We start from the raw sequence: 57,671 nt of genomic DNA, 5'->3' as shown, positions 1-57,671 counted from the left end.
CCAAGGAACGAGCAATATCTGCGGATAAACCAGTATTCACATACAAAGATAAACGATGACCATCAAGCGTTTCACAAGGTAGGTCTTTAAGTGTTTCGTATTCTTCTTCTAGTAAACGTTCTTCATCAACAATTTGTTGATAGTTTTCAATAAGCGCTTCAGATGGGTAGGTGAAAATCTTCCCCAAATAACCATCAACAATAAGCTCTACTTTATCCAGCTGAGCATAAGGCAAATCTAATGCGCCCATAACCGTTGGAATGCCCATCGCGCGAGCTAGAATCGCCACATGAGAGTTACCGGATCCCATTACTGAGACTAGGCCTTTGATCTTATCAATTGGAATTTCGCCAAGCATCGATGCTGTGAGCTCTTCACCAACAATAATGGAAGGCTCGCTAAAGCGCTCCGCGATATTAGGCGCTTTTTCTTGAAGATGTGACAATATACGGCGACCAAGATCACGAAGGTCGGATGCTCGCTCGCGTAAATAAGGGTCATCCATGCGGTTAAACTGCTGAATATGCGCCTGAATAACCTGTCTTAATGCACCTTGCGCCCAATTACCTTCTTTGATCTTTCGAACAATTTCACCAGCTATTGAGTTGTCATCTAAGATTTTTAGATAAACATCGAACAAGGCTTTTTCATCTTCTGAAAGATGTTGGCTAATTCGATTACTGGCTCGACGAATGTCTTGTCGAACGGCATCAAGTGCTTGATAAAAGTCCTGAATTTCTTCATCGAAATCGGTCGTGTGGCGGTCAGGAATAACATCCAAATCAGCTGGAGGGAAAACCACAACACCGCGGCCAATAGCAACACCAGAGCTTCCTGGGATGCCTTTGTAACGAAAATCTGATCCACTAGGAATAGCGTTGGGATTGAGGTTAGTAATCGCCCCTGTCGCTTCAGCGTGAGCAATAACACCCGCTAATTGAGCAGATAGAGTGATAAGAAAGGCTTCTTCGCCTTCATCAAAACGACGTTTATCTTCATGCTGAACCACCAACACGCCTAAGACTTGGCGATGATGAATAATAGGCACACCTAGAAAAGAACGGTATCGTTCTTCACCTGAGCCTTTTAGATAGTGGAAAGATGGGTGAATATGAGCATCTTCAAGGTTAACAGGTTCAGCCCTTCGGCCAACCAAACTAACTAGGCCTTCATCGGCTTTTAAACTAACATTACCTGCAACATCTGCATTCAAACCGCGTGTTGCCATCAAGACATATTCTTTGGTGTTCGTGTCTACCAAATAAATAGAACACACCTCTGCACGCATTGCTCTGCGGACACGTCGAACAATAATGTCCAGTGCCGCAGATAAAGACTGCGCGGCAGTCACCTCCTGGGTAATACGTCTTAACAAACTTAGCATAGCTCTCCCATCAATCTATAACCTCCAGCATCAAGCCAGCAAGTTTATCACTTTTCTAGTCTGCGATGTGCGCTGGGAATAAGCTCTTTTAAAGCTCGGCGGTAAACGTCTTTTTTGAACGCCACAACCTGACCAAGTGGATACCAATAACTTACCCAACGCCAGCCATCAAATTCAGGGGTTTCCGTTCCATCCACGCAAACAGAAGCATCAGAGCAACGAATAGAAAGAAGAAACCATTTTTGTTTTTGCCCAATACATAAAGGCTTACTATTGTGTCTTAGCATGCGCTTAGGAAGACGATAACGCAGCCATCCACGAGTTTTACCTATTACTTCCACCTGATGAGGATCTAAGCCTACTTCTTCTTTTAGCTCTCGAAATAAAGCGTCTTCAGGTGTCTCGTCGGATTTGATGCCTCCTTGAGGAAACTGCCAAGCATTTTGCCCTACTCGTCTCGCCCAAAGAAGCTGGCCACGCTCGTTCATCAATATGATGCCCACATTCGGTCTGTATCCGTCTGCATCAATCACGAGCTATCACCTTTTAATATAAAAATAAATTAGATTCATTGTTCCATAATTCCCCCATCCGCACAATTAAGACTGCTGTTATTTATTATCGCCAAGGCTATAATTCACGCACTTTTGAAGAATTGAGGACGGCTTGTGACACTCGCAATATTTGACTTAGACGGCACATTATTAAACGGCGACAGTGATTACACTTGGGGACAGTTTCTCGTTGAGAAAGAGCTTGTAAACAGTCAAGACTACAAACTGGCCAATGATAAGTTCTTTGAGGAGTACCAGGCGGGTACTTTAGACATTCACGAATACTTGGCATTTAGCTTAAAGCCATTAACCAAGTTTTCGAGGGAAGAATTAACCAAGCTGCACAACACTTTCATGCGAGAAAAAGTTCATCCGATGATGCAAGAGAAAGCTAACGCTTTAATAAAACATCACAAAGACCAAGGTCATTTCTTGCTGATGATCACCGCGACCAATCAATTCGTTACTGGACCAATAGGCGATGCTTTGGGTATGGATCACATCATTGCGCCTGTGCCAGAGATTATTGACGATCATTACACAGGCAAAATTGTTGGCGTGCCAAGCTTCCAAGACGGCAAGGTCACTCGTTTGAACGACTGGTTGGCTGAAACTGGTCACACGATGGAAGGTAGCTATTTTTACAGTGATTCTCGTAATGATTTGCCATTACTAGAATTAGTCAGCCACCCTATTGCTGTTGATGCTGATGAGACTCTAACAAAAATTGCGCAAGATCGTGGCTGGCAGCATATTTCGTTAAGAGATTAATTAACAAAATAATAAGAATGCCAAATGAAAAAGCGCTGCCAGATCCAATCCGACAGCGCTTTTTACTGTTAAATCATATAAACAAAGTGAGCTTATAAGCCCATATTGTTATGAATACGATAAAACAGGGCTTTTAGGTATTCAGTTTCTTCGATCGCAGGATGCACCGGATGATCTGGTGCTTGTGTTCCACGATAAATCAATTGCGAGAAACGCTCTAATTGACGACTATTGCTACGAATAATATCGTGCAATCGAGCTGTCTCTAAGTGCATAGAACACGAACCAGAAACCAAAATACCGCCCTTCGCAACCAAACGCATCGCTAACTGGTTTGCACGATGGTAAGCACCTTCGCCGGCTTTGATGTCTTTACGGCGAGCAATAAAGGCTGGTGGATCCATGACAACCACGTCGAAACGCTCTTTGTCTTCAATCAAAGACTGCATCGCTTCAAATGCATCTCCGTGCATCAAGTTAGAACCACCTTCGTATTGGTTCAACTTAAGATTTTCACCCACATGGCTTAAGGCACTTTCAGATGCGTCGATAAAAGTAACGTCAGTTGCACCAGCTGAAGCAGCTTGAACCCCCCAACCGCCAATGTAAGAAAAAATATCTAGTACGCGCTTGCCATCACAAAAGCCTTGCATGGTTTTACGGTTCTCACGGTGATCATAGAACCAGCCTGTTTTTTGCCCATCCCACACTGGCGCTTGGAATAACACACCGTTTTCTTGTAAGAAAACCAACTCAGGAACCGTGCCGAAAGCTTCTTCAACATAAGTTTCAAGACCTTCGATTTGACGCATCTTGCCATCATTTTTCATCAAAATAGCAGATGGTTTCACGACATCCTGCAAAGCTTCAATAATCTCGTTTTTCACCCGTTCCATGCCAGCTGTCGATATCTGCACTACCAAAATATCGGCAAAACGGTCAACAACCAAACCTGACAAGCCATCAGAATCACCAAACACAAGACGATAGTAAGGCGCTGAATAAGTAAGTTCGCGCAAAGACAAAGCAATCTTTATACGATGAACCAAGGTCGACTTGTTTAAAAAAGTATCGGTACTACGGCTCATTAAACGTCCGCAAATCAATGTGTTAGGATTTATTGTCGCAATACCAAGAGGCTTACCTTGAGCTGTTTCGACAACAACCTGATCCCCAGGGGTAAATTGCTTTAATGGCGTCGCTGAGGTATCTACCTCATTGCTGTAAATCCATTGATGTCCAGCCCTTAAACGGCGATCAGCTTGACCTTTTAGTCGAATAACACTCAAAATTTTCACCCAGTATATTTAAAAAACGCTATTATAAAGACTCTAGATTCAATTGCTACGAATTACGTAGTGGTAAAGTTACTTGCCTTAAAGAAGTGTGTCCATGTCATCTACATTAAATGAAAATCAGCTCAAACTCATCTTGCAAGGCATCAGTATTCCACCACAACCACAGATTATGGTGGATTTGCATATGGAACAAGCCATGCCTGACCCAGACATGGACCGCATATCAGAAATTATTTCACAGGATGTGAGCCTCTCAGCTGCTGTACTAAAGCTAGTCAACTCAGCTTCTTATGATTTACCCAAGAAAATCGCTTCAATTCAACAAGCGGTGATGCTACTTGGTCCAAGTAGCGTCACGAATATTGTGAATGGCCTTGCGGTAAAAAGTGAATTATCTGATGAAGCAATACAATCACTACACAGCTTTTGGGATACGGCGAGTGATGTTGCCGCAATTTGCTCAAGTCTAGCCAATCAGCTCGACTTTAAATATCAAGATGAATGCTATGCACTTGGGCTTTTTCATAATGCAGGCATTCCTTTGATGCTTAAGCGCTTCGACGGCTACCAAGATATATTAAAGCAAGGCTATCAAGATCCAGAATTCAACCTGACTGACGTTGAGAACCAAGCCTTTAAAACTAACCATTCCGTTGTCGGTTATTATTTGGCAAAGTCATGGGGGTTACCTAAAAGCTGCTGTGCTGTCATAGCCAAACACCACCGTGTCGAGTACTTATTCCGCCACAGGGTGCCAGGCGACTCGATTAATTTAACCTTTGCTTCCATTTTAAAAATGGCAGAACACATTGCCTCGACCTTTAGACACATAGGTGGAGCAAATGAAGACTATGAATGGCAAAAAATTGGGCATTACGCCCTAGATCATTTAGAACTGAGTGAATACGATTTCGAAGGCATGATTGAAGTCTGCCATGAGCAAGGCATCGGAACCATCTAGCTCTATTATTTTAAGAAAAGCCTAACCAGACATAAAAACGCCCAAGTGATTTACAAGCAAATAACTTGGGCGTTTTTATGTCCAGACCTCAGCAGCAGGAAAACAACGCTAGCGCGGGAACATCACCAGATGATCTAAATGAACGCTTAGCCCAATTTCCTGACCAACAGAATGATTATGGTGAGAAGAAGCGAAGCAATATACCACTTTGCCAGAAGATAATTTCACACGATATAAAAAGTGTGATCCACGAAACCATTTACTCACAATCACACCAACAAATTCACTGTCGTCGTCATGCAAAATATCATCAGGACGAACTAATAAGTCCACTTGGGTATTATCGGCAAAGCCGTGATCTAAATCGCCACGAATATTACCCAAATCTGAATGCACGCAATCTGTCCCACAGACTGTAGCGGTCAGAAAATCCCCATGGCCAATAAAACTCGCCACAAAGCGCGTTTCTGGTCGATGATAAATCTGATACGGCGAACCTGTCTGATGAATCATGCCTTCACTCATAACTGATACTTGATCCGCCATAGCAAAGGCTTCCATCTGATCATGAGTTACCAATAACGCGCTCATTTTTTCATGTTGCAATATGGCACGTATATCAGGCACCAATTCTTCTCTTAACTTGGCATCCAACCCAGAAAAAGGTTCGTCCATTAATAGCAGTTTAGGCTTAGGAGCAATGGCTCGTGCCAAGGCGACACGTTGCTGTTGACCACCAGAAAGCGAATGTGGATAGCGCGATTCGAAACCCGACAAACCAACCAGACTTAACAAATAGGTAACGCGCTCCTGTGCCGACTCTTTAGGCCAAGCAGATAAGCCAAAAGCAATATTCTGCGCAATGGTAAGATGTGGGAACAAGGCGATGTCTTGAAATACCATACCAATAAAACGGTTCTCAGGGTTAACACTGTGTGTTGGATTGGAAATTACCTCGCCATCAATACGTATTTCACCAGACATCAAAGACTCAAAGCCTGCAATTGCTCTGAGCAAAGTAGATTTACCGCAACCGCTTGGACCGAGCAGGCAACCTATCTGTCCTTCTAACAGTTTAAATGAAGCATTTTTAACAACCGCACCGCCATCATAACCAACCGAAACATCGGTCAGTGTCATTTCTTTCAATAGTTTATGAGGAGGTAACGATGTCATATGCGATCCTATTTTTAATAAACGCTATTTAGCACTATCGGTGCGAGAAGAAATGGAGCGGCTCAATAAAATCACTGGCACTAACCCCACCAGCACTATCATTAACGATGCTGGAGCCGCATCGACCAGTCGCTCATCTGACGCAAGTTCAAAAGCTCGCACCGCTAAAGTATTAAAATTAAATGGGCGCAACACCAAAGTCGCAGGTAATTCTTTCAATACATCAACAAAGACGATTAGCATGGCCGTCAATACGGAGCCTTTTAACAGCGGAATATGAATGCGCGTTAAAACTTTAAAAGGCGACATACCGAGCGAACGTCCCGCCATGTCCATACTTGGCTTAATCTTTCCGAGGCCATTTTGCACCGCACCTAAAGAAACGGCCATAAAACGAACCGTATAAGCAAAAAGCAACGCCACTAAGGTACCAGAGAAAATCAAACCGACTCTTTCGCCGCTATAATGTTTAACAAAATCAATAATGCGATGATCTAGCCAAGCCAACGGAACAATAGTGCCAATCGCAATAATCGTCCCCGGCAAGGCATAACCTAAGCCTGCAATACCAACTGATGCTCTGACCGCTTTACCATTATTCAAGCGAATGGCATAACTTAGAACCAAGGCTAAACTCACTACAATTAAAGAAGCCATAGCGGCAAGATAAAATGAATTCCACGCCAGTTGAATAAAGTTTGTGCCAGGCATTTCTGCTTTAAATACCGCCCAATACGCCAACACACTCACAGGAATAAGAAAGCCAACAAGGATAGGCAACCAGCAAAAGATACAGGCCAGCAAGCCACGACCACCGTTCAAAATCATACGTCGATTACTGGCCTTTTTTAGACCTGACGCATGGTAGCGAATGCGATGCCGTGAATATCGCTCAAGCAGAATCAATACTGCTACGAACATCAGCAAAATGCCCGCTAGCTGTGAGGCCGCAGCCACATCACCAAAACCATAAAAGGTTCGTAAAATACCCGTTGTGAATGTGTTGACGCTGAAATATTGCACTGTGCCATAATCGGCTAATGTTTCCATCAGTGCTAAGGTCAGACCCGTTACAATTGCCGGACGAGCAAGGGGAAGTGCCAATTTAAAAAAAACAGCGCGGCCAGAATAGCCAAGTGTTCGACTGACTTCTAAAGTGTTCTCAGACTGCTCTAAAAAAGCCGCTCTACTCATGAGATACACATAAGGATAAAGCACCAAAGTCAGCATAGCGATGGCGCCGCCAAGAGAACGTATTTCAAAGAACCAATATTCACCATAACGCCAACCGGTAAGGTCGCGAATGAAGGTTTGCACTGGGCCTGCAAAGTCCAACACACCAGTGTAGGTATAAGCAATAATATAAGCAGGCACAGCCATAGGTAACAGCAAAGCCCAAGAGAGAAAAGTACGACCAGGGAAATCACACATGCTAGTCAACCAAGCACAGGGCACACCAATAACCAGCACACCAATGCCAACACCTAGCATCAACAACAGTGAGTTCGAAATGTATTCTGCTAACACCGTCTGATAAAGGTGTCGCCACACTTCACCATCACCGATCAAAACATTAACCAAAACAACCAAAATGGGTAATGCCAAAATAGCGGCAATAAGCATTGCCGCTATTTTCAACCAATTCCACTTAGACTTACTTGCTAAACTCGGGTGAGCTAAATTAGCCATCAATCATCAAAAACCATATCAGAAAGCTCGTTGCACAGAGCGAATGTCAGAAAAATCACTTCCAACCAGCAATATCCATAATTTCAACGGCTTCGCGGTTGTTTTCACCTAATTGGCTTAATGAAATAGTATCCGCTCGGAAAGTACCAAATGGAGCTAGCATTTCTGGAGCACCAATGCCTTTTACCACAGGGTATTCGTTATTCACATGAGCGTACCATTCTTGAGATGCTTGATTGGTTAAAAATTCTAGCAGTAATGTGGCGTTTTCAATATTTGTTGCTGCGGCAGTGATACCTGCACCACTGACGTTTACATGAGCGCCACGTTCACCTTCTGCCTGATTAGGCCAGAACAATTTTACCTTTTCATAAACTGCTCTTTCGTCTGCACTATCACTTTGACCAAGACGACCATAATAATAAGTGTTCGCTAGAGTTAGATCACAAACACCCGCAGAAACTGCTTTTAATAGATCCACATCACCACCAAAAGGCGGACGTGCTAGGTTAGATACCAGCCCTTTGACCCAAGCTTGAGTTTTCTCACGACCATCAGCATCCAACATAGAAGCAACCAGAGATTGGTTATAGATATTAGCTGAAGAGCGCACACAAATACGTCCCTTCCACTTTGGATCAGCCAGGTCTTCGTAAGTAGACAACTCTTTTACTGATACTTTTTGGGGATTATAAAAAATTACGCGAGCACGCTGAGACAGGCCAAACCAGTAGCCATCACTGTCGCGTAAATGACTTGGAATATTAGCGCTTAATACGTCACTGTGGATTGGTTTTAATACCCCAGCCGCCTTTGCACGGTGCAAACGACCAGCATCAACCGTAATAAAAATATCTGCTGGGCTCGCGTCACCCTCGGCTTTTAGACGGCTCAATAGCGCATCAGCAGAACCCGTAATAAGGTTAACAACCACATCGTTTTGCTCTGAAAACTTATCCAACGCGGGCTTAATAAGAGATTCTTTACGGGCAGAATAGATGTTTACTTCGCCTTTGGCTTGTAAACCGGTAGAAAGAAGTAATGACGAGGCCAACGCAGCAAATCCAACATAATTCAACATAGACTTTCGTCCTTGCTTTTTCATCGCTTGGCACAATTTTACTGACATATTAACCTTCCACCTATTCAAGACATTCACTTTTCCCAAAGACAAAACATGCCTAAAGACAACGAGAGAAAAGACCATAAAAAATGAGACAAGAAATTAGCACAACACAATACTAAACACTAGCGATTATCATTTGTTCAAAGGGATTGGCGCATCTGTAAATAAGAGTAAAACCGAAGGCTGGCTTCGCTCGTTTTCAACTTGAGTCAGTCAACCTATTTAGGAGATAGCGAATAACAAAACTTAATGCAATAATTGATTAAGCCCATCGCCGATAGCCAGAGCATCATCCAATTCATAAATGATTCCCTCAGGCAGACCTGCTGCCTTAGCTACTGCTGCCGGAAACCCTTCTCGCACTAAGTCGTATTCTCGCTCACTGCGGATACACGCATTGATATAGCAGGCTAAATTCAATACACAGGCAAGTGGGTTTGGTTCATCATCCGAAAAAGGACGCTTATGATGCTGCACTGCATACCCTAGCCCAGCAGGGAACTTCCATAAATCCATTAGTGCTTTACCTGCATCTTGAGACGTAAAGCCAAGTAAATCTTGCTCTGCTTTCACACGACCCGCCTTACGATTTGCCACCAAAGATTGAATCTCTAACGCAATTTCAGGCGCTGTAAGATGCAACAACAATCGCCCGATGTTATGGACAATACCAACGGTAAACGCTTCGTCTTCTTGGACTAAAGGCGTACGTTTTGCAAACCATTGCGCCAACTCGGCGACACGAAAAGAATCAGCCCAAAACTCAGGCAGCTTAATCCCCTCTACCTTTGCGACAGAATTGGAAAAGCCAGAAGCAATAACCAAGGTTTTTAGCTTGTCAGTACCTAGTAATACAGTCGCCTCATCGATAGAAGATATTTTTCTCGATAAACCGAAATAGGCTGAGTTAACCACGCGTAATACTTTTAATGAAATAGTCTGATCGTGAGAAACACGCTCAGTGAGGTCAGAATATTTTACATTTGGATCACTAAGAAGCTGAATCAGCTCGCGAACAACATCTGGAACATTGGGAAGTTTGTCCGTTTTCTTTAGGAGATCTGTTGCTTGCATAGCATTCCGCCTTTTACTCTAATTGGTTGCATATCTATACATGCAGAATAAGACACAAAGCACGTTTTGCAACCGGAAATACGTAGCGTTTTGAAAAGCTCCAAATAGCAATAGCCAAAAAAGAGCTCATATTAAGAAAAAGACGACAAACCTGCTGCTCGGGCAACCAATTTTTTCTTCAAAGACTCACCTTGATTAAATTGCTTCATACCGATATTTCTTAGCTGAACAACAAGAGGTTGTTGCGTCGAAAATAGACGTTTAAAGGATTCCATACCTGCGGCCATAGCAATGTTATCTAGCATACGAGCACGCTGGTAACGGCGCAATACTTTACTAGCCCCAAGATGCTCGCCACGTCGATAGGCTTTTTCTAGCACTTCTACTAATGCTTTTACATCACCAAAACCTAAGTTTGCCCCCTGTCCAGCTAAAGGGTGAATCGTGTGTGCGGCATCACCAACCAATGCCAATCCGGATTTTACATATTGCTTGGCATGACGCTGTCTCAATGGGATCGCTTGACGAACTTGAGTGAGCCCCAAAACATCAAATCGTTTGTTCATTGCGTAATGCAAACGACGACAAAAAGCATCTTCATCAAGCGCCATCAGAGATTCAGCTTCTTTTGGCGGTACGGACCAAACAATGGACACAAAATGTTTTTGATTGACTGAAGGAAGTGGAAGAAATGCCAAAATGCCTTCTTCACCCAAACTCTGCCAAGCAGTATTTTCATGGGATTGCGCTATTTCGATAGTCGTTACGATCGCATGATGACCATAGTCCCACTCAACCGTATCAAAAGCATTCTCGCTACGCAGTTTGGACATAGCGCCATCTGCAGCAATAATGGCTTGCGCATCCAGCATATGCCCAGAGGTTAGCTCCACTCTTACACCAGACTCACTTAATTCATGAGACTCTAAAGTATCGCCTAAATACAGGTCGATATTTTTTAAGCGTTGGACCTGTACCATTAATTGTTGATTTAAAACGGCATTTTCCACCAAATGACCAAGCTCAGGCATAGCCGTCGCTTGAGCATTAAAATCTATAAAACCGTCTCCAAGGCCATCCCAAACCACCATATTGTCATAGGAGGCAATACGGTCATGGGCAATGCCCTGCCACACATTGGCTTTTTCAAGTAAGCTCTTTGATTGGCTGGAAATAGCACTCACTCGAGCATCGTAGGCTGGCGGAGTCGACAGACGATATTCGCCGTCATGTTTATCAACAAGGGCAATTCGCAAAGAAGATTTAGCCAACAATATCGCAGACAAAGCACCAACCATACCAGCGCCCACTATTATCAAATCGTACGACTTAGCCATCTTCTTTACTCCGTCTCGTCTCAGTGTTTTTTATCGACTTTCAGCCATGAAAGCTTCAATGTCAGCGATTTCTTTTGGTAAGCCATGAGTTAAAACATAAGGGCCATCGGCACGAATAAGCACATCGTCTTCAATACGAATACCTATGCCTCGCCATTTTGCATCTACGGATTCATTATCGGCTGAAACATAAAGGCCAGGCTCAATAGTGAGCACCATACCTTCTTCCAATAAGCGAGATTCACCGGCGATTTTGTAAGCACCACAGTCATGCACATCCAGACCTAGCCAATGTCCTGTATTGTGCATATAAAAGTCTCTGTATGCCTTGCTCTCGATCAGTAAATCCACATCACCCGTTAACAAACCATGAGCCACTAAACCTTGAGTCAGCGTCCGCACCGCTGCATTATGGCAAGCTTCATAAGGCGTCCCCACATTAAGCTCTTTCATACCTGCATGGTAAGCGTCTAATACAACTTGGTATAAAGCGGCTTGTGGCTCACTAAATTTACCCGTTGCAGGAAAAGTACGAGTAATGTCCGCAGCGTAACACCCCAACTCCGCCCCCGCATCAATTAAGATCAGGTCGCCCTCGTCGATCTCTTCGTCATTTTTGATGTAATGCAAAACACAAGCATTGCTACCTGAAGCTACAATATTGTTATACGCAGGTTGGCGCGCACCGGACTTCATAAACACATAATTCAATTCTGCTTCTAACTGGTATTCATTCATACCAGGACGAACAGATCGCATAGCTTGCTTATGCGCTTCAACACTGATTTGCGCAGCGGCTTCCATAATGGCAATTTCTTCTGCGTCTTTGTGCAAACGCATTTCAGCAACCTGAGGGGCAAGATCAATGAAGCTTGCTGGTGCAACAGCGCCGACTCTGACCCGTGCGGCAATAGCATCACGCCAGCTGGCAATTTTTTCGCGTAAAACATCATCATTAAACAAATACACCACATGTTGCACGCCATCCAGAGCAGAAAAAGCGACCTTGTCTAACTCTTCTAGCGGAGCGGCATCACTTGCGCCAAAATTTGCTATCGCCCCCTCACTACCAAAACGAAAACCATCCCATTGCTCACGCTCAGGATCTTTTGGCAAAGTCACTAAGGTCATTTCCCCACGGCCACTAATAATGGCGTAGGCGCTTGGTTCAGGAAATCCCGTTAAGTAGAAAAAGCTACTATGCGGACGAAACTCATACTCACAATCATTGTTACGAGTCGCCAACTCACCCGTTCGCAAAACAACCACACTGTTTTCAGGTAACGATTGCATCAAGCGTTCACGACGAGCTTGGTAAGTTTGAGTCTCGATTTTCATAGAAGGTCTCTCTTGTTAATTGTCATTCCATTTAACACTAGCGATAACAGTTTGATTTAGTATAAAAATCTAGTGCAGGGAATTCTGTTTAGTATGATCTACATCGGGATTGATATCATGATGTTCAGTGTACAACATCATTGCCGACAGTCTGACGTACTCAACCAATTCTGTTAAATCAGCTTCGTTATCATTGTTGTCTTCTAATGCGCGCATCTCCGCTTGCATGCCAGAGATATTGGCAAAATCACGCAGAATTTGCTTAGTCTCATCAGACAAATCATTTTTTTGCCCAGACAAGCCATAACCAGCCAAAAAGCCATGGGCCCATTGCGCCAAAGTCACGCCTCTTTCGCATAATTCAGCATCTTCATCGGAAATGCTCGGCACAAGCGCAAACTCGCCATTTTGGAACAAAGTCAGTGTGGCTGTATAAAGCTCAACGATTACAGCTCGGCTAGCGTCTTCTTTCCAACCTTCGATATCACAAAACTCTACAACCATGGTAAGCCAATCTTCCAATGGCAGAGTCACACCAGACGCCAAATAACCACAAAGTTGGCCATGTAATTCTGATGGTGACGCGGTAATGGATTCTGTGACAAAAACATCGGCGATTAAATCGAAGTCCAATGCGTCTTTTAACATTTCTGTGGACATAAACTGTCTACCTATTTCTGTTCAATTTATAAAAAAGAAGCCGCACCTAGTGGCGCGGCTTTCTGTCACATATTGCGATCTCATACCAACAATATGGGGCAGTGATACAAACCTTTCAAGTCTATTAGCCTAGTTGTTTCAGGCCAGATTCTAATGTTTGTAGAATTAAAGTATTGATTGTCATTGGACCAACGCCACCAGGAACGGGTGTGTAAGCCGCAACACGATCTTTCAATGGTCCCAATTCAATATCACCAATACCACCAGGGTGGTAACCAGCATCGACAACAATTGCGCCGTCTTTAATCCATTCCGCTTTGATTAACTCTGGTTTGCCTACAGCGCCGACGATCACATCGGCTTGCTTAACAAATTCAGACAAGTTTTGAGTACGAGAGTGGCACATTGTTACCGTAGCATTAGCGTTCAACATCATCATCGCCATCGGCTTGCCAAGAATTGGGCTACGACCAACCACAACAACATGCTTCCCTTCTAATGCTATGTCGTAAGCGGCAAGCAAACGCATAATACCCGCTGGAGTCGCTGCACCGTAAGCAGGCTCTTTCATTGCCATACGGCCAAAGCCAAGGCAAGTCACACCATCGACATCTTTATGGGCAGCAATCGCGTCAAAACATAGACGCTCATCAACTTGTACTGGAACGGGATGTTGTAGCAAAATCCCATGCACATCAGGGTTATTATTTAGCTCATTAATTTTGTTTAAAAGCTGCTCTGTCGTTGTGCTTTCAGGCAGTTCAATAGCCATAGAATCCATGCCAACGCGACGACAAGCATTGCCTTTCATTTTCACATAAGTGGCTGATGCTGGATCAGCACCCACTAATATTGTTGCTAGAATAGGGGTGCAACCGGTACGCGCTTTAAGCTCAGTAACTTGAGCCTTTAGGCGATTTTCAGTTTCTTTGGCGCAAAGTTTGCCGTCAAGAACCAGTGCAGTCATGAATGAGCTCCAGTAAAATTAGAGTGATGTATGAGGGAGCGGCATTATACCTCAACTTTTGCCTTGATACGCAGTGCCTAAACCAATTTGTTCGGCAAAAAAGCGAATCTTCTATTTTTTACTATTTGTTTGCCACTATGCTGGCTCCAAATAATCCACTAATAGCTGCAGATTACGCTGACCTCGAAACTCATTCACATCCAGCTTATAAACCAAGCGTGCTTGAGTCGCTTTATCATTGGGCCATTGATCTAAATCGACAAAAAAACTAATCGCATCCAGCAATAGCCCACTGCTCGGCTCGCGTACCATAAGCTTAAGATGTTTTTCACCGACAATACGCTGCTGCAGAATATCAAATACACCATCAAAACACGGCTCTGGGAACATCTGTCCCCATGGACCAGATAAACGCACTTGCTCAGCAAAGCTCAGACTAAAGTCTTCTGGCGCCAGCGGGCCGTCTGTCAATAAAGTTGCTTCTAGCTGTTCCGGCGTCACCCATTCAGTAATGATGGCATCGAATGCCAGCCGAAAAGCGTCATAATGCGATTCTTTAATAGACATGCCTGCCGCCATGGCGTGCCCCCCAAACTTGCTAAGCAACTGCGGATAGCGCTTGGCCAATAAATCCAATGCATCACGAATATGAACGCCGGGGATCGAACGAGCTGAACCTTTTAATTCGTCTTCACCAACTCTGGCAAAAGCAATCACTGGACGATGGCATTTATCTTTCATTCGCGAAGCTAAAATGCCAATCACACCTTGATGCCAATCCGCATCGTAAAAACACATACCGTTTGGCATGTCTTGCTCTTCATCTAGTAAAGACACAAGCACCAGCTCAGCCTGTTCTTTCATATCAGACTCAATGGCTTTGCGCTCTCGATTAAATTGGTCCAACTGTTGCGCATAATCACGGGCTTGATGGGGATGAACCGCCAACAAACATTCAATACCGATCGACATATCATCTAGACGACCTGCCGCGTTTAATCGTGGGCCAACAACAAAACCCAGGTCTGATGCTTTCAATTGAGTATGATCACGCCGCCCTACTTCTAATAAGGCAAGAATACCCGGACGAGCCAAACCTGCTTGAATACGCTTGATGCCTTGCTGAACGAGAATGCGATTATTAGCATCCAAAGGCACGACATCTGCAACGGTTCCGAGCGCGACTAAATCCAAATAATCCGCCATTTTCGGCTCTGGTATATGCTGCTTAGTAAACCAGTTCCGGCTATTCAACTCTGCCCTTAATGCCGACATCACGTAGAAAATCACCCCAACACCAGCTAAGTTTTTACTTGGGAAACCACAATTTGGATGGTTTGGATTCACAATGGCGTCGGCGTTTGGCAGAGTATCGCCGGGCAAATGGTGATCGGTAACAACTACTTTCATGCCATAGGATTTTGCCGCTAACACGCCATCAATACTGGCAATGCCGTTATCCACCGTCACTAAGACATCAGGCGAACGCTCTTGCGCAACCTCAACAATCTCCGGTGTCAGGCCATAGCCAAACTCAAATCGGTTTGGCACCAAATATTCTGGAGCAATCGCTCCCATTGCCTCTAAAGCTAGAATCCCCAAACTAGTACTGGTCGCGCCATCAGCATCAAAATCGCCAACAATCAGAATCTTCTGACCTGCAACAATTGCATCTGCCAATATCTTTGCTGCGGTGGTTAGATTAAATAAAGAATCAGGTCTTAATAAATGCGGTAAGCGATAATCCAGCTGAGCAACAGACACCACATCACGAGACAAAAAAACGCGCTGTAAAGTCGCAGACATAGTCGAGGGAAAGTCATTTTGTTCAGCAGGTACAGCTCGGCGTTCAATACGCATAGAGATCTCAAAGTCAGGATAAACAGATAGTCAAAGAATAACACGAAAATGACGACTCACGCGCGCCTCGCTATTACTAGAAGAAAACGCTAGTTCACGCAATCCCACAAAGCAAAAATAGTATAAAGTGCTTAAAAATCAAAATCATGAAGCATTATACTTTGTTACATTAGACGTAAATAAGTGAGGTTTTCTTACAAAAGTAACGCAAAAAAGGAATATTTCAGGCTATCGCTTTATTCCCTCGACGCCTGACCAGAAAGTTAAGATGTTCGGTGCTATGATGCCGCACTTTTTTGATTTAGATAAACATCCTAAAGATAAAAACTGAGTAACTCTTGCTTTAACTCATCGGAAAAAAATATGAATAATCACACTTCCGTGGCAGACAAGCCACAATCAAACCAGCGTTTTGCTTTGATCGCTTTAACATCATTGTTCTTTATGTGGGGCTTTATCACCTCACTTAATGACATCCTAATACCGCACTTGAAAGGCGTTTTCGATCTTAACTACACGCAAGCTATGATGATTCAAATGTGTTTCTTCGGCGCGTACTTTATCGTCTCGATCCCTGCTGGGAACTTGGTTAAAAAAGTGGGGTTCCAGCGCGGCATTGGCATCGGCTTAATGATTGCAGCAGCTGGCTGTCTACTTTTTGTCGCAGCAGCAAAAGCACAGCAATACAGCATATTCTTAACTGCTCTTTTCGTTTTGGCCGCAGGGATTACTATTCTTCAAGTGGCAGCCAACCCTCTTGTAACAGTGATGGGGCCAACTGAAACAGCATCAAGTCGTTTGACTCTTTCTCAAGCCTTTAATGCATTAGGGACAACCGTTGCTCCTCTTGTCGGTGGCGCTCTATTATTCACAGTTGCAGGACAATACGCGACGAAAGCGCAAGAAGCAGAAAGCGTTATTATTCCGTATATCGGTTTAGCGATTTTGCTGATTCTTTTAGCAGCAATTTTTACTCGTATCAGCCTTCCAACGCCATCAAATATAGAAGAAGATACAACCGATGCACCAAGCGTTAGTATTTTAAAACACCGTCATTTGGTATTGGGGACTGTCGCTATTTTTATGTACGTTGGTGCAGAAGTCGCTATCGGTAGTTTATTGGTCAACTTTTTTGGACTTGAAAACATCGCGGGACTTGCAGAAGCTGATGCTGCCCACTACGTTGCTTATTACTGGGGTGGTGCTATGGTTGGACGCTTCATTGGTGCAGCATTAATGCAGCGCATCTCAGCAGGTAACTTGCTCACATTTAATGCTCTAGCTGCTATAGCTTTGATTGTTAGCGCTATATTAAATGATGGTCATGTTGCTATGTGGTCTATCTTATTAGTTGGTCTATTCAACTCCATTATGTTCCCAACTATTTTCAGTCTTGCCTTAAAAGATCTTGGACCGCAAACTAGCCGTGGTTCCGGTCTATTATGCTTAGCTATTGTTGGTGGCGCTATATTACCTGTATTGCAGGGCTCTATTGCGGATTCAATTGGCCTGCAAATTTCATTTGTTATGCCAGTGATTTGTTACCTATATATTGCTTATTTTGGGGTCTTTGGCTCTAAACCCGTCTCTCAATAAAAGCCAAATAGCAAAAATAAGACAACAAGTAATTACACTTACCGTATTATAGAAAAACAAAGACCCTGCTTAATAAATTAAGCAGGGTCTTTTTATTTATGAAGTACCATCAACAAAGGTAATATTATTTAGCTTCTACGAGTTCTATTTCGTCCCGCACGCTTGGCGCTATATAAACGATTATCCGCTAAGGTAATTGCCTCCCTAAGCGACGTTGTTTCATTCATCGTCGCCACACCAAAGCTCATTGTCATACGAAACTTATGATCTAAATAAGCAAACTCATACTCTTCTACACGCCGTCGAATAGATTCTGCCAAAGCAAAAGCTTCAGGCTCAGCGCAATCACAAACCGCTATCAAAAACTCTTCACCGCCCCAGCGAGCAGCTAAATCTCCTTCCGAAAGAGAGGTTTGAATAATTTTGCCAAGTTGCGTAAGCGCATAATCTCCAGCATCGTGACCATACTCATCATTAATACTCTTAAAAAAATCGACATCTGCCAACAAAAGATGAAAACTTGTATAAGAACTTGTTTCGAGCCGTTGTAGCATCCCCCTACGATTGAGCAGCTCAGTCAAGGCATCAGTATAAGCGACTAGTTTAAGTTTGGCCGAGGTTTCCTTTAATTCTTGGTTAAACCGAGACATCGAGTATTCATAAATGCCAGAAAGAAACACCACGACAATAAAGGAAAATAGAATTCTCGTCTTTAACGCCGGGTCATAACCAAATTCGGCAAAATGGCTATTCGTAAAATACATAGTAATAATTAAGGCAAGAGTAAAAAAGCCAAGCTCAATCATCCCTCTCTTCATACCATTCAAAAATAAAGACACGGCAGGAATACAATATATCCAAACATGCCCTGTTCCCTTCACTCCTCCGGTATAAACAAGGTAAATCATCAAGGCATATAAAGGGTAAATGACAAAATTTCCAGACAAAGCATGGTTGTGTGTATGACGTAAATAGATGTGATTCATTGCATATAAAAATGCAATCAATATCAAAGCAGAACCAAGGACAGCTTTCCCTTCAATGAGCGACACAATACCTAATGGTAAAGTGAAAAGTACACCGACAGAGGCGAAAAGGTTAATAATGAAAACCCGACGGATATTTTCGGAAAATACATCATCAGTATTACCGACATAGAAAAAGGTCAGCCAAGAAGCTTTAGCTTTATTTTTTTTATTATCAAACTTTGATTTATGTGCGTATTTTGTCATGCATATTCTCCGACCCAGCATCTCTAAGTCGTATATGGCGGGGAATATAATAGTAAACTCCCCAATACACACAATCCTACACCAAAGCTTAAAATAGCTCCTCTCATAACCTCCTGTGATTACAAAATACAACAATTCATATACTTAGCTATCTAGGCTGGATACAAACGTGATAACAAAACAGGCACAACGGTTTCAACTTTTAGGATTCTATCCCCTAAATGTACCGATTCCATTCCAGCTTCATGCCATTTACTCACCTCAAATTCATTCCATCCACCTTCAGGCCCAAGAGCCAAAACACAAGGCTGTTGAATATCTACAGGACAGCGTTTAGCCAAATAAGGGTGTGCAAGCAGTCCCATTTTGCCTTTTAAAACATCTGGCAACTGATCTTCTACAAAAGGACGAAACCGAGGAATTAAAGACCAGTTTGGCATCACAGTATCTTTAGCTTGCTCTAGACCTTCTAACAAACATTGTTGAATAGATTCGGTTTGCAAAACAGGACTTTGCCAGTAGCTTTTTTCTACTTTGGCCGAATGAATTAGGTATAAATCCTTCACTCCCATTGCGGTGATATTTTGCAAGGTTCGTTTCAGCATATTTGGTCTTGGCAAAGCCATAACCAATACCATGGGCAGAGGCTCTGGCGGCAACGCAGAAAGATTTAGCGAATGAATGTAGCCAAGCTGATTATCACTCGGAGGCTCATAAATACCCTCTCCTATCTTTCCATTTAAAATCCCTACTCGCAGAACATCCCCCTGCTGGGCTTTAATTACTTTTGAAATGTGTGCTTGTTGGCGCAACGTCAGCCCATATAGGCCATCACCAAGTGTATTTTTAGGATCGAGTAATATGATATTCATATGAAGAGCGCAAAAGTATGAGGGGAAAAAGAAACGGCCAATCTTTGATTGGCCGTTATTATTAGTCTTACTGAATTATTTGTAGCTAAATCTTACCAGCAACAAACGCCTGAACATCGCTCAAGCTGTTATCTAACACTTCATAAGATTCTTCTCTCTCGAAAAGATCTTTCATGTGTTCAGGTAATACAGGCGTTTCGCAGCCAGCTTTCTCGACAGCTTCAGGAAACTTCACTGGATGCGCTGTTGCCAAGGTAATCATTGGTACAGACTGATCTTTCCAGCAATAACGAGCCGCTTCAAGGCCAATCGCCGTGTGCGGATCAAGAAGGTATTGAGTCTTAGAAAACACATCAGCAATCACTTCGCAGGTTTTCTTGTCATCGACTTTATAGCTATCAAAGTTCTCTTTTACAAAAGACCAAGCTTGATCATTTAACGACACATCGCCCTTGTTAAAACGTGCCATCAAATCATCAATTGCAGCGCCATCACGACCATGGGCATCAAACAACAAACGCTCAAAGTTACTTGAAACCATGATATCCATACTCGGAGACAAGGTAACATTCAAAGACTGACGACTCATATCGTTCTCTGCAATGACACGATGCAAAATATCGTTCTGGTTGGTAGCAACCACAAGCTGATCAATTGGCAAACCCATTTTTTTCGCTAAATAACCGGCAAAGATATCACCAAAGTTACCGGTTGGCACAGAGAACGACACCTTACGATGCGGTGCGCCAACAGACAAAGCCGAAGAAAAATAGTAAACAATCTGAGCCACAATACGGGCCCAGTTAATCGAGTTAACCGCACCTAACTTAGCACCTTTTAAGAAAGACTGATCAGCAAAGCTGGACTTCACCATGCCTTGGCAATCATCAAAATTCCCTTTCACTGCGATGTTAAATACATTGTCATCGATAACAGTTGTCATTTGGCGACGCTGTACTTCAGATACTCGTTGATATGGGTGCAAGATAAAAATATTTAGATGCTCTGAATCGCGGCAACCTTCAATCGCTGCCGAACCAGTATCACCCGATGTCGCACCAAGGATAACCAGTTTCTCTTTGCGTTCAGACAGAACATAATCCATCAAACGACCAAGTAACTGTAACGCAAAATCTTTAAACGCCAAGGTCGGACCACGAAATAATTCAAGGATCCATTCGTTGTTACCAACCTGAACCATAGGCGCAATAGCAGTATGATTAAAACCAGCGTAAGCATCATTAATCATAGTTTTAAAAGCGTCAGCAGGAATGTCACCTTCCACAAAAGGCCACATTACTTTAAAAGCCAGCTCTTGATAGCTAAGATTCGCCCAAGAAGCGATCTCTTCTTTACTGTAATGGGGTAAGGTTTCTGGCACATACAAGCCACCATCATTTGCCAAACCAGCCAATAACACATCACCAAAAGAAAGCGCTGGCGCTTTACCACGAGTAGAAATGTATTTCATATTTGTTCTCTCTTACGCCAAGTTTTCAACACGGATTCGCTGCACTGTTCCAGCAACATCCGGCAAGGCTTCAATCGCCGCAATAGCAGCATTCATATTGCGTTCTTTAACATCATGAGTCATCACAACTAGTGGCACCAATTCGCTACCTTCGCGCTCACGCTGAATAAGAGACTCTATGCTAATATCATTAGTCGATAAGATTTGTGTGATATTCGCAAGAACACCAGCACGGTCTTTAATGGTCATGTTAAGGAAAAAACCACATTCAATTTCTTCTACTGGTAAAATTTTCACATGAGATAAAGAGTCAGCCTGGAACGCCAAGTGAGGCACTCTATTGGTTGGATCTGCAGTCAAAGTACGAGCAACATCAATCACATCCGCGATAACAGAAGAGCCTGTTGGCAATGCACCAGCACCTGCGCCATAAGTCAAAGTCGGCCCAACAACATCGCCTTGCACCATAATAGCGTTCATCACGCCATTTACATTCGCCAATAGCTGCTTATGAGAAATCAAGGTTGGATGAACTCGCAATTCAATACCCGCCTTGGAACGGCGAGCGATACCCAAATGCTTGATGGCGTAACCAAGATCGTCAGCAAACGCCACATCTTCAGAAGTAATTCGGCTGATACCTTCGGTATAGGTTTTTTCGAATTGCAATGGAATACCGAATGCAATGGATGCAAGAATTGTTAGTTTATGTGCCGCATCAATACCTTCAATATCAAAGGTAGGATCAGCTTCGGCATAACCAAGTTCTTGGGCTTCCGCTAACACATCTTCAAACTCACGGCCTTTCTGACTCATTTCGGTCAAAATAAAATTACCCGTGCCGTTAATAATACCTGCTAACCACTCAATTCGGTTGGCAGACAAACCTTCACGAAGCTGTTTAATAATGGGAATACCGCCAGCAACTGCTGCTTCAAAAGCAACGATGACGCCTTTCTCTTGAGCCTTAGCAAAAATTTCGTTGCCGTGCTCAGCAATGAGCGCTTTGTTTGCGGTCACAACATGTTTGCCATTTTCTATGGCAGTAAGAACCAGCTCTTTCGCAACAGAAGTTCCGCCAATCAACTCAAGAACAATATCGATCTCTGGATTATTGACCACATCAAAAATATCACGGGTAACATTGATACCGGAGGTATCACAAGCGTCGTTATCACGACGGGCACCTACTTGCTCAATAACAATACTGCGACCCACACGTCGTGTAATCTCTTCCGCATTATTACGAAGAATGTTAAAACTACCGGACCCCACTGTCCCCAGTCCACAAATTCCGACTTTTACCGGTTTCAAAACAATACCCCACAGAGATAATTTAATTTTTATAGGTTACTTAACCCTTTATAAAATACAGGCTAAGTAACAAGTTGACTCATTATAACGCCAGTATTATTCAAACCCAACGTAGAAAAGGCTGAAGAAGACTCATGTTTAGTGGAATATTTCGCGATAAGACTATAACCCAAGGTGTTTAACCAGCTCAGCCGCTGGTAAATATCCTGGTAAAAACTCACCGTTACCTAGCACTATACTTGGCGTACCACGCACACCCACTTCGTTGCCTAGTTTATACTGTTCTGCAACTGGGTTAACACATTTGTTTTCAGGAATTTCAGCGCCTAATTTTGCTTGCGTAAGCCACTCTTTAGGATCTGCTGAACACCAAATACTGACCATTTTAGTATAAGCTTCTGAGCCAATACCGGCTCTTGGATAAGCCAAATAGCGCACAGTAACACCCGCCTCATTAAGTTTTGGCACTTCTTTATGGAGCATTCGGCAGTAACCACAATCAACATCGGTAAATACGGTGATATGCGCTTTCTCGTCCTTTGCTTTGTAGACGATCATTTGCGATTCTGGCAGTGTTTCAATTTTGGCAAGTTTTGCTTTTTCTGTTTCGTTAACAAGCGTTGTGTCGTTTATCTGATAGAGATCACCCGCGACGAAATATTTTCCATCTTGAGTAACATGTAACGTTGGGCCGTTTTTCAAGACAACAACATACAGACCTGCACCTTGATGCAACTCAGCACTTTCAACTTCGTATTGAGGCAAAGCTTTTTGGACAGCAGATAGAACTGCAGATTGATCAGCAAACACTAAACTTGCAATAGAAAACAAAATACTTATTGCGGTAACACGAGATAATAATCGAAAAAAACGCTTCATGGATAACCTCAAAGACATGTAAATAGTCTCTATTAGGCCATACGTGAGGGGGTTAGTTCCATAAAAAAAGGCGACTTACGTCGCCTTTTTTTAATAAGAAAAAATTAACGTTTAGCCAATTTTTCTTTGATACGTGCAGATTTACCAGAACGCTCGCGTAGGTAGTAGATCTTAGCTTGACGCACGTCACCGCGGCGTTTAACTTCGATGCTTTCAACCAAAGGGCTGTACGTTTGGAAAGCACGCTCAACACCAATACCGCTAGAAATTTTACGAACGGTAAATGCTGAGTTAAGACCACGGTTACGCTTAGAGATTACAATACCTTCATAGGCCTGTAGACGCTCGCGTGAACCTTCTTTAACTTTAACTTGAACAACAATAGTGTCACCAGGACCGAAGGCTGGGACTTCTTTTGTCATTTGTTCAGCTTCAATCTGCTGAATCAGTTTAGTTTTATTACTCATGGATGTGACTCCTAATGATATGGTTTCTTATCAGCATGAAGGTTCTTCTTTCTGATAAGCTCGCAATTCCTACTCTGCCGAGGTTGAATCTTCAGTTTCGCGAATAAACTCTTCTAACAGCAACTGCTGTTCCTTGTCCAACTCAAGGTTCTGCAGAAGGTCTGGCCGGCGCTGAAAAGTTCTTGCGAGCTTTTGCTTTAAACGCCAGCGTCTAATCTCCTCGTGGTTGCCACTAAGCAGCACCGATGGCACAGGTTCACCATTTAGTACTTCTGGGCGAGTATAATGCGGGCAGTCCAACAAACCATCAGAGAATGAATCTTCATCCGCAGATGCCTGCTTTCCTAATACTCCTGGAACCATACGAAATACAGCATCCATGAGCACCATTGCCGGCAACTCACCACCGCTTAGGACAAAGTCGCCAATTGACCACTCTTCATCAATCTCAGATTGAATCAAACGCTCATCAACGCCTTCATAACGGCCTGCTACCAGAATAAATTCTGCTTGTTTAGCAAGCTGTTGCACGCCTTCTTGCGTTAGCGTACGCCCTTGAGGGGATAGATAAATAACTTTTGCATTGGGCACCGATAACTTGGCACTCGCAATGGCATCTTTGAGAGGCTGAACTTTCATCAGCATCCCTGGACCACCACCGTAAGGTCGATCATCTACAGTCTTATGTTTGTCATTGGTAAAATCACGGGGATTAAAAAAATCCACCTCAATTAACCCTGACTTAATGGCTCTGCCTGTTACTCCATATTGAGTAATGGCCTGAAACATCTCCGGAAAGAGCGATATAACGCTAACCTTCACGTTGTGACCTCAGCTTATCTGTTTAAAATTCTGGATCCCAGTCCACTACCATTTCCTGCTGTTCTAAATCGATGTTTAAAACATAAGTTCCTGGAGCATAAGGAATCAATCGCTCTTCACGATCAAAGCTACCTTCACACGCGCGGACAACAATTACATCATTCGCACCAGTTTCCATAAGTTGAGAAACCTTCCCTAAGAGGACACCCTCTTTGGTAATAACCCTCAGTCCTTCCAGTTGGCTCCAGTAATAATCACCTTCTTCCAAATCTGGCAGTTCTGCTGCATCTATATAAACGTCCATACCACAGATATCTTTTACTTGATCCCTGTCGGTATAACCTTTTACCGATGCTACCAAACCTCGCCCTTGCAGACGGCCTTGGCTCAATTCAACGATCTTCCACCCACTAGGAGTTTTCAACCACCAATGCTTGTAATCTAAGATCCCTTGCATTGGGTCGGTGTGCGAATATAACTTCACCCACCCTTTAACACCATATACCGATGTAATGCGTCCAACCACAAGGGCTTGCTCAGGAGCGGCCGCTTGTTTTAACTCAGACATAGCATTACCTCAGTATTAAGCGTTTTTGCTAGCATCTTTTACAAGCTGCGCAGCACGGTCAGAAAGTTGAGCGCCTTGGCTAACCCAATGATTTACGCGATCTAGATCGATGCGTAGACGTTCTTCTTGACCACGAGCAACAGGGTTAAAGAAACCCAAACGCTCGATATAACGACCATCACGTGCACGACGGCTATCAGCCACGTTCAAATGATAGAATGGGCGCTTTTTAGAGCCACCACGAGAAAGACGAATAGTTACCATATGATTGGTTCCTTATTGCTTAACGAAACACCCCTTGCCGAGTCGAATTTTTGACTCATACAACAAGAAGGCGGCATATTCTAGTCGATTAACTAGAAAAACAAAAGGGCGAATTACTCACCCAGACATTAAAAACGGCAGTTTTTTAACTGCCGTTAGTAAAAACAAGAAGATACGCTTAAAATTTAGGGAAATTTCCGCCGCCAGGCATACCACCACCCGGCATCATTCCACCTAAACCACGCATCATTTTCTTCATCCCGCCTTTAGCGGTCATCTTCTTCATCATCTTCTGCATTTGTTTATGCTGCTTTAGAAGACGATTCAAATCTTGAATTTGTAAGCCAGCACCTGTTGAGATACGTTTTTTACGAGAGCCATTAATAACATCTGGATTATGACGTTCAGCTGGTGTCATGGAATTAATCAAGGCTTCCATTTGAACAAACATTTTGTCGTTCACTTTATCTTGGATATTGCCTAGCTGCCCGCCCATACCTGGAAGCTTATCTAGCATGGAGCTCATGCCACCCATGCTTTTCATCTGCTGAAGCTGCTCTTTGAAATCTTCTAAATCAAAGCCTTTGCCTTTTTTCAGCTTACCCGCAAGTTTTTCGGCTTTCTCTTTGTCAATCTTTTGCTCTGCTTCCTCTATTAAGGAAAGCATATCGCCCATACCAAGAATACGAGACGCCAAACGATCAGGATGGAAAGGTTCTAGTGCATCGGTTTTCTCACCCACACCTAAGAACTTAATCGGCTTACCCGTGATATGGCGAACAGATAACGCTGCACCACCTCGAGCATCACCATCAGTCTTAGTTAAGATAACGCCAGTAAGCGGCAACACATCACCAAAGGCTTTTGCCGTATTCGCCGCATCTTGGCCCGTCATGGCATCCACAACGAATAAAGTTTCAATAGGATTGACAGCGGCATGCAGAGCTTTAATCTCTGCCATCATGTCTTCATCAATCGACAAACGACCTGCCGTATCGACAATCAACACATCTTTATGGGCTTTTTTAGCGTAATCGATAGCGTTATTAACAATATCAATCGGCTTTTGTGACAAGTCACTTGGGATGAAATCTACTCCCACTTCACCCGCCAATGTTTCAAGCTGTTTAATAGCCGCTGGACGATAAACGTCAGCACTAACAACCGACACCGATTTTTTCTCTCGCTCTTTTAAGTATTTTGCTAGTTTAGCCGCAGATGTGGTTTTACCAGCACCTTGCAAACCAGCTAATAAGATTACTGCTGGGCGGGCTGCACGAAGATTAAGGCCATCGTTAGCCTGCCCCATGACATTCTCAAGTTCCTGCTTAACGATCTTCAGGAATACTTGACCAGGACTCAAACTTTTGGAAACCTCCGTCCCTATTGCACGCTCTTTTACTGCAGCAATAAAGTCTTTAACAACAGGCAAAGCAACGTCAGCCTCGAGAAGCGCCATACGCACTTCACGCAACACTTCTTGTATGTTGTCTTCAGTTAATTTAGCTCGACCTCGAATACGATCAAGCGAGGAAGTTAAGCGATTCGATAAATTGTCGAACATATTGCCCTCAAATTTTGGCTCTAAATGGAAAAAACCTACGGTTTCAGTTTATCCAAGGTGAAATTGTCTCTATTATAACGGATAAATGATTATCACCCTATACCTTTACCCTGCGGAACCTTTAGTTTCATGACTCAATTATCGCTTTGGCTTGCTTGTATCGCTTGTTTGATTGCTGGCACAGCGTATTACCTGCGTCCAGAAAATCGCTCCACCCAGTATATTGGGGCAATTACGATTGCTATACACACCTTCTCTCTCTCACAAGTATTACTGAATAGAGACGGCTTTAACTTTTTAACCATTGGACTGCTCATTGCCTTAATTGGTAATAGCCTGCTTTGGTTCAGCAACCGCGACAAAGATTTGTCACTATTACTCGGTGCCGCATTCCCTCTTGGCGCGATTATTATCGTATTAAATGCCATCGAGCCGTGGAACCTAACCCAACTGCACAGCAATTCTTGGGGCACTAGCGCTCATATTCTTATCGCTTCTGTTGCTTATAGCTTATTCACAGCAGCTTGCGGCGTTGGTATTTTGCTTGCTATGCAAGAATATCAGCTCAAAAACCACAAACTAAAGCAACTACTTAGAGTACCACCACTACAAGTTCTAGAACGCTTGATGTTTGAATTCATCTGGGCAGCCTTCATCCTACTAACGGTCACAATAGCGACTGGCTTTTACTTCATTGAAGATATGTTTGCTCAGCATCTAGTCCATAAAACATTTTTCACAATTGCTTCTTGGTTTGTATTTGCAGGATTATTACTTGGCAGACATATAGCTGGATGGCGCGGGCAACTAGCGGTAAAGCTGACGTTGAGTGGTTTTTTCCTACTCATGCTAGGCTACTTTGGCAGCCAAATAGCACTACAAATTTTACGCCATTAATCGACAATGGCGTAAAGTATGTTTGACAGTCCGATCTTAAGAACCAATAATCCATTTATCTACATAATTGAGGCGATCCCTTTTTGAACGAAGTACCCTTAGGTGTTCTTGGTGGAATACTTTTTTGTCTTATTTTACTTTCTGCTTTCTTTTCGAGTTCCGAAACAGGGATGCTGTCGATCAACAAGTATCGACTCAAACACCTTGTTAAAAGCAAGAACCGATCAGCAATCAAGGTAAACTCTCTTTTAGAACGCCCCGATAGACTTATCGGCGTCATCTTAATCGGAAACAACTTTGTCAATATCCTTGCCTCAGCGATAGCAACCATCATTGCTGTGCGCCTCTGGGGCGATGCAGGTGTGGCCATAGCCACTGCTGCATTGACCATGGTAGTACTGATTTTCGCAGAGGTAACACCCAAAACACTGGCTGCAATACATCCAGAAAAAATAGCCTTTCCAGCATCCTGGATTCTCGCCATTCTATTAAAAGTTCTTTACCCACTTGTTTGGGTGGTAAATGGTTTATCCAACGGATTGCTACGTCTAATAGGCGTTCATGCTTCTCAAAAAAACCACGACACACTTGACTCCGAAGAGCTAAGAACCGTGGTAAATGAAGCAAGCGGCTTAATTCCTGCTGCTCACCAAGAGATGCTCATTTCAATCCTTGATTTAGAAAAAGTCTCTGTCGAAGACATCATGATCCCTCGAAATGAAGTCATTGGTATCGACATTGAAGACACTATTGAAGAAATTATCGAACAGATTTGCCAAAGCAGACACACTCGTATGCCAGTTTATAATGGTGAGATCAATAAAGTCATCGGTATTCTTCATGCTCGCCATGCGGCGGTCTTTTTACGCGACCCGACACCATCAAAAGCAGCACTTTTAAAAGCAACGGTTGAACCTTATTTCATCCCAGAGAGCACATCCCTAAACACTGTATTGCTGAACTTTCAAAAAGACCATCAGCAAATGGGTATCGTGGTCGATGAGTATGGCGACGTTCAAGGCATTGCGGCTCTAGAAGACGTGCTTGAAGAAATTGTGGGCGAATTCACTCCGCCAACCCAAGACGAAGAAGAAGAAATTCAAACTCTTGATGACGGCTCTTTTAGAATCGAAGGTTCGACACACATTCGAGAAATCAATAAAACGCTTGATTGGCACTTACCAACAGACGGACCAAAAACACTAAACGGCCTTATCATCGAAACATTGGAATTCATCCCTGAGCACCCAATTAGCTTATGGGTTGGACATTACATGATCGAAATCCAAGAAATCGAAGATAAAGTCGTTAAATACGCCAAGCTTCAGCTGAAACGTTAAGGAAACATCATGAGATATTGCCCGCAATGCGGTCACGCCGTTAATATGACCATCCCTGCTGGGGATAATCGGCTACGTGCGGTTTGCCCAAGTTGCGAGTTTATCGATTATGATAATCCTAGATTGATTACCGGAACCATCCCTCTTTACGACGGCAAAATATTACTATGTCGAAGAAATATTGAGCCGCGTTTAGGTTTCTGGACTTTGCCTGCTGGTTTCATGGAAAACCAAGAAACCACGAGCGAAGGCGCTTTAAGAGAAACATTAGAGGAAAGCGGATCAACAGCCATATGCAAACAAGCTTTTAGCATGATCAGCATCCCTAGAATCAATCAAGTTCACCTTTTCTATATCGCAGAATTAGAAAAAGATGACTTTCATGCCACAGAAGAAAGCTCAGAAGTTGCCTTATTTGATCTTGATGAAATCCCTTGGGATGAACTGGCTTTTAGTAGCGTCACTAAGACCATAGAGCTTTTCATCGAAGATCATAAAAAAGGTCAATATGGTTTTCACGAAGACACCATTCATTTCAACACTGTATCGGAATAAAGTGGTAGGCCACCTCTTCATAGGGGTGCGCCAACAACAAAGCCGCTAAGACACTCGCTTTAACGTCATCACCCACTACCATTTCAACACGATACTCATCAACCGACTCTAATTCATCGACCTGACCAAGAAAGGGCGTTGCTCCTTTTGTTGGTCTAAACTGCCCTTGCCCCTTTACTTGCCAACAGCAAGAGTCATAGTTTCCCATTGAACCTGCCCCAGCCGAAAACACAGCCTGTTTAACAGACTCTAAATGAGATTCAGGCACGTAAAACACTAATGAATACATAATATTTTCCAACGATCTGAAAAAAAACGAGAAATCAACTCTTTAAACTCACCAAAGGCTAACTTGCTCCTGACTTTGCGGAAGAACCAAAGCACTCTGGTAATTGGGCGTTAGCGAGCGAACTTTTTCATCTAATTGTGCCGCTAGAGTTGGTGCAGCAATATTATCCGACGAATGCACAAACACACTTGGCGTGAGCCCTTCTGATAGCCATTGCGACAGTTTCGCCGACCACTGATCAAGCCATATCTCATTACGCGGTAAATCAGGATGACCAATAAAACGCACTACTGGATGATTCGCAGTAGCTACGGGATGACAAGGCACTCTCGGCTTTTTCTTCTGAGCATCAACCAAGCTTTCGCAATACGCTTCCGTAGAAAAAACTGGTCTAGAATCCATCACCACACGATTCACTTTTCTACCAGACAATTCGGTTAGAAAACGTCGCTCTGTTTGAGACTTATCAAAATAAGCAAGATTACGCACTTCAACAGACAAAGGCGTAGCTAACGACCACATGTCACACAAAGCTAAAATAGTGCCCAAAGCACGCTCATCGCATATAGCAGGAAACTGTAACATGGTTGGACCGAGCTTAGCTTGCAAGGGCTGCAACGAAAGCATAAAAGCTACCCAATCCTGCCGAACATCGCGCCAAGGACGCTCTAACAATCGATGAGTAACGGTTTGTGGTGCCTTAAAACTGAACTTAAAATACTCATTTACAGACTCATACCAACGCAATAGCTGAGCATCATCCACTTTAGTATAAAAAGTACTCCCCACTTCAACTGTCGAAAATACTTCCGAATATCGGCCAATTCGCCCTGCAGTAGGAAGTGAAGCAGGATAAAGCCAGTTTACCCAAGCCGGATGCTGCCATTGTGCCATGCCGTAATGAATCATCATGACTAAACTTGTCGGTATTCAATCGTATCGATAATGTAGACTTTTTCCCCAGCGGCCAGACGAATAGCCACCTCATCATCTTCTTGTTTTTTCAACAAGGCTTTCGCCACTGGTGAATCAATACTGATGTAAGCTGGGTCATGATCTAGCTCATCTGGACCAACAATACGATGTGTACGCAGCTCGCCCTCTTCGTCTTCTAACGTCACCCAAGCCCCAAAAAAGACTCTCGTTTTATCTGCAGGAAGACGATCCACCACAGTACAAACATCCAAACGTTTTTCCAAATAACGCACACGACGATCTATCTCACGAAGCTGTTTTTTACCATATATATATTCCGCATTCTCCGAACGATCTCCTTGGGCCGCAGCTTCTCTAACTGTTTCAGTCACCGCTGGACGCTTTTCTTTCCACAAATATTTAAGCTCAGCCAACAAAGCTTGCGCACCTTCATAAGTAATATAAGCGGACTTTGGTGGCGAAGGAGGACGATATCGACTCATTATTAGCAGCCTTTTTAGTTATTAAAAAACGAAAGATAGTAAAAACAAAAATGCCGCCAGCTGTTGCTTGGCGGCATTTCACATATTACAGCGACAAGAAGCGAAAGCTATCTAAGCTTACGATTCTTGTTTATGAACGTGAACATCCATTTGAGGGTATGGAATACCAACACCACGCTCATCAAAGGTGTATTTGATTTTTTCCAAAAGGTCCGCTCGCACCGTCCAGTAATCCCCCGCTGCAACCCAAGGACGCAGGAAGAAGTTTACTGAGCTATCAGCCAATTCAGAAACCGCGATTAAACATTTAGGATCTTTTAAAATACGTTCGTCAGCATTAACAATCTCTTCCATGATCTGTTTCGCCAAGCGAATATCAGCGTCGTAACTAATACCAATAACAAGATCTAAACGACGAGTAGCCTCACGAGAAAAGTTCACAATAGAACCATTCATCACAGAAGAGTTTGGCACGATAATGACTCGGTTATCAGGCGTTTTAAGGTGTGTATGAAATAATTCGATACGGTTAACCGTTCCCATCTGACCGCCGGCATCGATAAAGTCACCCGAACGAAATGGACGCAATAAGATTATCAGTACACCTGATGCAAAGTTAGACAAAGATCCTTGCAAGGCAAGACCAACAGCCAAACCTGCCGCACCAAGAATAGCTATAAAGGATGTCGTCTCTACTCCGATTTGCCCCAGTGCCATCAAAGCTACGCCAGCAAACATCAAAGCATATAAAATGCTCGATGCGAAACCTGCAACAGCCTTATCAACGGAAGCTTTAAGCATTCGATTCTCACACCAGTGAGAAACTTTAGAGGCAATAAACTTACCAACAAAGAAAACAACTAGACCAACCACCAAATTAATAACACTGTCTGCTAACCAAGGCATCAACTCAGAGCCTTGATCAAATAACGCCTCTATTTCATTCATATACTTAAACCCTATGCTCTTCCATTTTAAAATAAAATCAGACTATATAATTTGATTTATGCTGCCACTCATCCAACAATATTTCCAGCTGATAAATACCTTTTTTATTAAAAATAATACAAACCCGCCCATTAATTAATTGAGTTCCCTTCACCCCAAGCTCATCAACTAATAAACATTGCTCTCTTAGGTCATCAAGTACATCGTCATCACGAACAGTCATGCCGATAAAGGCATGCCACTCATATTCAGGTAGAACACCCTGAACGGCTTTCTCTAGCAAGGTTACACACTGCTCTTGCGTCAATCTATAATAGGGTACTTTCGATTGATGACGAATAAAAAACAATACTAGTAAAACTAACAGTAAAAACAAAAAACTGATAGAAACCAGCAGCTGAAGCAACATTATTTAAAGTCATAAGCCATTAACGAGGATCTAGCGCGCTGCAAATGCTCCGCATGCTCCACCTCATAACTATCCATTTCGAGTCGAAATTTCATTTTCGCAGGCTTAGGCAAATCCCCCCATTGTTCATGAGTTGGAATATGCTGAGTTTTCTCATTAATAATATAAAAAGCCGAGATATCTTCATGTTCGGATAAGTCTTCGCTCAACTGATCTAATAAATGCTTTATTCGAATACTGGCTTCTATCCAATTGAGTTCTTCTGTTCCCACTGTTTTCAAAAGAACTCGAATACTATCAATTCTTTTTTGACGCTCTTCAATAAAACGATTTTCTCCAGCACGAATTTTTTCTTCTCGTGCTTTATTCAACTTTAATTGTTGACGAATAAACCAGAGAGAAACGGCAATAACACCAACACAACAGAGCAAAACAATCATAAATGTAGTAAAAGACATAAAAAAACCCAATCAACCAGAAATAAACACGTTATAAGCCAACATCAATAAGAGCCCGCAGATCATCGTACAATTGAGGCGTCGACACTAAAAGTCCCTCACCGTTCACCACATCAGGCCAAACCGATGTGTTAGATAAATAATATCCGACCTTCGCACCAGCCTCCTCTGCTATTAAAGCCCCTGCCGCCATATCCCAAGGTTTCACGCTTTCAAAATACGCATCCAAACGACCAGCAGCCACCCAACATAAATCCAGTGCGGCAGACCCATTACGACGAATATCTTGGCAATGGTGCAAAACATGTGAAACCCTTTCTACAATCGGCGCTAGCGCTGTTTTTTGATAAGGAAACCCAGTTGCAACCAATGCATTCCTTAATTCTTGCGCTCCAGAAACAGTCAAGCGCTTCCCATTACAAAAAGCGCCCGAACCTTTCACAGCCCAAAAACACTCTTTAAAAAAGGGGGCATTTACCACGCCTAAAATCCGCTGATCGCCAATATAAAGACCAATAGAAACCGCGACATGATGATGACCATGTGCAAAATTCACCGTACCGTCAATCGGATCAATCACCCAAACTGGGACATCCTCACCAATATCACCAAGATCTAGGTTAGGTGAAGACTCTTCTGACAAAATACAATGCGAAGGATATTGCCTAAGGATGTGACTACAAATGTACTGGTCAACCGCAATGTCAGTCGAGGTAACTAGCTCATGATCCATTTTGTAGTCACGCACAAAGGTTGCACTTTCTCGCGCCTCAACGATCATCTCGCCAGCCTTAATCGCTAGATTTTTCGCGAAATCAAGCCACTCCTCATAGTTTTCCGACACAAAAGCTCCTTAAAAAAGACAAACGGATGTCACCGACTCCGATAACAACTACGCCAATCGAGTGTTTAACCAATGAGAAATATCCTGCACCTGCTCAGGACATACAGAATGAGGCATATCATAAGATTGATAAGCGACAGAATAACCCTTAGATACTAAAAGATCCCTTGCTTGAGTTGCCAGCACTGGCGCAACCACAGGATCCTGCAAACCGTGATGAATAAGAATCGGCGTTTTCCCGTTAGGGCAGACATCTGCTTCAGGCGCTTCATCACCATTAACTAAATAAGTTGATAGTTCAAGAATACCTGCTAATACATGCTTAGTTCGCAAAGCGGTTTGATAAGCAATAACTCCGCCTTGTGAAAATCCTGCCAAAATAATTCGATTTGGAGCAATTCCTTTATCTATTTGATCTTGTATCAACTGTTCAACTTGTAGGCATGACTCATCGATATTTTCCATATCAACTTTTCGTTCTAGCGTCATTTCATAAATGTCATACCATGCTCGCATTTCCATACCGCCATTTACCGTAACAGGACGGCGTGGAGCATGAGGAAAAACAAAGCGTACTTTTAACGTTGGCAACAAAGATAAAGCAGGAACCAAAGACTCAAAATCATGACCGTCTGATCCAAGACCATGTAACCAAATAATAGCGGCGTCAGGCTGCTCGTTTGTTTCCACTAAGACAGAGGGCAATAATTCAGTCATTTTTTAACACTCCAAAAAAATAGGCTATCGCAATTCGCAATAGCCTATCATATTGACGTTTCCCACTCGACACCTTGCTTTCACTCCACCGTTTTAAATGGCATTTTAATATCATAATTTAATGCTCAACTGGAAAGCGCATCTCCGTTACTTCCTGCTTTTCATTTAACTTAAACAGCACATCCGCCTTACTTGGCATCACCGCCAGCATGTGACGAGTCAATCTTTCGTAATATTGCATGAATCGTTTCAACTCTTCTGAAGACATCACCTTCAAGTCAATTGTATCCAGTAAGACGCCATGAATATCATGAAGGTGATTTTCCAAAACACGCTCTTGCTTATTACGCCAGTGATAAACGACTTCATAATCTGGCGCTTGCATCCAAGCCATCAGATCAATTTGTGCAAATAACTGCCTGTAGTCATCTTTTAATAATTGATTCACTTTATTACGCCACTGACCATCGGCATCCATCTCTGCTTCAAGCTTATTAAGCGGTTGATCCATCATTTCATCTATTGGCGGCGCACCAACACACCAACCTTCAAATAGCACTACATCAACAGGCCCCTGAACTTCTTGCCATAGATGCACCGCTTTTCGATCATCAATCGATTTATCAAAACGAGGGAACTTCATCACCTCACCCTCTTTAAGATTTTTCAATCGCTCAAAAAGCGTAAGAGCAAAACTTACATCGTGAGTTCCAGGTACACCTCGTACAGAAAACATTGAGGTTGTTTTACTAGCGAACTTCATACGATCTTGCCGAGTACTGTATAAATCATCCAAACTTATCACAATACAATTCAGGTCGAATCCTTTACTTAGAATTCGACTAATAACACTACAAAATGTGGTTTTCCCACACCCTTGCGCACCTCCAACGCCAACAATTAAGGGACCTTTACCTGCATGAGCTTTTTGACTCAACCAATTAGAAAAAGGCAAATACAATCCATCCATTTGATCCACCAAAGAAGCATCTGCATACAAACAACTCAACGTCTGCTCTACTTCAAATCGTAACCGATGCGACAAGGGATCAGGCATACTTAGATTTGTATAATCAAACTTACTCTGTTGCTTCAACATAATGAGCACCTCCGTATTATTCGCCCTTAAGTATAGTAAGGCATCACGGAATTGATCAAAATTTACACACTCAAACAAAAGGTAAATTTAATTGGTGAGGCTCTGGTGGAGACAAACGATAACCGACACCAATTAAACGAACTGGGCGTCGAGACCGAGAATAAGCCTGTTGCAGTAGTTGTGAAAACACGTCATCAGATAATTTGGCTTTAATTGGTTGCTCTATTGTTGTCTGCTTAAAGTCGTCAAATTTTACTTTGAGATAATACTTGCTGAGCTGAGATTCGAAGTCTCTTCCCGCCATACGCTTTTTTAGATCGCTCAGCAAGATAGGTAGAACTGCCTGACATTCTTTGAGATCAAGCAAATCTTTTGAAAAAGTATGCTCCACCGAAATACTCTTTCTTTCCCGAGAAACAGTCACTGGACGATCATCAATACCAAGGGCAAATTGAGATAAACGAAATGACATACTTCCGAAACTTTTTTGCAAAACAGAAAAGTCTAACGCCTGTAAATCTGAGCACTTAAACACGCCAAGCGCTGCAAGCTTTTCTTGAGCAACACGGCCAATCCCTGAAATGAATTTCACCGGAACATTCGAAACAAATTCAAACTGCTTTTCTGGCGTGACAACCGTTAAGCCATCAGGCTTATCCCAATCACTTGCCACTTTAGCAATAAACTTATTCGTTGCCACCCCTGCAGAAACTGTAATACCTATCTCTTTAAATATTCTTGAGCGTATTTCTTCTGCAATGCGTGTGGCACTACCTTGAAAATCCGGTGAGTGCGTTACATCAAGATACGCCTCATCCAACGATAGCGGCTCAATAAGATCAGTAAACTCTCGAAAAATAGCGTGCATTTGCTCAGACGCAATTCGGTATTTATTCATGTTTCCAGGTATAACGAGTAAAGCAGGACAAAGGCGCTTTGCTACAGAAGTTGGCATAGCAGAGCGAACACCATAAACACGAGCAACATAGTTAGCAGTGGATAACACACTGCGGCCACTTGCAGGACCGCCAATAGCAATCGGAATATTTCGCAAATTTGGATCATCGCGCATTTCTATCGCAGCATAAAAGCAATCAGCATCTATATGAATAATCTTTCGATTCTGCAATATAACATCCCAAAAATCACTGTACAAAAACACAGTCTACACCATCTCAAAAACACCTTCACCACCTCAATTAGATATGTAAAGTTCCTTCTAGAAAAACACCACTGAACGTAAAATAATTGAGAAAACTCAAAAATATGCGCTGAAATAACAGTTTTACTATCAAAAACAAAGAAAAAGCGCTTTTTTAAGCGCCCAAACATGGACGCTAGAGAGCAAAATGGTTTACATTTTGTCCATTAGATTAGGTATGTTGAAAAATAAAAGGATTTTTAAGCAAACTATTCACAATAACACCTGCAGTTCTAAGTCGTTCAGTTGAATTCGCACTATGTAAAACACACTTATTTCAACGCAGGACATTAAGGCAAAGATTTCATACAAAGGGCACCAACATGACACTATCACTTCGAATTTTTTTTATCGCCATAAGTGCAATGACACTTGCTGGTTGCCAAGGTCTTTACCAACAAAGCGCAGATGGAACGCCTTGTACCACTGTCGCTCCCTGTAACGGTAACGTAATAGGAAACGGCTCGTCTGCCTATGTACAGAATGGTGCCTTAAACGCAAACAACACGATTGCAGTTATCAAGCAAGAACCAATCATTGTTACCGCCACAGGTTACGCAGCAATGATGTCTAATAGACGCTTAACAAAATCTCAAGCCCGTATTATGACTATGCGCAGCTCTATGTTAGATGCTTATAGAAACTTATCAGAACGAGTCTATGGTTTGAAAATTGATGGCTCAAGCTCATTAAGCAACATGGTCATGCAAAACGATGAATTAAGAACCTATGTTGATGCTTACCTAGTTGGGGCGAAAGTCGTTTCTCAACGTGAACATGAAGACGGCACATTCGAAACGGTTGTTGAAATGGCATTACAAGAGAATTTTCGTCAATGTTTAGGCTCCAACAACATACAATCCGATCCAAATTGTAAAATTCAACCAGGTTATCGCGCCGTGAATGTTCAAAATACAACGCCAACGACCAACTTTTACAGCATTGAATAACAGATGTTACTTTTGAAACGCTTATCGATCATAGCCATCACGCTTTTGTTATCAACAGCCAGTTTTGCGAAAAGCATTACCGCTGTCGGTGAAGCCGTTATTTATAATAATGATATTGCTGACGCTCGCTATAGAGCCACTCAGCAAGCTATAAAACAAGCCGTTTTAGAATCTGGATCCAGAGTTAATATAAAAGATGAACTCTATAATGGTGAACTCGAATCTAATTTAGAAATACGTAGTTCAGGCTATGTACAAAAAGCTAGAATTCTTTCTGAGGAGCAAAACGGAGACTTCCTCACTATTGTAGCTCGCGTAGATGTCACGCCAGATTCACAGTGCAGCACAGGGCCAACAAGCTACTACAAGAAAACAGTTGGTGTAACGGGGTTTGAATTACAAGTTCCTCAACAAGCAAGATTGGGAGAGCTCAGCAATATTTCCAGAGAGCTTCCAAAAGATTTAGCTGATGAAATAAACAAACAAGGCTACTTAAGAGCCTTAACAGCAACTAACATTGCAATTTATCCTGACCTCATAAACGCACCATCCTCTACCAATTATGACGGTTCCCTGACAAATGTCACAAGAATCAGTGAACAACTAGGCGTTCAATATATTGTCAGCGGCGTTATTAGAGACATCGGGGAGCTATACCTAAGGCATCCAGATGATAAGAAAGCCAAAGACCTATTAGATGAAAACATTGATAAAGAAAGAAACTTTGTGGTCGATATCTATATTTATGATGGCTTCAGTGGCGCCTTATTGTTCGAACATAGATACAATGAAGTAGGTAATTGGGATGTATCAGATCACGCAAGGATAGGTTTTGGTAGTGCAAAATTTTGGACAGTACATTATGGTAAAGTTGTTCAGCAGGCACTCAAAGAAAGCGCATTAGATACTAGTGAACAACTACGTTGCCAACCCTTCATAGCAAATATTTTTCGCACAGAAGGCAATAGAATACATATAGCAGCAGGATCATTAGCCGGAATTAAACAAGGAGATAAATTCAACGTTTATCGACGTTACGAGGTTTTCAATCAGCTGCAATCTGCTCAAACTCAGCTGAATAATGCAAACATCAGTGTTACAATAAAACAGGTGCAACCTAACTTTTCAGTTGGAGAGCTCGTTGTTGACTCTCATATATTAAACGTGCAACAACAGGATGTCGTGATTGCCTGGTAATTTTATACAACTACGCCCATACACAAACGGCGATTTTTATTTTTTAGGACAGATACAATGAATAACGAACTACTACACCACCTAGAACAACGTATTAACGAAGCAGTAGAAGAAATGGGCTCATTACGTAAACGTATAGCCGAATTAGAAATGCAAAACTACGAGCTTAGCGAAGAAAAAAGTGAAATCCAAAACACACTAACTCAAACCAAAGAGCAACAGTCAAATTGGGAATCATCTCTTTCCCAAATGCTAAATCGCTTAAATCAAATGGACGACAAACAATGAAATCGATTCTACTTGCAGCTTTAGTTCTAGTGAGTGCCAACGCATCAGCAGAAGGTCAAATTGCGAGTTTGGTAAGTTTTTCATCAACAGCGGCGCGACCAACAACCCCTGAAGGAGAGACAAATGTCACCTCCATTATAGATGCATCAATGGAGTACACTCTGCCAGAAAATATTTCTTTTTATGGTGGTTTGTCATTTGTCACAGGCGAAGAATTCGAGAATTCCATCTCTTTAGGATCTCGTTATTATAGCGCAACACCCGCACTTCAAATTTTGCCTGGCATCCCAATGTGGTCATTTATAGGAGGTGGCGTGTCATTTCTTGACAGTACCGTCTATTATCCAGAAGCAGGTTTTCGTATTGGGATATCAGATGTATCACGATTAGATATATTCGTAAGAGTACTAAACAGCAGCGGTGACACCTACGACAGACACGTCATGGTTGGCGCAGGACTTACTTTCTGAGTAAGATGAAATTATTACCCATTTTCATTGCTAGTTTTTTAATAACAATGACTTACGTTTGGTGGCAAAAAGGTAGCAATATTTCCATTACCCTACCAAACGAGGATCAGCGAAAAGAAATGATTGGCACAAGCAATACACCAAGTATTCCGCTGACTCCAATAAAAAATTGAGCCTTGTGTCTTTATGGAACAACTTATCGCTAAACTCGAAGCAAGGATTAACTGGCTAACCAAGCAGTTAGAAAGTGCCAACGAGGAAATACAAAGATTAAAGGAAAAGAACGATCCTTCCATTGAGTACAGCGCCTCAATGGACCTATTGCAACATATGGCAGATCGCTCAACTGAAGACCAATTGCAGCTTTATATTGAAGACTCTCTTGACCTTTTAAATGACGCGTCTACCTCTGAGAAAGTAATAAAATCAAACGCGGTTGAATATCAACTCAACTTTGATTTATTACACGAGCATGCTGAAAGCAGCACCACAACCACGACAACAGAACAGATTGATTACATGACCACACAACAACCTGAGCTTAACGGCTTGCAAGAAGACGACAAACTAGTCGATACCGACATTAGCGTACCAGAAGCAAGTGACAGCACCACAGAGACAGCGACTCTGACGCCTGAACAAAAAAAGCGTCAAAAGAACCAGAAAAATAATCGCCGTCTGATCAAAATGCTTGAAGACCGTTATCCCAAAGCGTTTGACTGGAATCAACCTAAGCCTCTAAAGGTCGGTATAGACAAAGACATGGTACTGGACGATGACTTCAATGCCAGCAAGCAAAAACGCGCCCTAGCCGCTTATACGCGCTCAGACAGATACAAGAAATGCCTATTGTCTGGTCAGCCACGTATAGACCTAGAAGGCGTCGCTGTTAATAACGAGCCAGCTTTACCTGAATCAATGATTCCTAAAAAAGCAAAAACAGCAACCAATAGTAGACCAGCGAAAGAAAGACCTTCACTGCCCGCTCGCAGCAAACCAAAAGCACAAGCCAAAAACAAAGCAAACTCAAAACCTAAACCAGCTCAAAACGCACCTAAACAAGAAGATATTTATGACAACCTATCTCCTGAAGAGCGTATGAAAGCGAAATTAGCACTATTGTTAAATAAATCTTAAAAAACTGTTTACATAGTAAGGCGCGATGTATATTATACGTCGCGCTGCTGTGGAGGGGTTCCCGAGTGGCCAAAGGGAGCAGATTGTAAATCTGCCACGAAAGTTTCGGTGGTTCGAATCCACCTCCCTCCACCATTAGCAGTTTCTACCTAAGATTCAATATCTTACATCCTGCAATATAAAAATCGTCTTACAAAACTCAACCCACCCATCCGCTTTATCAAAAACAAAACACCATCTTATTAACAATTTTATCCACAAGAAAAATCACTTAAGAACCAACACACCTCCACCTGTACAAGCTTCGTACCAATACACACAAAACACATCACCCAAAATCAGAGCAACAACCCTCCATTAACCACAACACATCCAAAACTACCAATATAATCAACCACAACACTACTATCAAAAAACTACCCCAAAAGCCCTCACATACAGCACAAGACAGAAACACAACACCCCTTGAGCGGGAAACTTATACACATAAAAAACACCCACACTCCACACCTAGCGACACACACACCCAAGAGATAAACACGATAGACGATAGACGATAGACGATAGACGATAGACGATAGACGATAGACGATAGACGATAGACGATAGACGATAGACGATAGACGATTTTGAAGCTATCTAGATAAATATTAAGGAATATGTGCGAAATGCAGGAAGATTATGAGAGAAATGGTGGGTCGTACTGGATTCGAACCAGTGACCAATTGATTAAAAGTCAACTGCTCTACCAACTGAGCTAACGACCCGCTCATAATTTTTTTAAACTTGAATAACTAATGGTCGGAGTAGAGAGATTCGAACTCCCGACATCCTGCTCCCAAAGCAGGCGCGCTACCAGACTGCGCTATACTCCGATGGCTCCTCGAACTGGACTCGAACCAGTGACCCAATGATTAACAGTCATTTGCTCTACCAACTGAGCTATCGAGGAATTAATCAGACTAGAATTCTGTATAGGGATAGTTGGTGGGTCGTACTGGATTCGAACCAGTGACCAATTGATTAAAAGTCAACTGCTCTACCAACTGAGCTAACGACCCAACTATCAAGTAATGGGGTGGACGATGGGGCTTGAACCCACGACCGCCGGAATCACAATCCGGAGCTCTACCAACTGAGCTACGCCCACCATTACTAATGGTGATGATAAAATATAATGGTCGGAGTAGAGGGATTCGAACCCCCGACATCCTGCTCCCAAAGCAGGCGCGCTACCAGACTGCGCTATACTCCGATGGCTCCTCGAACTGGACTCGAACCAGTGACCCAATGATTAACAGTCATTTGCTCTACCAACTGAGCTATCGAGGAACTAATATTTTACCTTGTTCACAACAACCATCTTTAGAAGATGGCGGAGGAGGAGAGATTCGAACTCTCGGTAGGCTATTAACCTACGCCAGTTTTCAAGACTGGTGCATTAAACCGCTCTGCCACCCCTCCGTTGCGAGCGAGGTGTATAATACTGATTTGAAATTTCAGTGCAACCTCTTTTTTAAAAAACTTTAACTTTTTTCACTCACATAGCCCTGATCAGGAGAAGAACGGATCCAAACATTGGAATACCAGTAATAATGCTTGCCTAAATTGTCTGGCATCGTGCAGTTAATACGGCCACGACCAACGCCGAATGGTTTCTCAGCAGTCGCCGTTACTTCTGTATCAGATACCCAATCTAGCTTAGCTTTGCCTTGGCCTGCTACATAACAGGTTAAGTCTTTCAAACGGTACTGACCTTCTTTAAAGGTCAAGCTAATCGAAACAGGCTGATCTGTTGCATAATCCCCACCAGTCTTTTCAGACAACAAAGGCATTGGCTTGGCATTTAATTTCGTTTTTAACGTAGATAACTTGGCATAAGCGCCAGAGGCAGGAAAACGCGGCAAATTTTCGAAGTCCGAATCCGCACTCACTACACCAGACTGCTGCCCGAATGCCATAATCCCCCGCTCTTTCATCATGCCTCGGATCTGTCCATTAGACTCGCCATAGGGATAAGCCAACATTTTTGGAGAATGGCCAAGGTTTTTCTCTAGTAAACCTTCAACTGTATCTACTTCTTTTGTCATACGAGACAACCAAGCCTCATCAGACTCACCCTTCTCTTTACGCAACATATAAGGATGACTAATGGTGTGATTAGCAAACACACCACCAGACTGTTCCATTTCTTTCATCTGCTCCCAAGTTAAGAAGCTACGACTTTTACGTTCAACAGGTTCTGTATTAATAAACACTGTAAAGGGAAAGTTTCTCTCTTTAAGGATTGGAAAGCCTGCTTGGTAAATACTGCGGTAAGCATCATCAAACGAAATAGCGACCGCTTTTTCAGGTAATGGTTTATTGGCTTTTAAATCATCCAACGCAGAACGCAAATCCACAACCTGAAAGCCAGCGTTTTTCAAATAGTCCATTTGCTCGGTAAACTGCTCAGGAGTAACAGAAGTTGATTTCGGTGAACTAGCACTTACATGATGATATTGAAGTACAGGCAAGTAATCTTGAGCTTGCAACGCTGCACTAGTACTTAATGCCCCCAAAAAAATGCCGTAATGAACCTTTGACAACATGTCGTTTCCTCTTTGCTTAATATTCACACGCATTCTACGGACGAACAGAGGGGATGACCAGCTCATCGCCAAGGCAAAACTGTTATGCCCATTTTACTATGTCACTGCATCTACTCATATTGAAGCCGCCCTCCTACACTCAAGATACATCAAGGAGCTCTCAGCAAAAGGAAGACCTATCTCCACAAGAGGAAAAATCATGAGTAAATCCGCTTTTTACAAAAAATTGGACAAGCAACTTCAAACACTTAAAGAAGAAGGCCTCTATAAAATAGAGCGCCCACTTATCACGCCACAAGCCAGCCAAATTACTACAGCTGACAAAACACCTTTAATTAACCTTTGTGCAAACAACTATCTTGGACTGGCAAATGATAGCCAAGTCACAAAAGCCGCTCATCAGGCGCTAGATGATTACGGCTACGGCATGGCTTCTGTTCGCTTTATTTGTGGTACACAAAGCATTCATACTCAACTAGAAAAAAGCCTGAGCGACTTCCTTCAAATGGAAGACACCATACTCTACTCTTCTTGTTTTGATGCCAACGGCGGCTTATTTGAAACACTGCTTAATGATGAAGATGCTGTCATCAGTGATGCGCTCAACCACGCCAGCATTATTGACGGCATTCGTTTATGCAAAGCCAAGCGCTACCGCTACGCCAACAATGACATGAGTGAGCTAGAAACCAAACTGCAACAAGCCGATAAAGACGGTGCGAAAACCAAGCTGATTGTAACCGACGGTGTCTTCTCCATGGACGGCATCATCGCCGACCTTAAATCAATTTGCGACCTTGCCGACAAATACGATGCGTTAGTCATGGTCGACGATTCTCATGCGGTAGGTTTTTTGGGCGAAAATGGCCGCGGTAGCCATGAATATTGTGGTGTACTCGGTCGTATCGACATAATCACTGGCACATTGGGTAAAGCCCTTGGCGGCGCTTCTGGTGGCTACACCAGCGCTTCTAAAAGCATTGTCGACTGGTTACGCCAACGTTCTCGTCCTTACTTGTTCTCAAACTCACTGGCGCCCGTCATTACTGCCACCAGCTTACAAATTATCGAGGCTCTCAAACAAGGTGATTCAGCCCGCAAGCAACTAAAAACAAACAGCCAATATTTTCGTACCAAAATGAGCGCTTTAGGCTTTAACCTAGTCCCTGGTGATCATCCTATTATTCCTGTCATTTTAGGGGACGCAAAGCTCGCACAAGAGATGGCAAATGCGTTATATAAGGAAGGGATTTTTGTGACGGGATTTGCTTACCCAGTTGTACCAATGGGCAAAGCCAGAATTCGCACACAGATGTCAGCGTCACTAACAACGGAACAACTTGATCGCGCCATAGACGCCTTTACCAAAGTAGGCCGCGAGATGGGCGTCATTGAAGGAAGGAAATAAATAATGAAAACGCTTGCGAAGCTTCACGCTGAAAAAGGCATTTGGATGACGGACGTCCCTCACCCCGAATGCGGACATAATGATGTTGTCATAAAAATACGCAAAACCGCGATCTGCGGAACAGACATGCACATTTATCAATGGGATGACTGGGCACAAAATACCATTCCGGTACCCATGACTGTCGGCCATGAGTTTATTGGTGAAATTGCCGAAGTTGGCCCTGAAGTGACAGGCTTTAAGATAGGTGATCGAGTATCTGGTGAAGGTCATATTACTTGTAGCCTTTGTCGAAATTGTCGTGCTGGACGTCGTCACCTTTGCCGAAAAACCCTCGGGGTTGGTGTTAACCGAACCGGTGCATTCGCAGAATATTTAGTCATTCCTGCTAGCAACGCTTTCAAGATCCCCGACAATATTAGCGACGACATGGCAGCGATTTTTGATCCGTTTGGTAACGCGACTCATACAGCTTTGTCATTCGATTTAATCGGCGAAGACGTTTTAATCACAGGTGCAGGCCCAATTGGCGCCATGGCAGCCGCCATTGCTAAACACGTAGGCGCACGCAATGTGGTAATAACCGATGTGAACGACTTCCGCCTTGATCTGGCAAAAAAGATGGGGGCAACTCGTACCGTCAACGTTAGTCGTGAATCATTAAAAGACGTCATGAGTGAGCTTGGCATGCACGAAGGCTTTGACGTTGGTATGGAAATGTCTGGCAATGACATGGCCTTCCGCTCAATGCTGGAATGCATGAACCACGGCGGAAAAATTGCCATGTTAGGCATCCCAGGCAAAGACACGCTCATTGATTGGAACCAAGTCATCTTTAAAGGCCTAATCATCAAAGGTATTTATGGCCGAGAAATGTACGAAACGTGGTACAAAATGGTCGCCATGTTGCAATCTGGTTTAGACATTAGCCCAATCATTACCCATCGTTTTAAAGTTGATGATTTTCAACAAGGTTTTGACACTATGGGATCAGGTAAATCAGGAAAAGTCATTCTAGATTGGAATTAAATCTGTCTAGCTTATTGCGTCTAGAAGATGATCGCGTTAGCGTAATTCTTTTAGACGCAAACAGAGCAATTACATGTTAGACATTGGCATTCAAAACCATCCGCTTCCTCACCAAGATGCGCTCTATATATTGCTATACCGAAATCAAGTACTAATAGAGTCAGATAATCAATTTCTTACGCCCTTTACGCATTTCCAACCTAACGCAAATATGAGCGCTGTTTATTGCGGTCAATGGCATGGGCAAGATATCTTTGTCTGTCGCTTTGAATCTATTCCTAAAGGCTTTACAGAAATTGGTCTAAGAGAGTTACTCTTCCTACAAGATCGACACAATTACATTTTATTAAGTCGTGCTCATCAGTTGTCTACGTGGGATAGAGATCATCAATTTTGTGGACGCTGTGGTACCGCGATGCGAGAAAAACACGCAGCAGAACATACAAAAATCTGTCCATCTTGCAATTTGCGACACTACCCTCGAATTTCGCCTTGCATCATTGTCTCGATCCGCAAAGATAATCAGATACTACTGGCCCGTGGCCCATTAGCGCCAAAAGATAGATACAGTAATATTGCAGGCTTTGTTGAAGCTGGCGAAACCCTAGAGCAAGCAGTTGCACGGGAAGTAAGAGAAGAAGTTGGCCTAGAAGTTACCAACATACGCTATGTTGATAGCCAGCCTTGGTCCTTTCCACACCAACTAATGGTCGGCTTTTTTGCCGATTATGCCGGTGGTGAAATAACGCCCGCACCTGGTGAAATAGAAGAAGCCAACTGGTACCCAATCGATAATTTACCGAATATCCCCAACAACGCGACCATATCAGGACAACTGATTAATCTACACGTAGAACATATAAAAGAAACAAAAGCGTCATAGCGGCTTCCCTCTTGCTTTTCAAACACACCAAGAATTCAAATGGTGTGTTTGAAAAGCAGCCTTATTCGCCAAATCCCCCCTTTATCTCTAGAAATCTTTAGGTAAATACCTATACTAGCCACCCATCAAGCTCAACCATTCACTTCCCATAAAATAAAACTGAGAACCACGTGGAAGATTTACTGCATTCAATTGAACAAAAAGTAAAACCATTAATCGGTTTAGGCAAAGTCGCTGACTACATACCCGCATTGGCCAATGTCGATCCGAATCAATTTGGCATCGCCATCTATAGCAACGATGGTGAGCTGTATCATGCAGGCCAAGCCTATACAGACTTCTCTATCCAGAGTATTTCTAAAGTCTTTAGCTTAACCTTGGCTATCAAACATTATGGCGAGGACATGTGGCAACGGGTTGGACGTGAGCCTTCTGGCAATCCGTTTAATTCACTCGTACAGTTAGAATACGAAGCGGGCGTACCGCGTAACCCCTTCATAAATGCTGGTGCTTTGGTAATCAGCGACATGAATCAGTCACGTTTTGCCTCACCCCATTACGCCATGCGAGAGTTCATTCGTCGCTTAGCCGATAACCCGTTACTTAACTCAGATAAAGTCGTTGCCAGCTCAGAATACGAATTTCGCGCACGCAATGCGTCTATGGCGTATTTGATGAAAGCCTTTGGCAATTTTGAAAACGACGTCGAAGATGTGCTGCACAGCTACTTTGATAACTGCGCCATGCGCATGAACTGTGTAGATTTAGCCAAGGCCTTTAGTTTCCTTGCCAACAAGGGCTACTCACAGCTTAGTGGTGAGCAAGTACTTAGTGCGCGAGAAACTACTCAGGTAAACGGTCTACTCGCCACCAGCGGCTTATACGACGAAGCAGGTAACTTTGCTTATCGTGTTGGACTGCCAGGAAAAAGCGGTGTAGGCGGCGGTATTCTTGCCATCGTCCCAAATCGTTTTTCGGTTTGTGTTTGGTCGCCCGAACTCAATAAATCGGGTAATTCACTAGCTGGCATGGCAGCGCTTGAAGCGCTATCGGAAAGCATCGGCTGGTCGGTATTTGGTTAGGCTTAACCAAAAAAAACAGAAAAGGGCTTCACGAGAAGCCCTTTTTTAGTATCACTGCACTTAACGAAGTATTTGGCGAGCGCAGTAGCCATCCAGTTAGTCTGTGATGACTTTATAACAAGGAACATAAGCACTGCCCGGCAACTTCATCCGTTGCTGACGAACAAAAGCTTGTAACAAGGCATCCAATTTGGCCAACAAGGCTTTATCGCCATGAATCTCGAATGGCCCAAATTCTTTGATGTAGGCCACGCCCTGCGCTTTCACATTACCGGCAACGATAGAGGAAAAAGCACGACGTAAATCCGCGGCAAGCAAATGCGTTTCTTGATTGAAATGCAGATTCAACTCACGCACTTTTTCATGAGTGGGTTCAAACGGATACTGAAACTCTTCTGGAATATGCAGTTTCCAATTGTAGTAAAACGCATCTTGATGAGCTTTACGATATTGGCGAACTTCTTCCATGCCCTGCTTCATGGCTCGCGCCACTTCTACTTCATCTTCAATGATGATGCGGTATTTATTCTGTGCTTGCGCCCCTAATACATCACCGATAAAGGCATGTATTTGCTCAAAATAATCCGCACTTTCTTTTGGTCCAGTAAATACCAAAGGAAATGGTACATCAGCATTTTTCGGGTGTAATAAGATACCCAAAATATACAAAATCTCTTCTGCCGTTCCGGCACCACCAGGGAAGACAACAATACCATGTCCAGCACGAACAAAGGCTTCAAGACGCTTCTCTATGTCTGGCATGATAACCAGCTGATTCACGATAGGATTTGGTGATTCAGCAGCAATAATGCCCGGTTCCGTTAAACCTAAATACACACCATTTTTGATACGCTGTTTGGCATGTGCAATAGCGGCACCTTTCATCGGCCCTTTCATTGCCCCTGGTCCACAACCGGTACAAATATTTAACTCACGTAAGCCCAGTTCATGACCTACACGCTTGGTATAATCGTACTCGTGACGCGCAATAGAATGGCCGCCCCAACAAACAATCATATCTGGGTTTTGAATACGGCGGAACACATTGGCATTACGTAATAATTCAAACACCACATTGGTTAATTTGTCTGAACTGGCGTTTTCTAAACCACGAGCAAGAATGTATTCGTGCTGAGTGAAAATAATGTCGCGCAATACGCTAAATAACATTTCGCGCACACTGCTAATCATCTTGCCGTCGACAAAGGCACTGCCTGGTGCATTTTTCAGCTGCAGTTTCACGCCTCGTTCTTGTTGTACGATGCGGATTTCAAAATCTTTAAATTCTTCCATGGCTGCTTGCGGATCATCAGAATCGCTGCCGCAGTTCAAAATAGCTAAGGCGCAACGGTGGAATAGGTCATGAAGCGGACCTGTTTCTTCTGACAAACGAGAAATCTCATCTTGAGACAACATTTCTAACGAACCTTTCGGTGCGACTAACGCATCAACGCGATCTTCATACTGCATGATCGCCCTCCTTATTGTCATTTTATTAATGTCTTTAAATATAGTGGTCGCGGATTCTGGTTTTATCAAGCTTTTACGAAAAACTTAGCAAAAATAGTCAGAATGAAATCAACCATTTAACCCGTCTATTTGGTCAATAAAGCTTGCCCGCAATGCCTATTCGCAACGCTTGATAGTAATGGGATTTCATTTCAATTAAACGACTATAAGTGCGGCGAAACTCAAACAACAATGAACCGTTTAAATACAAGTTATCCAAAGGTACATCAGCGTTTAATAATAAAACCACCTGATGGTCATAACATTCATCCACCAGACTAATAAAACGACGTACGGCATCGTCATTCACACCCAATGACACCGCACGATCACCGGTCTGACCTGAGCCAATAGCGCCGTCTTCTGTGCCACGAGCCTTGATGTGTTCGAAAGGCTCACTGCTTAGTTCAGGAATGCCTGTCAGCATTATCATCGGATAAGTTCGCGCCAGTTCAATGTAATCTAACGACGACCTTGGGCCATCACACAAAGCATAAAAATCAAACCAAGCAATATTATCTGCCGACTCAATCACCTTAATCGCACGACGACAGATTTGCAGCGGCTGCTGGCTCACTTCCCCTTGCCCAAGCTGCTTAAACAAAGCCGACATATCTTGCTCATGTTTAACAAAATAAATCGGCGAAAAGCCTGTATGACGTAGTCGGTGATCTTCTTCGCCACCAAGATGAATGCTATTCAAGTGCGCTTGCAACAAGGCAATAGCTGGAGCGAAGCGTTCTTTTTGTAACTGATTTTGAAACAAGTTTTCCACCGCAATATTCGATGTTGCTACCAGCACCACTCCTTCTTCAAACAAGGCTTCAACCACCCCCCTCAGCAACATCGCATCGCCAATATCAGAGACAAAAAACTCGTCAAAACACAGCACGCGGCATTCTGATGCCAAGCGTTTCGCAATGCTTTTTAAGGGATTTTTCTGGCCGAAGGCAAGATTCAACTCTCGGTGTAAACGCGCCATAAAATGATGAAAATGCAGTCTTAACGCCATTCCATCAGGCAAACAGTCGTAAAACAAATCCATCAAAAACGTCTTACCACGACCCACATCGCCCCAAAGATAAACCCCTTTGATTGATTCTAACGCGTCGCCATTTGATAGGTTCGACAGTAACAATTGATAAACACGTTCTAACTCATTTAACGCGGGCTGCTGGTTCTCATCAAACGTCACTTCGTTCTGCTTTAGACGAGTCTGATAGACTTGCAAAGGAGTCATGTGCTATTTCCTTTTTGCTATTCCCTTTTTAAGTATGGGGGCTTTCAGATTGCCCCTTCAAAACACTTAAAGTGAATGATCGACAGAATACTGATGAATCGCGATCTTAATCAAATCTAGAACAGGCTGCGAAGTAAATTTTCGCGGCATAGTAATGGCATAGAAGTTTTCAAACGCTTGAGGAATGCTTTCATAGTCCTGTAGCACTTTCGATTGAATCTCATCTTTTACCACCACAGGCGGCAATACAGATAAATAACCACTGTCCCTTGCTAATAATCGTAACATCGCCATATCGTCCACTTCCGCCTTGATATCTGGCTGGTATTGATGAGTGGCACAAAAGGACTCGAATGACGAACGAATATCGGTATTTTTTCCTGGCACCACCCATTTCTTGTCTTCATAGCCTTGTGGAAAAGGCGTCTCGGGCTTTTTGCCATAGGGCCCAACAATCGCCACAGCTTGTCTAGCAACCAACTGATTTCGCCATGTCGTATCATGACCTTCGCTCAAAATAGCACGATTGGTCAGCGCCAAATCTAATTCATGATTGACGAGTCCATTGAGCAAATCCGTCATGCCTCTTGATGAAAGCGAAAAATCCACGTTCTCGCTTTTTAACAAAGGCGCAATAAAGCTCTCGATAAAATTCCTCGACAAATTACTCTGCACGCCGATGGTAATATGCTGAACCTGCGTGGCGCTGTCTTTCTGGATAAACTTCTCTAACTCTTCACCGGTATTAAAAATATCTTGCGCATAAGCCAACACCCGACGCCCAACATCGGTCAGTACCAGCTTACGCCCTTGGCGAATAAACAATGCCACATCTAAGCTCTGCTCCAGCTGCTTGATCTGCGCCGACAGAGCAGACTGAGAGATATGCAAGGTTTCCGCCGCTTCCGTCAGGCTTGGGCTCCTAGCGACTCGCCAAAAATAATACAAATGGTGGTAATTCAGTCGTGCCATAAAAAAGTACCTACAGATACATAATATAAAGTGAACGTTTTATAACAATATATGTATTTTTATTAACTAAATAAAGCCTTCATAATCGCCCCAATTTATTAAATCCCATAAACGTAGGTTGTGTATGTCCTTAGTCGTGTTAAGTTTCTTACCGATTTTCATTCCCTTTACGCTGTTTTTTGGCGGCTGGTATCTCGGCCGTGAGAAAACCAAATACGTGGCTCAAAAAGCGTCTCGATTAAGCTTTGTCTTGCTGATTATCTTTCTTGCTACCTTTCCGGTCAGTTACTTTTTCACCGATGCTTGGCAATCCTCTATCTTGATTCGCCACACGGCACTCAATCAGATCATGCTTGGCCTCGTGACCGTTATGGGCTGGGTGTTGATCAGTTTTTCCCGTAACTACATGGCAGGACAGGCTAATCTGAATCGTTACTATCGTTGGTTGATGTTTACCTTAGCCTCTGTAGCTATCACAGTCACCACCAACCATTTGGTGATTTTTTGGCTAGGTTGGTTAGGCATTAGTTTGTCACTCAACAACTTATTAACCTTTTATGCGGATCGTCCCCGAGCCATTCTAGCGGCGCACAAAAAGTTCATGCTGGCACGTGTTGCCGAACTGTCTTTGTTTGCCGCCTTTGCCTTGCTTTACCAGCAATACGACAGTCTATACATCAACACCATTATCGATACCGCTGTTGCCCAATCTAGCGCCGGCTTAGCATTACACTGGCAAGAGCAAGTGGCGGCCTGTTTGATCGCACTGGCAGCATTAATCAAATGCGCTCAATTGCCGTTCCATGGTTGGTTAATACAAGTAGTAGAATCACCAACCACCGTTAGCGCCTTGTTGCACGCCGGCGTGATTAACTTAGGTGGCTATCTACTGCTTTTGTTTACGCCAGTGGTTGCGCAAAGTTCTGTCGCAATCTGGTTGTTATTGGTTGTGGCAGGGATTTCGACGCTCGCCAGTGCTTTGATAATGACCACTAGAATCAGCGTAAAAGTTCGCCTTGCTTGGTCTACTTGTGCTCAGATGGGTCTGATGCTGTTAGAGTTCGCCTTAGGTTTGTACGAATTAGTCTTGCTGCATTTGCTCGCCCATTCGTTTTACAAAGCCTACTCATTCCTCAACTCCGGCAACGCGGTGAATGACGCCATTAGATTGCGCCTTTCTAGCGCGGCAAAAAACAATACTCAGTCTTCACCGACGAACAAAGCCGTCGTGCCTAACGCGCAAACTTGGCTACTTGCCCTTGGTTTAAGTACTGCGATTGTGGTGATTGTGCGAATCTTATTTGGCTTCGACAGCGCGTTTAGTACTTGGTGGTTATTTGCTCTCGCGCTCACTGTCCTTATCGTACAATGGCGCACGTGCGAGCACTCGCCTTCGGTTGTTTACACCTTCGCGATGGGCGTGTTTTTGTGTGTGATTTATGCCGCATTAAAGTACGCCACGCACTACGCATTGCCGACCTATTCAACCCATACGGTTCAGGCTTTTTCCCTAGCCGATATCTGGGCCATGGTTTTATTTAGCCTGCTCTTCCTCTTGAGTGCGCTATTGCATTATCAAGTACGCTGGCGTGCTGTTCGTCGCTTATCAATCGCATTGTTCGCAGGGCTTTATCTGGATGAATGGCTAACACGTCTGGTGCTGAAATTCTGGCCAGTCACTTTACCCGCTAGAACCAAGCAACAGCATCACGAAACAACCAATAATCAACCGTCGCTAAAACCTTAGGAGAATCGCATGACTATCAAGGCCACAAATACGTTAAGCATGCTGCAAAAAGACCTATTGCTTGATGCGGCCAGAACCATCGCGCCCCACTGGCCGCTGGATAAACTGATCGCGGTGAATCCGCTCTGGTCATTGGTAAATAAACCCTTTGATGAAACCTCAGATGAATTATCTGCCTTGGCGGGCATAAAAACCTACCTACCCATTTCTTCTTATCGAGCCTGGTTTGATGAAGGGCGGATTTCACAAGATTGCCTTGTCAGAGCGGCAAGACAATATGAGATCAACTTAGCGCCGAAAGACTTACTTGAGCATCTATCCAATCCAAATAAGCAGCCTTCTCCATGGCGCAATATTGCTGATCTTGCAGATCAACAACGCTCCGCCCATAAAATGTCTTGGCACGACGAAATCACTCACCAAGTAAGCCAGTTTTGCGCGGCCCATTATCAACAGCAAAGCCCCACTCTGAGACAACAAAACATCGACAGCGAACTCGATCTTTACAGCCATTGGCTAGAAGTCACTAATGAAGACAAAGGCCTAAGTATTATCATGGCCGAATCCAAGCTAATCGATTTCTTTCATCACTTACCCAGCGATAAAGAAGCCTTGTTTGCCCTCGCTATCGAAGAATTAGCCTTGGACGATCAAGCGCTGCACTTCTATGCCCAAGCGTTATTGCTGGATATTAATGGTTGGAGCAGCTACTTGGCTTACCTGAATTGGTCCAAAGGAGATAACAACGAAAACTTAGCAAAAGAAAACCATGTAGAGTCTTTACTTGCCATCAAAATGGCCTGGGAGTTGGTTGTTTGGCGTTACCTAAAACACACATCGATAGCATTACACGCCTCGATAGAAACAAAATGGTCAGCACAAAAAAACGCCATTCCACTATTAATTCAAGCCCATCAAGACGCTTTATTAACGCCTAAAGTATGGGCTTTGGCACTGGAATACAGTGAACAAAAAAACCTACATAAAACACTAACAACGGAACAACCTGTTCCAGCACTTTCAACTAGACCTGAACTCCAAGCGATTTTCTGCATCGACGTTCGTTCTGAAGTGTTTCGCCGCGCGCTGGAAAAACAATCCGATACGATTCAGACCCTTGGCTTTGCCGGCTTCTTTGGCTTACCTATCGAATACAAAGCGCAAGACAGCCACTATGAACGTCCGCAGCTTCCTGGTTTGCTGCAAGCCTCCATCACTGCAACCGAATGTAAAAGTGATAAAAATCACGTTCACCACCAGCAAAAAGAAGCTCGCTGGCATCGTTGGGGGCACGCTGCGCCTGCATCGTTTTCCATGGTGGAATCCATGGGTTGGTGGTACGCCTTTAAAATGTTCAAACAAACTCTCTTCTCCAAGCGACAAGAACACCCAGCCAATCGTTTAGCACCCAATACTGCTTGGCAATTGACTCAACAAGGCGTGGCTTTAACCGACCAAGATAAAGCCAATTTGGCAAAGGGGATTTTAGACACCATCAAGCTAACAACTTACGCGCCTATCGTCATGCTCGTTGGTCACGGTAGCCATACTAGCAACAACCTTCATGCAGCAGGGCTAGAATGTGGCGCTTGCGGCGGCCAAAGTGGCGAAGTTAACGTGAGAGTGTTGGCTTCACTATTAAATGATGACAAGGTACGCGCCTTACTAAACGACATGGGGATGAAGATTCCTAGTGACACGCAATTTGTCCCTGCGTTGCATAACACCACCACAGATCAATTAACTTGCTTTGATACCACAGAAGGCTCCACAAGCACCAACAGCAAAATGACCGAGTGGTTTGAAAAAGCGCAATATCTCGCTCAGCAAGAACGCGCTGCAAAATTAGATACCTCCTTGCTGGATGTTTCAGACCAACAACGTTCAAAGGCCTTTACCAAACGCGCCAATGACTGGTCACAAGTGAACCCAGAATGGGGACTCGCCAATAACCATTCCTTTATCATCGCGCCACGCCGGCAGACTCGACACCTTGACTTACAAGGCCGCAGTTTTCTGCACGACTATGATCAACACAATGACCCCGATTTCAGCATCTTAGAACGCATTTTAACGGCGCCCATGCTGGTGACTCACTGGATCAACATGCAATACAACCTATCGGTAACCGATAACTTCAAATTCGGCTGCGGTAATAAAGTGCTGCATAATGCCGTGGGTGGCAACATTGGTGTATTTGAAGGTAACGGTGGGGACTTGCGCATAGGCTTGTCTATGCAATCACTAAGCAATGGTGAGAAGTGGATGCACACGCCGGTCCGACTTGCGGTCTACATTGCCGCCCCAAAAGCCGAGATCGAGAAAATCGCTGCAAAGCATGACATTGTCAGGCAATTGATCGATAACGGCTGGCTGTATTTGTTTCAATGGGAGGGTGACAAAGTTGAGCGTTTTTACCAACAACAATGGCAAGCACAAGGATAAGAGACCTCAAGCTACAGCGGCACGAAGACGTGCCACTGGGCGCTCATCAATCAAGATATGAATACCATTTTTTACAACCTTAAAGAACAATACCTGTAGTTAGTTAGCCTAGGAAGTCCATTTGCCCCGTAAGTGGTTTCTAGGATAGAATTGCTAACAAATATCAACAGATTTTGATTATTTGGAAAAGTATTTCCCCAAAAAATATAAAGGACTTATGTATGTCGGATTTTGATAGTTTCAATGCCTCACTATCTCCTGTTAGCCCGCTTTTCAAGCCTGTGATATATACAGTTAAGCAAGGAGACACGTTAAGTCAGATTATCTCTAATTTTTACGATGTAACTTACGGTAGCGACCGTTACAAATCTGCTCTAGCGCTTGTTTCATATCATAATAAGCAAATAACTAATCCAAACTTACTCCAACCTAAACAAGTTATTCGCCTTATGCCAATGACACCTAACTCGGTTGGCATGTGCTTAGCATCAGATGAAAATAAAAAAGTTCTCGCTGAATTCAGTAATAGAAGTAACCAGTTCCACCCAACATTGGGAGACGGTTTAGACAAATATAAAATGCACATACCAATAGATACTCAAGAACAAGAAATGCTTTGGGCTTTATCTTGGCTACAGGATAATTATGATATCTTAGCGACCAGCTCAGGAGCGGCGCTAAATTCTATGGGGGGCTTAGTTAACCAGCAAAATACTGCCCTGATTCAAGAAGTAGAAAGACTGTATAACCAATACAAGAAAGGCACCCTAACCAAAGGGCAATATGATTACCGCAGACAAAAAGCCCTAAAAGCGTTTGCTCAGCGTCTTGGCCCATTTGAAAAAGTGTTGCTAAAAGGACAAACAGCAAGACAAGCCCTACAGATTTCTCGCTCTAAAGCCATCCCCGCCACAGCCAATGTCACCAACCACTTAGATCGTTTGGGTAGATTATCTAAACTCGCTACTCATGGCGGGGTGGTATTGACCGCTGCCGGCGTTGGCATGGGGTGCTATAACATCGCAACCGCCCAATCCCGACAAGAGAAAAACGAGATTTTTGTGGAAACTGTTGCAGGCAGTTTAGTGAGCGCTGGTACAGGTTATGCGCTTGCAACATTTTTGATTACCACACCTGTGGGCTGGGCCACCATATTAGTACTGGGTAGCGCTGCAGCCATTGGCAGCTATGCCGCCGGGAAAGGCGCTAGAGAGCTATATACAATGTCTGGTAATAAGGCAGATCTAGTGTCTTTATCTGGGGTCGATAAACTATGCAAATAACTCAAGACACATTTGATTATC

Annotated in this window: 54 protein-coding genes and 9 tRNA genes (1 of these 63 running past the window's edge); 19 read left to right on the top strand and 44 right to left on the bottom strand. The window is 43.3% G+C overall.

The window, feature by feature from the left end:
• Together ptsP and KPL72_RS10050 are read right to left on the bottom strand one after the other, a co-directional pair.
• Positions 1–1,384, bottom strand: partial view of a phosphoenolpyruvate--protein phosphotransferase gene (gene ptsP / locus KPL72_RS10055; RefSeq protein WP_212916442.1) — the 5' portion only. The gene continues 905 nt to the left of window position 1, outside the view; 1,384 of the gene's 2,289 nt are visible here — the first part of the coding sequence; its start codon is at positions 1,382–1,384; its stop codon lies beyond the left edge, outside the window.
• Positions 1,385–1,431: 47 nt separating this feature from the next.
• Complete coding sequence (locus tag KPL72_RS10050) at positions 1,432–1,917, bottom strand: RNA pyrophosphohydrolase (protein WP_219702634.1); 486 nt, start codon at positions 1,915–1,917, stop codon at positions 1,432–1,434.
• A 135-nt stretch (positions 1,918–2,052) separates the two neighbouring features.
• Between KPL72_RS10050 and KPL72_RS10040 the strand changes: the two genes are divergently transcribed.
• On the top strand, positions 2,053–2,709 hold the full coding sequence (locus tag KPL72_RS10040) for a histidinol-phosphatase (RefSeq protein WP_219702632.1): 657 nt from the start codon (positions 2,053–2,055) through the stop codon (positions 2,707–2,709).
• Between the two features lie 92 nt (positions 2,710–2,801).
• On the opposite strand, the gene KPL72_RS10035 is transcribed toward KPL72_RS10040, so the two are convergent.
• Complete coding sequence (locus tag KPL72_RS10035) at positions 2,802–3,998, bottom strand: class I SAM-dependent rRNA methyltransferase (RefSeq protein ID WP_212916445.1); 1,197 nt, start codon at positions 3,996–3,998, stop codon at positions 2,802–2,804.
• A gap of 103 nt (positions 3,999–4,101) precedes the next feature.
• Between KPL72_RS10035 and KPL72_RS10030 the strand changes: the two genes are divergently transcribed.
• On the top strand, positions 4,102–4,968 hold the full coding sequence (locus KPL72_RS10030) for an HDOD domain-containing protein (RefSeq protein ID WP_212916446.1): 867 nt from the start codon (positions 4,102–4,104) through the stop codon (positions 4,966–4,968).
• Positions 4,969–5,076: 108 nt separating this feature from the next.
• Here KPL72_RS10030 and KPL72_RS10025 read toward each other — a convergent pair whose 3' ends face one another.
• From KPL72_RS10025 to recJ, 9 genes are all read right to left on the bottom strand, one after another.
• Complete coding sequence (locus tag KPL72_RS10025) at positions 5,077–6,144, bottom strand: ABC transporter ATP-binding protein (protein ID WP_219702631.1); 1,068 nt, start codon at positions 6,142–6,144, stop codon at positions 5,077–5,079.
• Positions 6,145–6,168: 24 nt separating this feature from the next.
• Entirely contained in the window at positions 6,169–7,833 is a 1,665-nt protein-coding gene (locus KPL72_RS10020; RefSeq protein WP_219702630.1) for an ABC transporter permease, read from the bottom strand.
• Positions 7,834–7,888: 55 nt separating this feature from the next.
• Entirely contained in the window at positions 7,889–8,938 is a 1,050-nt protein-coding gene (locus KPL72_RS10015) for a Fe(3+) ABC transporter substrate-binding protein (RefSeq protein WP_219702723.1), read from the bottom strand.
• 267 nt (positions 8,939–9,205) lie between these two features.
• Positions 9,206–10,033 (bottom strand): HDOD domain-containing protein, encoded by an 828-nt coding sequence (locus tag KPL72_RS10010; RefSeq protein WP_219702629.1) that lies wholly within the window; start codon positions 10,031–10,033, stop codon positions 9,206–9,208.
• 131 nt (positions 10,034–10,164) lie between these two features.
• Positions 10,165–11,370: a UbiH/UbiF/VisC/COQ6 family ubiquinone biosynthesis hydroxylase gene (locus tag KPL72_RS10005; RefSeq protein ID WP_219702628.1), complete on the bottom strand. Its 1,206-nt coding sequence runs from the start codon at positions 11,368–11,370 to the stop codon at positions 10,165–10,167.
• Positions 11,371–11,400: 30 nt separating this feature from the next.
• Positions 11,401–12,708 carry an aminopeptidase P N-terminal domain-containing protein gene (locus KPL72_RS10000; protein WP_219702627.1) on the bottom strand — a complete coding sequence of 436 codons (1,308 nt, stop codon included), beginning with the start codon at positions 12,706–12,708 and terminating at the stop codon, positions 11,401–11,403.
• Between the two features lie 69 nt (positions 12,709–12,777).
• A complete protein-coding gene (locus KPL72_RS09995) occupies positions 12,778–13,368 on the bottom strand; it encodes a UPF0149 family protein (RefSeq protein ID WP_212916453.1) in 591 nt (196 codons plus the stop codon).
• 124 nt (positions 13,369–13,492) lie between these two features.
• The gene (gene folD, locus KPL72_RS09990) at positions 13,493–14,335 is read right to left on the bottom strand and encodes a bifunctional methylenetetrahydrofolate dehydrogenase/methenyltetrahydrofolate cyclohydrolase FolD (protein ID WP_219702626.1); all 843 of its coding nucleotides are present in this window, start codon (positions 14,333–14,335) and stop codon (positions 13,493–13,495) included.
• 135 nt (positions 14,336–14,470) lie between these two features.
• A complete protein-coding gene (recJ, locus tag KPL72_RS09985) occupies positions 14,471–16,195 on the bottom strand; it encodes a single-stranded-DNA-specific exonuclease RecJ (protein ID WP_219702625.1) in 1,725 nt (574 codons plus the stop codon).
• 363 nt (positions 16,196–16,558) lie between these two features.
• Here recJ and KPL72_RS09980 point away from each other — a divergent pair, with 363 nt between their 5' ends.
• The gene (locus KPL72_RS09980; RefSeq protein ID WP_212916456.1) at positions 16,559–17,791 is read left to right on the top strand and encodes a sugar MFS transporter; all 1,233 of its coding nucleotides are present in this window, start codon (positions 16,559–16,561) and stop codon (positions 17,789–17,791) included.
• A 128-nt stretch (positions 17,792–17,919) separates the two neighbouring features.
• On the opposite strand, the gene KPL72_RS09975 is transcribed toward KPL72_RS09980, so the two are convergent.
• The 10 genes from KPL72_RS09975 to ffh all read right to left on the bottom strand — a co-directional run bounded on the left by KPL72_RS09975 (position 17,920) and on the right by ffh (position 27,244).
• Complete coding sequence (locus KPL72_RS09975) at positions 17,920–19,023, bottom strand: GGDEF domain-containing protein (protein WP_219702624.1); 1,104 nt, start codon at positions 19,021–19,023, stop codon at positions 17,920–17,922.
• Positions 19,024–19,175: 152 nt separating this feature from the next.
• Positions 19,176–19,895: a 16S rRNA (uracil(1498)-N(3))-methyltransferase gene (locus tag KPL72_RS09970; RefSeq protein WP_219702623.1), complete on the bottom strand. Its 720-nt coding sequence runs from the start codon at positions 19,893–19,895 to the stop codon at positions 19,176–19,178.
• Between the two features lie 85 nt (positions 19,896–19,980).
• Positions 19,981–21,366 (bottom strand): threonine synthase, encoded by a 1,386-nt coding sequence (gene thrC, locus KPL72_RS09965; RefSeq protein ID WP_219702622.1) that lies wholly within the window; start codon positions 21,364–21,366, stop codon positions 19,981–19,983.
• A gap of 12 nt (positions 21,367–21,378) precedes the next feature.
• On the bottom strand, positions 21,379–22,680 hold the full coding sequence (locus KPL72_RS09960; protein WP_212916460.1) for a homoserine dehydrogenase: 1,302 nt from the start codon (positions 22,678–22,680) through the stop codon (positions 21,379–21,381).
• Positions 22,681–22,842: 162 nt separating this feature from the next.
• Entirely contained in the window at positions 22,843–23,559 is a 717-nt protein-coding gene (locus KPL72_RS09955; protein WP_212916461.1) for a thioredoxin fold domain-containing protein, read from the bottom strand.
• A gap of 104 nt (positions 23,560–23,663) precedes the next feature.
• A complete protein-coding gene (gene rplS, locus KPL72_RS09950; protein ID WP_012071433.1) occupies positions 23,664–24,026 on the bottom strand; it encodes a 50S ribosomal protein L19 in 363 nt (120 codons plus the stop codon).
• Positions 24,027–24,095: 69 nt separating this feature from the next.
• A complete protein-coding gene (gene trmD / locus KPL72_RS09945; RefSeq protein ID WP_219702621.1) occupies positions 24,096–24,848 on the bottom strand; it encodes a tRNA (guanosine(37)-N1)-methyltransferase TrmD in 753 nt (250 codons plus the stop codon).
• Positions 24,849–24,870: 22 nt separating this feature from the next.
• Entirely contained in the window at positions 24,871–25,416 is a 546-nt protein-coding gene (rimM, locus tag KPL72_RS09940) for a ribosome maturation factor RimM (protein WP_212916462.1), read from the bottom strand.
• A 15-nt stretch (positions 25,417–25,431) separates the two neighbouring features.
• A complete protein-coding gene (rpsP, locus tag KPL72_RS09935) occupies positions 25,432–25,680 on the bottom strand; it encodes a 30S ribosomal protein S16 (RefSeq protein ID WP_012071436.1) in 249 nt (82 codons plus the stop codon).
• Between the two features lie 178 nt (positions 25,681–25,858).
• A complete protein-coding gene (gene ffh, locus KPL72_RS09930; protein ID WP_219702620.1) occupies positions 25,859–27,244 on the bottom strand; it encodes a signal recognition particle protein in 1,386 nt (461 codons plus the stop codon).
• A 129-nt stretch (positions 27,245–27,373) separates the two neighbouring features.
• Here ffh and KPL72_RS09925 point away from each other — a divergent pair, with 129 nt between their 5' ends.
• The 3 genes from KPL72_RS09925 to KPL72_RS09915 all read left to right on the top strand — a co-directional run bounded on the left by KPL72_RS09925 (position 27,374) and on the right by KPL72_RS09915 (position 30,036).
• Positions 27,374–28,141 carry a cytochrome C assembly family protein gene (locus KPL72_RS09925; RefSeq protein WP_212916464.1) on the top strand — a complete coding sequence of 256 codons (768 nt, stop codon included), beginning with the start codon at positions 27,374–27,376 and terminating at the stop codon, positions 28,139–28,141.
• Positions 28,142–28,224: 83 nt separating this feature from the next.
• Complete coding sequence (locus KPL72_RS09920; RefSeq protein ID WP_212916465.1) at positions 28,225–29,481, top strand: HlyC/CorC family transporter; 1,257 nt, start codon at positions 28,225–28,227, stop codon at positions 29,479–29,481.
• Positions 29,482–29,490: 9 nt separating this feature from the next.
• Positions 29,491–30,036, top strand: coding sequence for an NUDIX hydrolase (locus KPL72_RS09915; RefSeq protein ID WP_219702619.1), 546 nt, complete (start codon positions 29,491–29,493; stop codon positions 30,034–30,036).
• Here KPL72_RS09915 and KPL72_RS09910 read toward each other — a convergent pair.
• The 10 genes from KPL72_RS09910 to dinB all read right to left on the bottom strand — a co-directional run bounded on the left by KPL72_RS09910 (position 30,017) and on the right by dinB (position 37,347).
• On the bottom strand, positions 30,017–30,325 hold the full coding sequence (locus KPL72_RS09910; protein WP_219702618.1) for a YqfO family protein: 309 nt from the start codon (positions 30,323–30,325) through the stop codon (positions 30,017–30,019). The two genes, KPL72_RS09915 and KPL72_RS09910, sit on opposite strands and share 20 nt — an antisense overlap.
• Before the next feature lie 48 nt (positions 30,326–30,373).
• Positions 30,374–31,237: a DUF72 domain-containing protein gene (locus KPL72_RS09905; protein WP_219702617.1), complete on the bottom strand. Its 864-nt coding sequence runs from the start codon at positions 31,235–31,237 to the stop codon at positions 30,374–30,376.
• Positions 31,238–31,239: 2 nt separating this feature from the next.
• A complete protein-coding gene (greB, locus tag KPL72_RS09900; protein WP_219702616.1) occupies positions 31,240–31,743 on the bottom strand; it encodes a transcription elongation factor GreB in 504 nt (167 codons plus the stop codon).
• A 117-nt stretch (positions 31,744–31,860) separates the two neighbouring features.
• Entirely contained in the window at positions 31,861–32,691 is an 831-nt protein-coding gene (locus tag KPL72_RS09895) for a mechanosensitive ion channel family protein (protein ID WP_212916473.1), read from the bottom strand.
• A 37-nt stretch (positions 32,692–32,728) separates the two neighbouring features.
• Positions 32,729–33,100, bottom strand: coding sequence for a hypothetical protein (locus KPL72_RS09890; RefSeq protein ID WP_212916474.1), 372 nt, complete (start codon positions 33,098–33,100; stop codon positions 32,729–32,731).
• Entirely contained in the window at positions 33,100–33,558 is a 459-nt protein-coding gene (locus KPL72_RS09885) for a DUF2489 domain-containing protein (protein ID WP_219702615.1), read from the bottom strand. Before KPL72_RS09885 ends, KPL72_RS09890 begins: the two co-directional genes overlap by 1 nt.
• A gap of 31 nt (positions 33,559–33,589) precedes the next feature.
• Positions 33,590–34,402 carry an inositol monophosphatase family protein gene (locus KPL72_RS09880; RefSeq protein WP_219702614.1) on the bottom strand — a complete coding sequence of 271 codons (813 nt, stop codon included), beginning with the start codon at positions 34,400–34,402 and terminating at the stop codon, positions 33,590–33,592.
• A gap of 48 nt (positions 34,403–34,450) precedes the next feature.
• Positions 34,451–35,119, bottom strand: a complete 669-nt coding sequence (locus KPL72_RS09875; protein ID WP_219702613.1) for an alpha/beta hydrolase — start codon at positions 35,117–35,119, stop codon at positions 34,451–34,453.
• Between the two features lie 118 nt (positions 35,120–35,237).
• Positions 35,238–36,218 (bottom strand): hypothetical protein, encoded by a 981-nt coding sequence (locus KPL72_RS09870; protein WP_212916478.1) that lies wholly within the window; start codon positions 36,216–36,218, stop codon positions 35,238–35,240.
• A gap of 70 nt (positions 36,219–36,288) precedes the next feature.
• Positions 36,289–37,347, bottom strand: coding sequence for a DNA polymerase IV (gene dinB, locus KPL72_RS09865; protein WP_219702612.1), 1,059 nt, complete (start codon positions 37,345–37,347; stop codon positions 36,289–36,291).
• A gap of 395 nt (positions 37,348–37,742) precedes the next feature.
• On the opposite strand from dinB, the gene KPL72_RS09860 reads away from it, so the two are divergent.
• The 6 genes from KPL72_RS09860 (at position 37,743) to KPL72_RS09835 (ending at position 41,596) form a co-directional block, all read left to right on the top strand.
• The gene (locus KPL72_RS09860) at positions 37,743–38,369 is read left to right on the top strand and encodes an LPP20 family lipoprotein (protein WP_219702611.1); all 627 of its coding nucleotides are present in this window, start codon (positions 37,743–37,745) and stop codon (positions 38,367–38,369) included.
• A 3-nt stretch (positions 38,370–38,372) separates the two neighbouring features.
• The gene (locus tag KPL72_RS09855; RefSeq protein ID WP_219702610.1) at positions 38,373–39,566 is read left to right on the top strand and encodes a flagellar assembly protein FlgT; all 1,194 of its coding nucleotides are present in this window, start codon (positions 38,373–38,375) and stop codon (positions 39,564–39,566) included.
• A 57-nt stretch (positions 39,567–39,623) separates the two neighbouring features.
• Positions 39,624–39,854 (top strand): cell division protein ZapB, encoded by a 231-nt coding sequence (locus tag KPL72_RS09850; protein ID WP_212916482.1) that lies wholly within the window; start codon positions 39,624–39,626, stop codon positions 39,852–39,854.
• Complete coding sequence (locus KPL72_RS09845; RefSeq protein WP_212916483.1) at positions 39,851–40,324, top strand: hypothetical protein; 474 nt, start codon at positions 39,851–39,853, stop codon at positions 40,322–40,324. The genes KPL72_RS09850 and KPL72_RS09845 overlap by 4 nt, the downstream gene beginning before the upstream one ends.
• A 186-nt stretch (positions 40,325–40,510) precedes the next feature.
• Positions 40,511–41,461, top strand: a complete 951-nt coding sequence (locus KPL72_RS09840) for a ProQ/FINO family protein (protein ID WP_219702609.1) — start codon at positions 40,511–40,513, stop codon at positions 41,459–41,461.
• Between the two features lie 51 nt (positions 41,462–41,512).
• Positions 41,513–41,596 (top strand) — tRNA-Tyr (locus KPL72_RS09835).
• A 556-nt stretch (positions 41,597–42,152) separates the two neighbouring features.
• On the opposite strand, the gene KPL72_RS09830 is transcribed toward KPL72_RS09835, so the two are convergent.
• The 9 genes from KPL72_RS09830 to KPL72_RS09790 all read right to left on the bottom strand — a co-directional run bounded on the left by KPL72_RS09830 (position 42,153) and on the right by KPL72_RS09790 (position 44,052).
• Positions 42,153–42,228, bottom strand: a tRNA-Lys gene (locus KPL72_RS09830).
• A 31-nt stretch (positions 42,229–42,259) separates the two neighbouring features.
• Positions 42,260–42,336: transfer RNA gene (locus KPL72_RS09825), tRNA-Pro, on the bottom strand.
• Between the two features lies 1 nt (position 42,337).
• Positions 42,338–42,413, bottom strand: a tRNA-Asn gene (locus KPL72_RS09820).
• A gap of 33 nt (positions 42,414–42,446) precedes the next feature.
• A tRNA-Lys gene (locus tag KPL72_RS09815) sits at positions 42,447–42,522 on the bottom strand.
• Between the two features lie 13 nt (positions 42,523–42,535).
• Positions 42,536–42,611, bottom strand: a tRNA-His gene (locus KPL72_RS09810).
• Positions 42,612–42,639: 28 nt separating this feature from the next.
• Positions 42,640–42,716 (bottom strand) — tRNA-Pro (locus KPL72_RS09805).
• 1 nt (position 42,717) lies between these two features.
• Positions 42,718–42,793, bottom strand: a tRNA-Asn gene (locus KPL72_RS09800).
• 41 nt (positions 42,794–42,834) lie between these two features.
• Positions 42,835–42,925: transfer RNA gene (locus tag KPL72_RS09795), tRNA-Ser, on the bottom strand.
• Between the two features lie 62 nt (positions 42,926–42,987).
• Entirely contained in the window at positions 42,988–44,052 is a 1,065-nt protein-coding gene (locus KPL72_RS09790; RefSeq protein ID WP_219702608.1) for a polysaccharide deacetylase family protein, read from the bottom strand.
• Positions 44,053–44,251: 199 nt separating this feature from the next.
• On the opposite strand from KPL72_RS09790, the gene KPL72_RS09785 reads away from it, so the two are divergent.
• The 4 genes from KPL72_RS09785 (at position 44,252) to glsB (ending at position 48,454) form a co-directional block, all read left to right on the top strand.
• Positions 44,252–45,460: a glycine C-acetyltransferase gene (locus KPL72_RS09785; protein ID WP_219702607.1), complete on the top strand. Its 1,209-nt coding sequence runs from the start codon at positions 44,252–44,254 to the stop codon at positions 45,458–45,460.
• A gap of 3 nt (positions 45,461–45,463) precedes the next feature.
• Positions 45,464–46,489 carry an L-threonine 3-dehydrogenase gene (gene tdh / locus KPL72_RS09780; RefSeq protein WP_219702606.1) on the top strand — a complete coding sequence of 342 codons (1,026 nt, stop codon included), beginning with the start codon at positions 45,464–45,466 and terminating at the stop codon, positions 46,487–46,489.
• Positions 46,490–46,562: 73 nt separating this feature from the next.
• Positions 46,563–47,372: an NAD(+) diphosphatase gene (nudC, locus tag KPL72_RS09775; RefSeq protein ID WP_219702605.1), complete on the top strand. Its 810-nt coding sequence runs from the start codon at positions 46,563–46,565 to the stop codon at positions 47,370–47,372.
• Positions 47,373–47,542: 170 nt separating this feature from the next.
• Complete coding sequence (glsB, locus tag KPL72_RS09770; RefSeq protein ID WP_212916489.1) at positions 47,543–48,454, top strand: glutaminase B; 912 nt, start codon at positions 47,543–47,545, stop codon at positions 48,452–48,454.
• 96 nt (positions 48,455–48,550) lie between these two features.
• Here the strand turns inward: glsB and ppnN are convergent, their stop codons facing one another.
• The 3 genes from ppnN to KPL72_RS09755 all read right to left on the bottom strand — a co-directional run bounded on the left by ppnN (position 48,551) and on the right by KPL72_RS09755 (position 52,175).
• On the bottom strand, positions 48,551–49,924 hold the full coding sequence (gene ppnN, locus KPL72_RS09765; protein ID WP_219702604.1) for a nucleotide 5'-monophosphate nucleosidase PpnN: 1,374 nt from the start codon (positions 49,922–49,924) through the stop codon (positions 48,551–48,553).
• A 133-nt stretch (positions 49,925–50,057) separates the two neighbouring features.
• A complete protein-coding gene (gene zapE, locus KPL72_RS09760; protein WP_219702603.1) occupies positions 50,058–51,203 on the bottom strand; it encodes a cell division protein ZapE in 1,146 nt (381 codons plus the stop codon).
• Positions 51,204–51,269: 66 nt separating this feature from the next.
• Positions 51,270–52,175, bottom strand: coding sequence for a LysR family transcriptional regulator (locus KPL72_RS09755; protein ID WP_219702602.1), 906 nt, complete (start codon positions 52,173–52,175; stop codon positions 51,270–51,272).
• A gap of 124 nt (positions 52,176–52,299) precedes the next feature.
• On the opposite strand from KPL72_RS09755, the gene KPL72_RS09750 reads away from it, so the two are divergent.
• From KPL72_RS09750 to KPL72_RS09740, 3 genes are all read left to right on the top strand, one after another.
• On the top strand, positions 52,300–53,922 hold the full coding sequence (locus tag KPL72_RS09750) for an NADH-quinone oxidoreductase subunit L (RefSeq protein WP_219702601.1): 1,623 nt from the start codon (positions 52,300–52,302) through the stop codon (positions 53,920–53,922).
• A 9-nt stretch (positions 53,923–53,931) separates the two neighbouring features.
• Positions 53,932–56,367, top strand: coding sequence for a YbcC family protein (locus KPL72_RS09745; RefSeq protein ID WP_219702600.1), 2,436 nt, complete (start codon positions 53,932–53,934; stop codon positions 56,365–56,367).
• 221 nt (positions 56,368–56,588) lie between these two features.
• Positions 56,589–57,650 carry a LysM peptidoglycan-binding domain-containing protein gene (locus tag KPL72_RS09740; RefSeq protein WP_219702599.1) on the top strand — a complete coding sequence of 354 codons (1,062 nt, stop codon included), beginning with the start codon at positions 56,589–56,591 and terminating at the stop codon, positions 57,648–57,650.
• Positions 57,651–57,671: the final 21 nt, after the last annotated feature.

The organism is Marinomonas lutimaris (genome assembly GCF_019426345.1).
Taxonomy (GTDB): domain Bacteria; phylum Pseudomonadota; class Gammaproteobacteria; order Pseudomonadales; family Marinomonadaceae; genus Marinomonas; species Marinomonas lutimaris.
Note: the sequence above shows the minus strand (reverse complement) of the source record. Positions and strands in the feature narration are given on the sequence as shown.

Bases quoted from the DNA above. Each gene is read 5' to 3' on its own strand.
- KPL72_RS09755 (WP_219702602.1), bottom strand. From the start codon at position 52,175: ATGGCACGACTGAATTACCACCATTTGTATTATTTTTGGCGAGTCGCT.
- KPL72_RS09840 (WP_219702609.1), top strand. From the start codon at position 40,511: ATGGAACAACTTATCGCTAAACTCGAAGCAAGGATTAACTGGCTAACC.
- KPL72_RS10025 (WP_219702631.1), bottom strand. From the start codon at position 6,144: ATGACATCGTTACCTCCTCATAAACTATTGAAAGAAATGACACTGACC.
- rpsP (WP_012071436.1), bottom strand. From the start codon at position 25,680: ATGGTAACTATTCGTCTTTCTCGTGGTGGCTCTAAAAAGCGCCCATTC.
- KPL72_RS10000 (WP_219702627.1), bottom strand. From the start codon at position 12,708: ATGAAAATCGAGACTCAAACTTACCAAGCTCGTCGTGAACGCTTGATG.
- KPL72_RS09980 (WP_212916456.1), top strand. From the start codon at position 16,559: ATGAATAATCACACTTCCGTGGCAGACAAGCCACAATCAAACCAGCGT.
- ffh (WP_219702620.1), bottom strand. From the start codon at position 27,244: ATGTTCGACAATTTATCGAATCGCTTAACTTCCTCGCTTGATCGTATT.
- KPL72_RS09975 (WP_219702624.1), bottom strand. From the start codon at position 19,023: ATGACAAAATACGCACATAAATCAAAGTTTGATAATAAAAAAAATAAA.
- KPL72_RS09915 (WP_219702619.1), top strand. From the start codon at position 29,491: ATGAGATATTGCCCGCAATGCGGTCACGCCGTTAATATGACCATCCCT.
- KPL72_RS09890 (WP_212916474.1), bottom strand. From the start codon at position 33,100: ATGTTGCTTCAGCTGCTGGTTTCTATCAGTTTTTTGTTTTTACTGTTA.
- KPL72_RS09790 (WP_219702608.1), bottom strand. From the start codon at position 44,052: ATGTTGTCAAAGGTTCATTACGGCATTTTTTTGGGGGCATTAAGTACT.
- KPL72_RS09905 (WP_219702617.1), bottom strand. From the start codon at position 31,237: ATGATGATTCATTACGGCATGGCACAATGGCAGCATCCGGCTTGGGTA.
- KPL72_RS09785 (WP_219702607.1), top strand. From the start codon at position 44,252: ATGAGTAAATCCGCTTTTTACAAAAAATTGGACAAGCAACTTCAAACA.
- rplS (WP_012071433.1), bottom strand. From the start codon at position 24,026: ATGAGTAATAAAACTAAACTGATTCAGCAGATTGAAGCTGAACAAATG.
- KPL72_RS10005 (WP_219702628.1), bottom strand. From the start codon at position 11,370: ATGGCTAAGTCGTACGATTTGATAATAGTGGGCGCTGGTATGGTTGGT.
- KPL72_RS09860 (WP_219702611.1), top strand. From the start codon at position 37,743: ATGACACTATCACTTCGAATTTTTTTTATCGCCATAAGTGCAATGACA.
- KPL72_RS09875 (WP_219702613.1), bottom strand. From the start codon at position 35,119: ATGACTGAATTATTGCCCTCTGTCTTAGTGGAAACAAACGAGCAGCCT.
- KPL72_RS09925 (WP_212916464.1), top strand. From the start codon at position 27,374: ATGACTCAATTATCGCTTTGGCTTGCTTGTATCGCTTGTTTGATTGCT.
- nudC (WP_219702605.1), top strand. From the start codon at position 46,563: ATGTTAGACATTGGCATTCAAAACCATCCGCTTCCTCACCAAGATGCG.
- KPL72_RS09845 (WP_212916483.1), top strand. From the start codon at position 39,851: ATGAAATCGATTCTACTTGCAGCTTTAGTTCTAGTGAGTGCCAACGCA.
- KPL72_RS09910 (WP_219702618.1), bottom strand. From the start codon at position 30,325: ATGTATTCATTAGTGTTTTACGTGCCTGAATCTCATTTAGAGTCTGTT.
- KPL72_RS09955 (WP_212916461.1), bottom strand. From the start codon at position 23,559: ATGAAGCGTTTTTTTCGATTATTATCTCGTGTTACCGCAATAAGTATT.
- KPL72_RS09895 (WP_212916473.1), bottom strand. From the start codon at position 32,691: ATGAATGAAATAGAGGCGTTATTTGATCAAGGCTCTGAGTTGATGCCT.
- KPL72_RS09750 (WP_219702601.1), top strand. From the start codon at position 52,300: ATGTCCTTAGTCGTGTTAAGTTTCTTACCGATTTTCATTCCCTTTACG.
- greB (WP_219702616.1), bottom strand. From the start codon at position 31,743: ATGAGTCGATATCGTCCTCCTTCGCCACCAAAGTCCGCTTATATTACT.
- tdh (WP_219702606.1), top strand. From the start codon at position 45,464: ATGAAAACGCTTGCGAAGCTTCACGCTGAAAAAGGCATTTGGATGACG.
- KPL72_RS09970 (WP_219702623.1), bottom strand. From the start codon at position 19,895: ATGAATATCATATTACTCGATCCTAAAAATACACTTGGTGATGGCCTA.
- KPL72_RS09745 (WP_219702600.1), top strand. From the start codon at position 53,932: ATGACTATCAAGGCCACAAATACGTTAAGCATGCTGCAAAAAGACCTA.
- KPL72_RS10010 (WP_219702629.1), bottom strand. From the start codon at position 10,033: ATGCAAGCAACAGATCTCCTAAAGAAAACGGACAAACTTCCCAATGTT.
- zapE (WP_219702603.1), bottom strand. From the start codon at position 51,203: ATGACTCCTTTGCAAGTCTATCAGACTCGTCTAAAGCAGAACGAAGTG.
- rimM (WP_212916462.1), bottom strand. From the start codon at position 25,416: ATGTCTGAGTTAAAACAAGCGGCCGCTCCTGAGCAAGCCCTTGTGGTT.
- KPL72_RS09995 (WP_212916453.1), bottom strand. From the start codon at position 13,368: ATGTCCACAGAAATGTTAAAAGACGCATTGGACTTCGATTTAATCGCC.
- KPL72_RS10015 (WP_219702723.1), bottom strand. From the start codon at position 8,938: ATGAAAAAGCAAGGACGAAAGTCTATGTTGAATTATGTTGGATTTGCT.
- KPL72_RS09850 (WP_212916482.1), top strand. From the start codon at position 39,624: ATGAATAACGAACTACTACACCACCTAGAACAACGTATTAACGAAGCA.
- recJ (WP_219702625.1), bottom strand. From the start codon at position 16,195: ATGCGTATTGAACGCCGAGCTGTACCTGCTGAACAAAATGACTTTCCC.
- thrC (WP_219702622.1), bottom strand. From the start codon at position 21,366: ATGAAATACATTTCTACTCGTGGTAAAGCGCCAGCGCTTTCTTTTGGT.
- KPL72_RS10020 (WP_219702630.1), bottom strand. From the start codon at position 7,833: ATGGCTAATTTAGCTCACCCGAGTTTAGCAAGTAAGTCTAAGTGGAAT.
- ppnN (WP_219702604.1), bottom strand. From the start codon at position 49,924: ATGCAGTATGAAGATCGCGTTGATGCGTTAGTCGCACCGAAAGGTTCG.
- KPL72_RS10030 (WP_212916446.1), top strand. From the start codon at position 4,102: ATGTCATCTACATTAAATGAAAATCAGCTCAAACTCATCTTGCAAGGC.
- folD (WP_219702626.1), bottom strand. From the start codon at position 14,335: ATGACTGCACTGGTTCTTGACGGCAAACTTTGCGCCAAAGAAACTGAA.
- KPL72_RS09740 (WP_219702599.1), top strand. From the start codon at position 56,589: ATGTCGGATTTTGATAGTTTCAATGCCTCACTATCTCCTGTTAGCCCG.
- KPL72_RS09870 (WP_212916478.1), bottom strand. From the start codon at position 36,218: ATGTTGAAGCAACAGAGTAAGTTTGATTATACAAATCTAAGTATGCCT.
- KPL72_RS09855 (WP_219702610.1), top strand. From the start codon at position 38,373: ATGTTACTTTTGAAACGCTTATCGATCATAGCCATCACGCTTTTGTTA.
- KPL72_RS09885 (WP_219702615.1), bottom strand. From the start codon at position 33,558: ATGTCTTTTACTACATTTATGATTGTTTTGCTCTGTTGTGTTGGTGTT.